This window comes from Kiritimatiellia bacterium, assembly GCA_026417735.1.
Lineage (GTDB): Bacteria > Verrucomicrobiota > Kiritimatiellia > PWTM01 > PWTM01 > CAACVY01.
This window is the reverse complement of sequence record JAOACR010000006.1, coordinates 1-51,715: the sequence shown is the minus strand read 5'-3', so window position 1 is coordinate 51,715 and position 51,715 is coordinate 1. Positions and strand designations below refer to the sequence as shown.

Below are 51,715 nucleotides of genomic sequence, written 5' to 3'. Positions count from 1 at the left end.
AGATGTGTATAAGAGACAGGTCCAGGCGACGCGCGCGCCGCCCCGCAGCACCCACGGGCCCGTCAGCCACTCCTCCTGTGCAAACAGTCCGTACTGGCTGGACCGGCTGTCGTTGCCGATCTGGCGCTGGCCGGGGTCGGTCCAGGTCTGATAGTCGGCCCATTGCGCGTCGGCGCCGAGCGTGAGTCGGCTACCCTCGCCGTGCGCGAACGCGATGGCGACGTCGGCCGGCACGATATTCTGTTCCACGCCATTGTTCGAGGCCAGCGAGAGGTCGCCGCCGTTGAAGAAATTGTCCTCCTGCCAAGTGCGGTCGTAGCGGCGCCAGCCGGCGCGCAGCGTCAGCGAGACCTGATCGGCGAGCTGGCCGGCGTAGCCACCCTGCACCAGCAGGTACTCGTGGTCAAAGCCGCGGTTCGGGCGGCCGGCGTCGCCCTCGTGGTGCATCCAGTTCCCGAACGCGGAGAGCGCATGGCGCCCGTCCTCGTCGAGATCCAGGCGACCGCCCGCCCACAGTCGCAGCTTCGAGTATTCGGGGTCGTCGAGCATGTTCAGCCAGGAGTTCTCGGTGCCGTAGTTGGTGTAGTCGGAGTCCTCCCAGAACGCGCCGCCGGCGAGGCCGAGGCGGCCGATGCGGTTTTCGTGCGCGCCGCGCAGCCGCCAGGTGTTGTAGGAGCCCCAGGCCGCATCGAGCCGTGTGCGCGGGGCCGTGGCCGCGATGCGGGGGATCAGGTTCACCGTGCCGGACAGCGGACTCTGATTGCCGGCGAAGTCCTGGGAGAGGTAGTTCGGGTACATCACCGACGCCGGTCCGCGCTGCACCTCCACGCGGTCCAGCGCCCAGGGGTCGAGCGCCTGTGTGTCCACAAACGCGTCCACTGGCAGTCCGTCGAGCATGAACGTGCTGTACTTCGGGCCGAGACCGCCGAACGAGCCCCAGTTGGCGTCGTTGCGCGAGAGCACGGTCACGCGGGTGCCCGGCTGCCAGGTCAGCAGCTCCGCAATGTTCGCCTTTGGCGCGACGATCGTCTCGGCGTCGCGCTCCTGCAGCACCGTGACCGCCTGGGTCACGTTCGTCAGCGCGGCCGGGCCGCGCGCCGGTGTCACCACGATTTCCGGCACTTGCACCTCCGCGGCGATGACTGCAGCCGCGGCCAGCAGGGACGCCACCATTATTCCACTTCGCTGACCGATCCGGTTCATGGATACCTCCCACGTGCCGCGGGGGTCCGCGGCGTATGATGTTTTTCGCAAAAACTCATACACACTGGTCGAGGCGCCGTCAAGGCCGCGCGAGAGGGCCGCTACCACCATCCCCATCGGCGCATCAGCACCAGCAGCGCACCCGCGATCACCGCGCAGAGCGCCCAGAACACGCCGTACATCCCCGGCCAACGCGCCTCCGGGATCGCCATGTTCATCCCGTAGATGCCGGTGAGGAACGTGAGGGGGAGGAAAATCGTGCCGACGATGGTCAGCCGCTGCATGATCTGGTTGGCGCGCTGGCCGAGGGCGCCCAGCTGCATCTGGACCGCGTCGTTCAGGATCTCCCGCTGCACCGCGAGCTCGTCCGCGACGCGGTCGAACCGGTCGGCGAGCATGCGGAGGTAGGGCTGTGTGCTTTCCGGTACCACCGCGGAGCGGCGCGTGCCGAGGTCCGCGAACACGCCCGCCGCGCGCGCCGCGCAGAGCCGCAGCTCGACGAGCCGCCGCACCGCCTGCCCGACGCGCTCGAACGGCGCCGCCGCGGAGGGCGCCAGCAGCTCTGCGGCGAGGCGACCTGCGGTGTCGTTGGCGGCGAGCGCGGCCTCGCGCACCTCGCGCAGCAGCGCGGCGCCGAGCTCGAAGAGCAGGAATCCGCGCGTGCGCGCGAACCGCAGAAAGTCGTCTCGCGAGCGTTCCGCAGCGGAGCGGAGCCAGCCGACCGCGCCGCGGTGTGCGGTGACGAGCGTGTGCTCGCTCATCGCGCAGCGCACCGACGGCGCATCTGGCGCCAGCAGCTCGACCAGCTCGACCGGCTGCGCACCGGCGGGCGGTTCCGTATCGCTGCCCATCAGAAACGCCGCCGCGTTGGCGTCCAGTCCCAGGGGCGCGAGCGCCTCGCTGGCCGATGCGCTCTCCAGATCGACATCCAGCCAGACGAACGTGTCGGGGCTGCCGGGGTGCGCGGCGGCGGACGCATCATCGACACGGCAGGTGCGCGTCGCGAAGTCGAACACGATCAGCGGGTTCATATCGCCTCCGGGTTCGTTTGCCGGGGTCCGCGGCGCGGCTGCACGGGACCTCGGCGGCACATTTGCGGCGACTATCGCACGGCGCGCGCGCCCGCTTCAATGGAGACGCTTGCGTTCGTCGAGGTAGGCGCGCAGAAACCGGTCGAGCGGTTGGGCGGTGTTGACGATGCGATGGTCCAGCCCCAGCTCCGCGCAGGTGCGGCGATGGCGGTCGACGAACTCCTCGATGAGCCGACGGTACTCTTCACGGATGCCGCGGGGGTCCGCGGCGACAACCTCGCCGGTTTCGAGGTCTTCGAACTCTGCGCCGCGGGGGAACGGCAACTCGAGCTCGGCGGGATCGAGCACCTGCAGCACGATCACGTCGTGATGCTGCCGGCGGAAGTGTGCGAGCGCGCGGGCGACGTCGTCGGGCTCGTCGAGCAGGTCCGAGATCAGCACTACGAGCGCGCGCCGCTGGATGTCGTCGGCGATACGGTGCAGCGCGGCCGCGGTGCGGGTGGTCCCTTTCGGCCGCAGCCGGTCGAGGCGCTCGAGCAGGTTGTTGAAGTGTAGCCGCGAGTTGCCCGCGCCGAGGGACTCATCAATCCGCTCGGAGAACACGTACAACCCCACCGAGTCGCGCGCACGGACGACGACGTAGCCGAGCGCCGCGGTCAGGCGCACCGCGTACTGGAACTTGGTCACGTGGCGCGAGCCGTAGTCCATGGACGCGCTGCGGTCGAGCGCGACGTACACGCGCAGGTTGGTTTCCTCCTCGTAGCGGCGGATGTAGTGGCGGTCGGTGCGGGCGAGCACTTTCCAGTCGAGCCGCTTCGGGTCATCACCGGGGATGTACGCACGGTGGTCCGCAAACTCGGAGCTGGCGCCGCGCAGCGGGCTGCGGTGACGGCCGGCGAGCGTGCCTTCCACGACGCGGCGGGACTGTAGCGTCAACCGGTTGAGCTGGCCGAGTTCGTCAGCGGTCAGGAAGCGATGGATCAGCGCGGGCATCGGTCAGCCGGGGCGGACCCGCGGGGCCTCCAAGGGTTGGAGGGGACGGGGCCGGAGGCGTCCAATGATTGGAGCGGAGGTGTTCATCGCGGGCTTTGTGGCGCGGCCGGCGCCTCGGGGGGAGCGGGCAGCAACCACCAGTAATCGTCGTCGGACAGAACGAGGAACCGCTCGGTCACGCGGGCGAGGCGCCAGGGGCCGATCGTCGTGTTCTCGCCGACGACGGGCTGCTCGCTGCCGAGCTCGAACTGCACCGCGGCGCCGAGGCGGCGCAGCGGGCGGGGAGGTTCGTGGCCCCCGCCGTAGGGGCGGGCGAGCGCGGTGGACAGATCCGAGAGCTCCTCGCCGAGCCGGCTGCTGAAGAGGCGGTAGCGGTGACCTCGGGTGCCGGGGATGCGCCGGAATCCATCGAGCGAGTACTGCCAGGCTTCGCCGAAGCGGTCGGTGAGAGGGGGGCGCTGGTCCGGGGGGAGAGCGCGCAACGGTTGGAGCGTGGGGGGGAAGGCGACGTGCTGCGCGTAGTGACGGCGCAGGGCCGCGCGCACCGCCTCGCGGTCGAGCCGGGTGAGCCAGCGGCGGGCGATGGTCTGGCCGGCGCGATCGAGCGGCGTGGCGTCGGCCTGCAGCATCTCGGACCAGAGAGCGGCGGCCTGGTTGGTGGCAGCCTCACGGAGCGCGTGCCAGGCGGCGAGGCCTTGCGCGACGGCGCGCAGCTCGCCGTGGGGAAAACGGCGCAGGAACGTGGTCGCGATGCCGACGATGGCGGCGTGGCCGGTTGGCGAGGCCATGTGCGCGCGCCAGAGCGCGAGCAGCGCGTCCATTTCGGCCGGCTCGGGCGCGGCGATCGTGCGCACGGCGGCGGCGAGCGTGGCCGCTGCCGCGGCACCTCGCAGCGCTCGCGGTCCCGCGCGCATTCGGGGGGTCTCCGAGGCCCGGCGCGCGGCGCTCAGCGGCGGTCCGCGGCCGGCCCACCGAGATCGACCGGCCGGATGCGCGGCACCAGCGCGTGGATGATCGCCAATGCGATCAGGTACGCGGTCGAGCCGATGAAGAACAGCAGCCAGTAGCGGCCGGTGCGCTCGAGCCAGCGCCCGATGAACTCGGAGAACAGGATGGCGCCGATCGAGCCGGCCATGCCGCCGATTCCGATCACGCTGGCGACCGCGTTCTTCGGAAAGCAGTCCGAGACCAGCGTGAACAGGTTCGCGGACCAGCCCTGGTGCGCAGCGGCGGCCAAGCCCACGTAGATCACCGCCCACCACACGTTCGAGAGCCGGGTGATCACCGACACCGGCACCACGCACAGCGCCATCAGCAGAAACGCCATTTTGCGCGCGAAGTTCACCGAGCGGCCGGAGCGCAACAGCGCGGAGGAGATGTAACCGCCGCCAATGCTGCCGATGGTCACGAACGTGTAGACGACGATCAGCGGCCAGCCGAGCTGTTTCAGGTCCAGCCCGAAGTCCTTGTTCAGCCATTTCGGCAGCCAGAACAAGTAGAACCACCAGATCGGGTCGGTCATGAACTTGCCGATTACGAACGCCCACGCTTCGCGGTGGCGTAGCAGCTGCCACCAGGGCAGCTTCACGGGCGGCTCCTCGTCCTTGTCGCTGAGGATGTAGGAGAGCTCAGCCGGGTCCAGCCGGCGCATCTCCTGCGGTCGGCGGTAGAGCGGCCACCACATCGCGACAAAGATGAAGTTGATCGAACCGCCCACGAGGAACGCGTACTGCCAGCCGAACCGCGTCGCCAGCCAGGGCACCAGGGCGGGGGTGATCACCGCGCCGATGTTCGCGCCGGAGTTGAAGATGCCGGTTGCCAGTGCGCGCTCGCGGCGGGGAAACCACTCAGTGACCGCCTTGATCGCGGCGGGGAAGTTCACCGCCTCGCCGAGGCCTAGAAAGAGCCGCATGATGCCGAACTGCCACCACTCGCGGCAGAACATGTGCCCCCACGCCGCAAAGCCCCAGAAGATGGTCGCCCATGCGTAGGTGGCGCGCGTGCCAAAGCGGTCCACGAGTCGGCCGAAGAACGGCAAACCGACCGCGTACGCGAGCTGGAACGCCATCACGATGCGCGCCCAGCCGATTTCCTTCGGCCAGTTGAACATGCCCTCCAGCTTCGGCACGAGGATGCCGAGCATCTGCCGGTCCAGGTAGTTATTGGCGGTGTTGATGAAGAGCAGTGCGCAGATCAGCCACCGATACCGCCCGATCCGCTGCGCAACCTGTTCGGCTGTCATGTTCGCTCCTTGCGGTTGCGGTCCGCGCGCACCTGCCCGCGCCGGTCGCGCACGGCGCGCGCCAAGACTATCGATGAGGAGCTATCGCGTCCACTCCAATTCGACCTCCCGCGCGCCGGCCGGTGCTGTGACGCGGAGTCGATCCTGTTCGGGCACCGCATCAGGCGGTGCGATCGGGGCGCCGATGCTGCTGACGGTGGACAGCCGCACCAGTCGCGCGCCGCGGGGCCAGAACGGCGGGCCGAAGGCGACCGGCGCCGGCGTACCGAGGAAGGTCAGTCGGAGACACCGTCCACGGGGCCGCTCCTCCAGGCGCACCAGCACCGGTGCGGGGGAGCTGATGCCGTCCTGCAATCGGTCGGACCCGCGGCCGTCGTGATAGGCGTATTCCGGTGCGCGAACCCGGTCGAACCGGCGTCCGTCAAGCAGCGTAGAGGCCGCCAGCAAATCGGGGCCGATCGCGAACCAGCCGCCGGCGGGCAGCTCGACCGGATCTCCGCCGATCGTCACCGGCCAGGTGTCCACACTGCCGTTCACCCAGATTTCGAGGCCGTCGCGATATCGCAGGTACAGCCGCGAGTGTTGCCATGCATCCCCCGCCAGTGCGGCGGAGGCGGAACAGAGCCCTCCCTCCTGCGTGCCCCACGCGAGCCGCTCGACCGTCTGCAGTGCCTGGCGCCGGTGCAGCGCGGCGACCAGAAAGGTCCATCGCCACAGTCGATCGTCGGCGATGTCGAGCGGCGGAAGCCTCAGCGCCATGCCGTGCGCGATCAGGCAGGCGAGGGTGCGATGGTCGGGTTCCGTCCCCGCAGCCGGCACTGGCGGGCCAACCAGCCCCAGCGCGCGGTTTAGGCGTAGCAGCGGCATCAGCGGGCGCCAGGGCTGTTCGACCAGCTCGGCCGCGCGCGCGGGATTCCAGACCGCCGCGTCCGCCGCGTCCGCGTGGTACCACGCACGCGCGGCATCGCACAGCACCGGCGCGGCTCGTCGCCGCGACTCGAGCCGGAACCACTCGTGCAACCCCTCCATCGCGGCACGGAATGTCGCGGCACCGGGAGTGCGCGCGTCGTAGTCGGTGAATGCCCACGGCGGATCCGCACCGACCCGCACGACCGTGGCGCGGTCCGCCGGCTCACCTCGAGCGGCCGACAGCGCTTGCGCGGTGGCCATCCAGGCGGTCTTGATCGCGTAACGACCGGGAGCGGAGCCCTCGCGCCAGCGGCCATCGGCGCCGTAGCGGAGCCACTCGCGGGTCCAGCGCGGATCGGTGCAATCGAGCTCGTCCTCGCGCGGCGCGCCCACGGCGGGTTCGCTCAGCACGAACATGGGGCCAGCCTGCATCTCGTCCCACATCTCGCGGAGGCGGCCGGTCCCGAGCGGGCCAGGTTCGTGGTAGACGCTCATTGCCGCGTCTGCGGCGCGCCGGCCGGACATCGCCGGCACGGAGGGCAGCACGTCTTCGACCCGCGGCGAGATCGTCAGGTGGAATGTCTCCTCCACGGCTGGCGGCCGCCCGTCGTCCGCGGGCCGGTAGCGCGCGGCGCCGAGCGCGCCGAGCACCGAGCGGCTTGCGTCCATCTCGGAGGCGCTGGACCGGAAGGGATCGAAGAAGGCGGTGCCGAAAAGCGGCGGCTCCGCCGGCGCGTTGGCGCGCCAGAGCGCGACGGGGACATCCTCGAGCAACGGCAACGTCAGCAGCTGCGGCGAGGGCGCCGCCCAGCCGGCTGCGACGATGGTCCCCGCGGAGCGGGGCGCGCGGAACTGCATGGTCAGCGTGCGACCGGCCGCCCGCACCGACACCCGGGCACCGCTGGCGGTGTCGATCTCGATGCGGTCTGCGGTGGTGACGACAGACCTCGGCGTGGGATCTCCCATCACTGCCTCAAACCGCCATCCTCCCCATCGCGCTCGGAGACGGCCGTTCCAGGAGATCGCGAGTCCGCGGTGCCATGTTGCCGGGTCCAGGGTATAGCTGAGTTCGCCGTCGTCTGCAGACGACCGGATTTCAATCCAGCCGTCCGCACGACGGTGGACTGTGCAGAGGGACGGCGAAGGAGGCGGAGCTGCAGTCGGTGATGGCGCCGCAGCCTCCGGTGGGGGTGGGGGCAGGAGCACGGGGTGACGCGGTCCTGCGGTGATCGCCGCAAGCCTCAGCTCTGGTGCCTGCGCGGGGTTCCAGTCGGTGATTTCGATCGCCTCGATGCTGCCGAACTGGCCGCTCTCTCCACACTGGCGAAACACGTGGGGAAGCGGAGCCTGCAGAATTGTCCAGCGCTCGGCGGGAATGGGGCCGAGGTCGGCGCGGTGAAGGGTGCCGGCGGCGTCGCGGAGACGCAGCGCAATGCGTGCGGTGGGCCGGGTACCCCGGGCGGCCACCACCGCTTCGACTGTATCGGCCGGTGCCTCGAGCCCAACCGGCTGCTCGGGCCGCAGAACGACGCGCAGCGCTCCCACCGAGGTGTTCGCGGTCAGTCGCGCGGCAGGATGATGACCGGTGAACGCGTCGCTCACGCGGTCGAAGCGGACGATGGCGGCGGGTTCGGCGGACCAGCCGCGGAGGCGGTCGAAACGGATCTGGGGTGGGCGGGCGTCATCCCAGCCGGTCCAGGGCGCGGCGGGGGGGGGGCGGAACACGGGAGGGGCGGCGTCGGTGGCCGCTTCGCGGCGGGCGGGCCACTGGGGCGGCGTCGCGACACAGCCGGCGATGAGCGCGGCGGCGGCGACCGTCAGCGGAGAAACACGATCCATTTGCGACCCGCAAAGTTCATCAGCAGCGACGCCGCGATTTTCGCCGCGTAGGCCGGTGTGGTGCCCCAGCCCGCACCGCGGATCAGCGCCCAGCCAGTGAACGAACCGGCGGCCATTGAGGCGGCGGAAACGGCGAAGAAGAGCGCGATTTCCAGCGCGCGTGGGTGCCGGCCCCTGGTGAACACGAACGCGGTGTTCAGCGCGTAGCCGACGAGGTTGGAGGCGATGAACGCGACCGCGTTGTTCAGAAGAAAGCGCGCCGCGCGCTGGCGCTCCTCCACCGGCCGCACCTGCAGCCGCCAGCGGCGCACCACGGGATCATCGGCGCGCAGCGCCGGCCATACCCGCAGCGCCAGCAGGTAGAAAACAGCGGCATCGGTCGCGGTGGCGATAAAGCCGCAGACCGCGTAGCGGAGAAACTGCGCGGCCAGCTCCAGAAGATCGGGCGGGATCATTCCTCGCCCCGCACCCACGCGCGCAGGTCGTCCGGCAGCGGGAAGATTCCGACGATGGTGACCGGCGCTTCGCCGGTCTCGGTCGGCACCGCGACACGATCACCCACCGCCCGCCCCAGCAGCGCCTTCGCGAGGCGGGACTCGGACGAGAGCACGCGACGCGATTCATCGCCGTCCCACAATCCCAGCACGTGGTAGCGCTCGCGACGCCCGTCCACATGCTCGATCTCGACGGTGGTGCCCGGCGCGACGCGATCGGTGGGCGTGTTGGAGAAATCGGTTGGCTGCACCTGCCGCAGTGCGGCGTCGAGTTCCGCCTGCCGGCGCATCAGTAGCGCCTGCATGTCCTTCGCGGCCTTGTATTCGAAGTTTTCGCGCAGGTCGCCGTAGCTGCGGGCGAGCGCGATCTCGCGGCTGTTCTTCGGAATCTCGACCTCGATGAGGCGGCGGAGCTGCTGCTGGCGCTCCCGATAGCTGCGCAGCGAGGTCACCGGCGCCGCGCTCGTCGCGACCGGCTCTTTGCGCAGGCGCTCCGCCAGTTCTGGTCGCGCGCGAACCAGATGGCCGAGCACGGCGGCGCGATCATGCTGGGACCAGGCGGTGGTGCGCTGAAAACGATCAAAGAGGTCCTCGCGCGTCGCATTGTCGCCGGCGTTGTCCATCAGGCTGCGGAGCCACTCCGGTTTCTCGAGCCGCTCCCGGAGCGCGTTTTGTGCCCTCAGCCGTTCGCCGCGGAGGTTTTCTTCGAGCGCCGCGAGCGCCAGCCGCGTGAAGTCGGCCCATGTGCCCAGCCGCCAGTCGGCCCACCGCTCCCAGTTGCGGTGCAACCACAGCAGCAGCTCCACGCTGATCTGTTTGCGCGCGACCATCTCCCGGACGGCGGCGGCGACCTCCGCTTCCTTGCCGCGGGCGAAGAGGAACTCCATCACATCCGCCAGCGCGCTCGCGTGCCACCGCGGCAGCATCTCGATCAGCTGCGCGCAAACTGTCTCGCCGAGACGGCCGGCCAGCCATTCGAGCAGACGGGGCAGTTCCCGGCGGCCGACCGCGTGGATCACTTCCCGTAGTTCCTCCGGCTGCGACCAAGTTTCCAGAAGCGGCGCGATTGGAAACTCGTCTTCGGACAGCCCCGCGGCGGTGGCCAGCAGGGCGGCGCGCGCCAGCTGCGCGCGATTCGTTCGCCCCGCCGCGCGGCGGACGAAATCCAGCCGCCCGACCACCGCGGCGCGCAACGAGCCGGACAGCGGGCCGGCCGCAATCGCGCGTTCGACCCGTTCGAGAATCGAGTCCGGCTCGCGGTCTGCGGCCAGCGCCGCGGCGGGATCCGGCTCGGCCGGCTCCTCCGCCTGCAGGCTAAGCGGTTCGGTGCGGCGCACGGGGAGTCGCACCCGTCGGTGGCCGCGCAGCTCGCGGCGCGCAGCGTCCCAGAACTCTTTCCAAGCCTCGGGCGCCACCAGCCGCGGGCACAGTATCTCCTGCAGCTGCGCGACCGTGAGCGGTCCGAAGCTGCTCAGCGCACGGACCACGATCGCGGCGGGGTCCGACTTCGCTTGGGCGGCAACTCCGGCCGGATCGCGAAGCCACTGGGCAAGAAGGTGATCGGAGGGCAGGACTTTCAGCGTTTCGGCGGCGTAGCCGAAGGTCATGCGATGGGCCGGCCGTCGCTCGAAGTCGATTTCGACCTTGCGGTCGAAGAAATCCATTTCACGCACGATGCCGACGCCCCAGGTTCGGTCGAGGCAGACCACCCCCGGCGCCAGCTGCAGCAGGGTCCGAAGCCGCGCGACGGTCTCCAGGGGACGGCTGGTCTCGATGGGAACCGCCTCCAACAATGCCCGAGCGTCCGATCCCAAGCCGAGGATCTCCACGAGTTCCCGGCGCAGCGTGTCGGGGGGCAGACGGCCATCCATCCACCGCAGCCGCATCGCCAGCACATCAAGCGCCTCGACTGTGCGGCGGCGTTCGATGAGCACGTCCTGCAGCAATTGTGCACGCGCCTCCGCCTGTGCGATCGCACCCCTGGCGGCCAGCGCGTCGAGCGAGCGGAACAGTTCCTCGACCGGCGGCTCAGGGCGCGCAATCCGTTCGAGAAACTCGTCTTCGCTCAGCAGTGCAGCGCACTCGTTCGCAGCGTTGGGCGGCACCGCGGTCATCCCGCCAAGCTATCCGCTAGCGCGGCGGCCTGTCAACGGGGGGGCGGTGCACGGTCGCTGAGCGAGGGGGTTCGAGCGGGCGCCGGAGGTTCGCAGAAAACACACGCAGGAGCCGACGTTCTCGGTCGGCAGAGACGGACCCTGCCTGCTGTGCGGTCGGTGCACCGGTTTGCGGGGCCGTGCGGTTGCGGAGGTGGGGGAGGGGTGGTTGAATAACCGGCGGTGGAGTCCGTCGATTCGGTGGGCACCTAGAGCGGTGCCGGGAGTGACACGATGACTCGCAGCATATGGTGGATGCTGGTCGGGGCGGCGGTGATGGCGGGGGGAGCCGGGTGCGCCGCGTTCCGGGCGAAGATCAGCGAGGTGGACGTCGAGCAGACACGGCACATGAGCGCGCGCTATGACTACAGCGACATGCGCGCGATTTCGCAGCGGGTGACCGCGGCGATGGTGAGCGAGTTTCTGCAGAAACACGCCGAGCCACCGGTGATGATGATTGCGGGGGTGCAGAATCGCACCAGCCAGTACGTGGATACCAAGAACCTCACCGATCGCGTGCGGACGCTGCTGATCCAGAGCGGCCGGGCCCGGTTTGTGAACGAGGCACGGCGGGAGGATCTGCTCAAGGAGCAGGGCTATACCGCCGCGAACGCAACGCCGGAAACCCAGATCGCGATCGGACGGCAGCTCGGTGCGCGTTACATGATCAGCGGCTCGCTGACGGAGATGAAGGACGAGTCGCCGCGGCAGGTGCGGGTGTCGAAGACGAAGGTCAACTACTACAAGCTCACCTTCGAGGTCACCGATTTGGAGACCGCCGAGATCAAGTGGATTCATGAGGAGGAGTTCGCGCGCGAGGCGCGGCTGCCGCTGATCGGCTGGTGAGCCCGGGCGGCGGGCGCGCGCGGCGCGGGGCGCGGCGATGCAGGCGGGCGCAATCGCGCGGCGGGTGGCGGCGATTGCCGGCGCCGCGCTGCTGGCGGGCGGCTGTGCGACCACGCCGCTGGAAGCGGCGCGCGAAAACTACCGGCTGGGGCGGTATGACCGCGCGGATACCGTGCTCAGTGCCGATCCGGCCGAGGGCGACCGCGACCGGGTGCTGGTGTTGATGGAGCGCGGAATGATTCGTCACCGCGCGGGACGCTATGAGGAGAGCAGCCGCGACTGGATTGCGGCCGCGGAGCGCAGCGCGCAGCTCGAGACCTACAGCCTGAGCCGGGGCGCGGCCAGTTGGGTGGTGAATGACACCGTGCATTCCTATCGCGGCGCTCCCTTCGAGCGGACACTGCTGCACTCGCTCACCGCGCTGAACCACTTTGCGCTCGCGCGCTGGGACGAGGCGGGTGTCGAAGCGCGTCGTACCATTGACGCGCTGGACGCCGCGGAGCGTGACGGTTTCCCGCGCGACGCGTTCTCGGCCTATGTCGCCGGTGTTGCGCTGGAGTTGCTGGACGACCCCTCCAACGCGCAGCTGCTCTACCGTCGCGCAGCGGACGCCGCGCCTCCTGGCGTCGCGGTGGACGCCGCTACTGGCCGGCTAGGGCCGCGCGCCGCATCCACGAACGATCCACCGTCACCCGCCGAACCGTTGCCGCGCGCGGGCTGGACCGGTGAACTGATCTGTTTTGTGCTGCTCGGTGAGCTTATGCCCGCCGCCGGCGGCATCTTCCGCCCCTCGCCCGGATACGTCGACATCCGCATTGGTGGGCATCCTGCGGGCCGCAGTTGGCCGCTGGCGGACGTCGCGGTGCTCTCCGCGCTGACGGAGGAGCGGCTCGCCGCGATGCGGGCGGCGAAGACGGTCGCGCGGGTGATGCTGAAGGACGTGATCGCCGGCGTGATCGAGGACAGCACCAACAATTCCGGGCTGGGCGATCTCGTGCGTCTCATTTGGATCGGGCTGCTCGAGCGGCCGGATCTGCGGCGATGGGAAACGCTGCCACGTTCGCTGCAGGTGGCGCGCGTGCGATGCCCACCCCGGTGGGAGCCCATCGAAGTGGTGTACCGTGCTGCGAACGGCGCCACGCTGGGCACGGTCACCATTGCCGCGGCACCGCCGCGCCGCCGCGATCGTTTCGTGATGCTGGTTCACGACGATATGCGGCCATGACGGCGGCCCACGCACATCTCCCGTTGGACCGCGCGCTCGCGCGCCGATTGGCCGCACTGCACATCCGTGAGGAGGACCTCGACGAGCGGTTTGTCCGCGGCGGCGGCCCCGGCGGGCAGAAGATCAACAAGGCCTCGTCCTGCGTGGTATTGCGGCACCGACCCACCGGCATCGAAGTGCGCTGTGACCGCGAACGGTCGCAGGCCGTCAACCGGCAGCTCGCGCGGCGGAAGCTGTGTGACCGACTCGAGGCATGGCAGCGGCAGAGCAGCGCGGCCGACCGCACGCAGCGGGAACGTGCGCGGCGGCAAACGCGCCGGCCGCCGCGTTCCGCTCAGCTGCGGCGACTTCATCACAAACGCCGCCGTGCCGAGCGAAAGGCTGAGCGACGGCGCCCGACGGTGGACGAATGAAATCGGTCAGGCTTGGCCGGATTGCCCTGTGGTCGCTGGCGGCGGCGATCGCGCGGTGCGCGGACGCGGAGGAAACGCTCGAACGGCGCGAGCTCCCGCTTCACCTGACAACCGGCCATCTCTATTCGGCGGAGTCGTCAGTGCGGTTGGAGCCCGCGGCCGGCGGCGAAGCACCGACGCTGCGGTGGTCAGTGGTGGTGGACCACCACGGGGGGGAGGCGGCATATCCGGTCGGCTGGCCTCGTTTTGGCATCCGGCTGCCGCCGGAATGGCGGGACTGGTCGGGATGGGAACGGTTGCGTGTGCGCTGGCGCGCGGAGGGCACTCGTGAGCGCTGGCCTGAACGGGCGGTGGGAGTACAGGTGTATGCGCCGGACAAGGCGTCCGCGAACACGGAGTGGTGGTCGGTGTCGGCCGATTCGGGCTGGCGGGACTGGTGGCTTGACCTGGATCGTCTCGCCGACCTTGCGCACGTTGCACGGATCCAATGGCACGTGGCTGAGTCGGAGTATCGTCATGGTGAGCGCGTAGATGTGTGGATCGCCTCCATCGCGCTCGAGCGGTACGCGCAGCCGACGGTGGTCGAGACGCGAGTCGGGCATGGCTGGGTGTGGGCCGATGCACGCGCGGTTCTCGGTAGTGTCCGGCTGGCGGGTCTGCGGCCCGGCGCGACCGCGACGGTGATCTGCGAGGTGGCGAGGGAGGGGCGGGTACTGGCGAAGCGGACCGCGGTGCTCGGCCGCGGCGCGTGGCGGCTTTCCGTGCCAGCGCCGCCTGGTGGATTCGGCGAGGGAGCGGCCGAGTGGATCGTGCGCATGACCGACAGCACGCAGGCGGTGACGGCGGCAGTGCGATTTGTGGCCTCGCCATGGGAGGCACCGCGATGAGACCGGCGCGGTGGTTGGTCATCACCGCGCTGGTGTTGCCGGCGATCGCCGCCGAATTGCCGGCGAGGGTGGGGTTGGACCTCGGCGCGGTAACCTCAGAGGTGTGGGCAGGGTTTCTGCGGCTCACACCGGAGGACCGATGGACGAACGGTGCCCTGGCGGGCTGGGTGGACGCACCGGGCCTGCGCGCGGTGGTACAGCGGCATGCGGTGCCGGTGGAGAACCCTGCGCGCGGCCGCACCGAACCGCCGCCGATGTGGACGAGTCCGATCACGGAGGATGCGTTGCTGGGGACGGAGGCGGCAACCCTGCGCATCGCGGTCGCGCCCGGTGAGTACGAGGTGGAGGTCATCTCAGGATCCAGTGTCTCCCAGCACCGCGCGTGGGTGTTTGATTTTGATCTTGCGGTGGGCGGTGCGACACAGCGGGTGATCGTCGCCGGCATCTATGAGTTTCGGTTCACGCGGCTGCATGCGGTGGCGGGACCGGACGGCCTCGAGGTCCGGTTTCTGCCGAGAAACCGCTGGATCGCGAACGCGGTGGTGGTTTGGCCGGCCGGCGATCCGGCTGCGGAGCGCGACATGCTCGCAGAGGTTTACGAGTGGACCTTTGGCCTGCCGCCGCATGAGCGCGAACGCTGGCGAGAGGACCCGCCCCCACCGCCGGGTGAGGTGGAGCCTCTGCGCCCGCACGAGCGAGAGCGGGGCTTTCGAGTCTGGAGCCGGCACTGGATGGAACCGGTGTATCCCGCCAGCGAACCACGGGGTGAGGAGCTCGATCCGGAGATCCGGCTGTTCGCGACGCCGGGGGAGCTGGAGCCCTTCACGGTGGTGGTGCGGCCGCTGCGGGACCTCGAACGCATCGAAGCGGAGGCGCTTGGCATCGGGCCAGTGCCGGCCGGGCGGATTGAGCTTCGGTCCGTGCGGTACATGCGGGCGCGGCCGAACTACTCGGTGTTTGGGAGCTATCGAGTCGTCCCTGATGTGCTGGAGCGGTGGGCGCCCCGGTCACTCCGTGCGGGCGAAAACCTCCGGCTGTGGGCGACGGTGCACGTGCCGGAGGACGCACCCGCCGGTGAACATCGGGGCGGGATCGTGATCCGCGCGGGCGGCGCGCGGGCGGAGGTGCCGGTGCGTCTGCGCGTGTTGCCGTTTCGGCTGCGAGAGCCCAAGGACCGTCTCTATGCGATCTATTACCGCCATCCGTTGGACCTGGCCGACGCCGCACCGGACGCGATCTCTCGCAACTACTGGCGCCGCAAGGCGGAGCTGGAACATGCCGACATTGCAGCGCACGGCACGCGCAACGTTGTGCTGCACGTCTCCGCGTCACCGGCGGACGAACGCGGTGAGTTCCGCATTCGGTGGGACCTGCTCGGCGAAAAGATCGAGCTCGGGCGTCGGCACGATTTTCGTGGACCGCTTGTCGTGTCGTTTCCGGTGGAGGCGGTCTATCGTCGCCACACTGGCCGCACTTATGGGAGCCATCTGCGAGGGGTGGAGCGGCCCCCCGCCGCGTTCGCGGAGGAAATCACCGCGATGGTGCGCGCCATCGAGGCGGGGCGGCGCGAACGGGGCTGGCCGGAATTTCTGTACTATCCGGTGGACGAGCCCTCCACCGAGCCCGCCGCGGTCGAGTTCATGGTGACCGTGCTGCGCGCCTGCAAGGCCGCCGGCGTTCGGACCTATGTGACCGCTGATCCGACCGCGGACGCGTTTGAACCGTTGCGTCCGTGGGTGGATGTGTGGTGTTATCAGGCGTTCAATGTGCCGGCCTCCCGGGTGCACGCCGACCGCGCGCGAGGCATCGAGTACTGGTGTTACCCCAACCACGTGGCGGGTGAGAACGATCACACCCCCGTCGCCGGCGCCCGGATGACCTATGGTTTTGGTTTCCATCGTAGCGGCTACCGGGCGCTGATCCCGTGGATTTACCAGGCCAACGTCGGCAATCCGTGGAACTATCTCGACGGACCCTACATGGACTTCATGAACCGCAGCGAGCCCGACGGCACGCCGACCCCCGTCGCACTGTGGGAGGCGTATCGCGAGGGCTGGGACGATGCGCGGTACCTCGCGACTCTGCAACATCTGATCGACGCGGCGCGAGAATGCGGGGGACCGGCGGCTCACCGCGCTGCGGACGCCGCGGAAGCAGAGCTGCAGGGAGTTTTGGATGCGGTGCCCGCGCTTGTGCGCTTCAAGACCGAGGGCTTGTGGGACGCCGATGAATTTGACATCCATCGCTGGCGGATTGCGCGACGGATTCTGAAGCTGATCGCCGCTGGCGTCCCCCCACCCAGATAGATGAGCGTGCCGCCGCCGCGCGACGCGCCTCACCACAACAGCCGCAGACCGGCGAGCGCAGACAGCCACAGTACGATCTGCCGAAATATTGCCTCCGGAATGCGATGGACGATCGACCGCCCGACGACCCCACCGAGCACGACCACTGGAGCCATCAGCACCGTCAGGCGCGCGAGATCCCGGGTCAACATCTGCTGGGCGACGAACACCGGCACCTTGGTCAGGTTCACCAGCAGAAAAAACCACGCCGCGGTGCCGACGAACTCCTGTCGTGGCAGTCCCCGCGCCAGGAGGTAGAGGTTCATCACCGGTCCCGCGGCGTTACCGAGCGTTGTCGCGGTGCCGGCCAACACGCCGACCGCCGCGGTCGCCAAGGGGTGATGTGCCAGCCGCTCCCACTGCAGGCGGCGCCGTAGAATGTCGAGCGCGACCATGCCCAGCACCAGCATGCCGAGCAGGCGCCGCAACCGGTCGTTGTCGAGGTGTGAGAGCCACACCGCGCCAGCGACGAGGCCCGCGGTAACCCATGGTGACAGGCGGAGGATCCAACCCCACTTCGCGTGCTGCCGGAAAAACGCGATGCCCAGCGCGTCGCCCACCAGCAGAATCGGCAGCAGTGCACCTACCGACTGGCGGGCCGGCATCACCATCGCCATCAGCGGCACCGCGAGCATGCCGAGACCGGGCAGTCCGCACTTCGCCATCCCGATGAGCAGCGCGGCCGCCCCCGCTGCCGCCCAGGCGCCCGGGCTCATCGGACGGTGCGGCATGCCGGCCGCCTCATGGTGTGAGCGACGCCGCGGGGGCGATGAGCCCCTCCCGGCGGAGCCATTCCCGGATTTGTTCCGCCCACTGGTGATAGCCCAGGGCGGTCAGATGAAGCCGATCATCGCGGTAGAGCTCCGGTCGGGGGCAGCCGTCCGCGCCGAGCATGGCAGGTGCGACGTCCAGTATCGCCACCCCTTCGGTCACGCAAATCTCCTGGATCCGACGGTTCGCCGCCTTGAACTGGGTCCACAGATGCCATCGCCGCGGCGAGGGCTTCATCAGCACGACGAGAATCTTCATGTCTGGCCGCACGAGCCGACAGCGGCGAATCAGCTCAATGTAGTCATTTGCCGTTTCAATCGGATCTCGGCCGAGCGCCACGTCGTTTTCGCCGCAGTACACGACCAATGCGCGGGGACGATAGGCCGCGACGACCCGGTCGAACCGTTCGAGCAGGTCTCGCATCGTCGCGCCACCAAAGCCGCGATTCAACACGGGCGCCCCCGGGAAATCGTTCGTCAGCGTGGTCCACAGTCGGATGCTCGAACTTCCGGTGAACACGATCGGATCCGCCGGTGGGGGCCGAGCGGCGTCCTCCCGGTCAAACGCCGCGATCTGGTCTGCGAACCGGGCGGCGGGCAGCGCCGGCGTGACCGTGAGCAGCAGCGCGCCCGCGCAGCAGACCCACCACCCCCGGCACGCCTCTGCCCAACGCATTGCCGCGCCGATCACCCCTTCAGCTTCTCGCGAAGATGTGTCGGCAGTACTTCGAGCACACCGGCCAGGTCGAGCACCAGTTCCGCATCCGGAGCACCCACCACCCACCCTGGCGGCAGATCGTGGATGATCCGCGCCAGCGGATAGGTCACCCGTCCCATTTTGATCTTGCAAAGCAGATCCCACGAGTCCACCTCGACCACCACCGCCGGGAACAGATCCGGTCGCCAGCGCGGACCTCTCAGCTCTTCGGGCAAGTTTTCGAGAAACAATCGCGAGGGCAACCGTACAACATTCTGCGAGTCGCCCAATGCCTCTTCGATCGTCCAAAACATGCGCACCAGCGAGTCGAGCGATTCGCCCCCGTCTTCGAGATCAAGGTCGAGTTCCGGCCGCCTCCCCCGCAGGGGAGGCGCACCGCTCAGCCGTCGTTCCTGACCGCCGCTGGGCACTGCAGTGACGTCCCCGTCAAGCCCGTTTGTGATCATACTCACGGCCATGCCACCTTGCCACTCACAAATTTTTTGTAGCCACTTTGCAGACCGACCTAGCAGCTAGCATGCCAAGCCATTGAGTCGCAGAGGCCGAATCCGTGGGGGTCAAGATGGTCGAGGGCACCCGTCGATCGGGGTTGGTCGGCAGGGCACGGCGGTGTTTCCATGGATTCCGCTGGTGGCCAGATCTTTACTGGTCCATGACCGCCCTTCGGGCAAGTGGGGTGTGGAAGTGACCCTACCCTGGCGTTCGGCGCCCACTGACCGCGGGCAGGCCTGACGGCCTCCGGACCGGCCGGGGTTTTGCGGTTCTGCGCTTACCGAAGATTCAAATCTGGGGAGCTCAAGTCCTGCTGCTGCGCTCGCACGCACGTTGGGTTGCGGACGCCATCTCTTGCGGAACGGAGCGAGCGCGCACTCACCCGCTCCACGGGTGGCGCCATGGCGCGCGGTACTCCCGCTTCATTCGCGCGACCGCATCCTCGCCGACGGCCTGTTCGCGATTCGCGTCCCATTCGACAGTTCGGCCCAGGTCCATCGCAATCATCGCCAGCTTCACCGCGATCGTTGATGCCGCACCGTCGCGTGTGCTGCAGCCGGCGGGACGGCGCCCACGCACCGCGTCCAGGAACTCCTGCATGTGTTCGCGGGCGAGATCGGCCTTGGCTTCGGTCACTTTGCGTTCCGCCGGTTTGCCGCGCGGTGTGAAGATCCAGCGCTGATCGGTGACGAACACGGTGCCTTCGTCACCGTAAATGAAGATGCCGTTTTGTGTGTCGGGATCGTGTTCCTGCGCACCCCACAGGCGGTGGCGCCAGACCAGCGGGACATCGCCGAACTCAAACCACGCGCTCATGGTGTCCGGCGTGGTGATCCGGCCAGCATATCGGACCAGTGCGCCGCTGGCGGCAACGCGACGTGGAATCGCCGCAGTCAGAAGTACGCGCGCGGCATCGATCAGGTGAATGCCCCAGTCCGCGAGATGGCCGTGTCCCACCTCGCGCTCCAGCCGCCACGCCTTGTGGCCAACCTGGGGTGAGTAGCGCAGCTTCGGGCCGGGGCCGCACCAGAGCTCCCAGTCCAGCTCGGGCGGTGGGTCCTGCGGGGTGGAGTCCAGCAGACCGGCGGCGTAGTGGATCTGCGCCTCGAGCTGGCGCACCGTGCCGAGGCCGCCCTGCCCGATAAACTCGCGGACCTGCTGGAAGGCGGGGCTCTGCCGGCGTTGGAAGCCAATTTGAACGACCTGCTTGGGTCGCGCCTCGGCGGCGCGGACCATCGCCTGGCACTCACGGATGTCATAGGCGAGCGGTTTTTCGAGGTATACGTGCAGACCCGCTTCAAGCGCGGCGAGGAACTGCAGCGCGTGCCAGTGGGGGGGAGTGGCGATGATCACCGCGTCCAGCCCGCCGGCGGAAAGCATCTCCTCGTAATGCTTGAAGGTGCGCGGCCGTCGGTCGTTCTGGCGCGCGGCGATCTTTCTGGCGGTATCCTCGAGGTGGCGGGCGTCCACATCGCAGAGGCTGGCGACCTCGACGCCGCCGGCGCGGTGTGCGGCATCGAGCAGCACGCCGCCGTACCAGCCGCAGCCGATCAGACCGAGGCGCAGCGGTTCGTTCGCGGTGGCCGTTTCCGCGCCGCGGACCGCAACGCTGGCGGCGACGCCGGCCGCCGTAGTTTGCAGGAAGGTTCGCCGGTTCATGATGTTGCACCTCCGTTACTGTTCATGGACTGGCCGGCGACGGGCCGCCGCCGGCGGTCTCCAGATTATCGAAGACGGACAGTGTGTACCACGAGCCAGTGCCAATCACGAACACGCGGAGATCGCGGCGGCGGTAGCCCGGCAGCGCCAGACGTTCCAGTTCGGCGCTCCAGTCGCTGCGTGCGCGCTTCGGCCGACCCCAGCCGCGTTCCGCCAGCCGCGTGCGCAGCAGGTCGTCCACATCGAGCCGTTCTGCGGCGGAGAGCACCACGCGGGGGCCGGGGGTTCGCATCCGGTCGCGGATCTCCTCGACGCCGCTGGCGGCGCGCCAGCGGCAGCCGGTGTAAAAAACGGTGGAGGGCTCTTGGTAGCGGTGCCAGATACACTCGGTACCGGCCGGCAGCCGCCCCAGCATCGCCTGCAGTGCGGGGCCGGCGGAAAGCTCGCGGAGCGTGCGGGCGAACACGCCGCCGCCGACCGCCAGCAGTAGCACTGCGGCAACCATCACCGGCGAGCTCGGCCGCGGGTAGAGCCACTGCGCGGTGAGCAGACCCAGCAGCAACAGCGCGAAACCGACAAGCAGGGGCGCAAGCGGGCCGAGCAGGGGGTCACCCCGGGCGAGCGCTGCGGCTGCCGTCGCCAACACGATCAGCGTGCCGCCCAGCGCGATCACGCCGGTGCGCCAGCGCCGAGCCCAGCGGGGCAGGTCGGCCGCGCCGCGCGCGATCATGCCCGCCCGCGGATCCGCCGCGCGGCCCAGCAGCAAGAAGAACGCGGGCATGCCGGGCAGGATGTAGTGGGGCAGCTGCGTCGTGTAGGCGAAGAAAATCAGGTAAGGCGAAAGCCACCAGCTCAAAAGAAAGCGCGTCAGTGGCGTACGGTCACGTCGCGCGGCCACCACCGCCGCGCCGACCCAGGCGACCCAGGGAAAATAGCTGAACAGCGCGGTCGGCAGGTAGTAGAAGGGAATGAACGGGCGGCCGTCGAACGCTTCCAGTCCCCGCCGCACTACGTGGTGGCCGATGCCGATGCGCCAGAACTCGCCGCCGGTGCGCAGGAGGGCGAGCAGTCCCCACGGCGCGATCACCGCGAGCGCTAGCAACGCGCCCCGCAGCGCACCGAGGTTGCGCCAGCGCAACGGGCGCCGTTCCAGTCCCCATCGCCACAACAACAGCGTCACCAGCGGCACCAGGATCGCGACCGGCCCTTTTGCGAGAAATCCAACCGACAGCGACAACCACAGTTGCCACCACCAGCCACGCCGCGGGCCGGCTCCTTCGCCAGCCAGCAGATGCCAGAGCGCCTCGTGTGCGGCGGTCACCGCCAGCACCATGGGCATGTCGGCCACCGCGGCGCGGCCATGGATGAAGACCTGCAGCGCAAACAGCCACGTCAACCCCGCCGCCATGCCGGCGCCTTCGCTCCACCAGCGAAGGCCCATTCGGTAGAGCAGCGCGGCCATCAGCGCGGCGGTGAACACCGCGTGTGCGCGTGCGCCCAGCTCGTTGCGGCCGAACACCGCGTAGCCGGCGCGCATGAGCCAGTAGGTCAGCACCGGCTTATCGAAGCGGTACTGGCCGTTGAACCAGGGCACGACCCAGTCGCCGCGCTCGATCATTTCGATGGTGGCGCGGGAAAATCGCGGCTCGTCGCGGTCCAGCAGCGGCAGGGTCCGGCTGCCGGGCAGCAACAACAGCAGCGCCAACACGCCCAGGGAGATCGCGCCGTAGAGATACCGCTGAGGGTGCCGGTTCGGCTTCATGGCCACGTCGCAGTATTTGCCGTCGACCGCATCAGAACAAGCTCGGCGATGCAACGAGCCTGCTCCGTCAACACGCCGCACAGCGCCGCGGCCTCGCAGCGCCGACCCCCGAAAAGGCCGAAAATGGCCGAAACCACCATATATTGAGACCTCACAGTTGACACACCCCAATCCTTGGTCTTTGATTGCAGAGTCCGCGGATTTTGCTTCAACGTGGACACACGGGTGTGGTGGGATCGCCCGGGAGGGTCCGACGTGAGTCAGGATGGGTTTGACGGGTTTCGAAAGCGGGACGGCACGGTGGTGGCGTTCCGCCGCGAAAAGATCGAACGGGCGGTGCGGTTGGCGGCGGAGTCGGTGGCGCGGCGTGAGGGGCTCACCTTCTCGGATGACCTGCAGCGCCGAATTGCGGACCGCGTGATCGAACAGCTCAACGACCCGCGCAGCGAGTACTACGTGTTCCCGGACGCGGAGGGTCGGCGGATTCCCGAGATCGAGGACGTGCAGGACCTGGTCGAGATCACGCTCAGCGAACAGGGCTGCGCGTCCATCGTGACCGCCTACAAACGGTACCGCAAACAGCGGGAACAGGCGCGCCGCAAAATCCGCGTGCGGGATGCCGTCGTCAGCGGCGTGCAGGACATCACGGATGCGAGTCTGCTGCTGGTGCAGTCGTCGAGCGACGCGGTCGTGACGCCGTGGGACCGGCGGCGGATCGTGCAGCAGCTGGTGAACCGTGTGGGACTGTCGGTGGAGGTGGCGGCGTCGGTCGCGAAGGCGGTGGAAAACCAGGTGATCGCGAGCGGTCTGGACAACATCACCACCGCGCTGATCCGCGATCTGGTGAACAACGAGCTGTCGCTGCGGGGGCTGCCGGCGCAGCTGCGCGACCTGTCAGTGTACGGCGTGCCGCGCGACTACATCGAGCAGCTGATGTTCACGAAGTCGGTCGAGAACTCGAACATCGTGAACAACAACCCTGAGGCGGTGAACCTCGGCATCGCGGAGCTGGTGCTGAAGCAGTGGGCGCTGGACACGATCTTTTCGCCCGAGGTCCGGCGCGCGCACCACACCGGCGCGATCCACCTGCACGATCTCGGCTACCCGCACCGGGTGTACTGTTCGTCGCATTCGGTGGAGTACGTGAAGAAGTACGGACTGCGGGGGTTGGTGAACCTGAACAACGAGTCGAAGCCCGCGCGCTCCGCGTCGGTGCTGACCGGCCACCTGAACACGTTCTTGGCCTCGATGCAGGCGAACTACGCGGGCGCGCTGGGGCTGGGCTACATCAACATCTTCTATGCTCCGTACCTCGTCGGCATGACCGATCGCCAGCTGCACCAGGTCGCGCAAGAGCTGATTTTCAACGGTGCGCAGAACGCGTTTTCGCGCGGCGGCCAGACGCTCTTTCTCGACTTCAACGTGCACTCCGGCGTGCCGTCGTATCTCGCCGACGTGCCGGCGATCGGTCCGGGGGGCCGCTATCAGTTGCGCCGCGCGAACGGCGCGATCGAACCGCTCGAGGAGGAACTCCACCGCGATGGCACGTCGCCGTGGCCGCGGATGGAACTCTACGTGCGCGAGCCCGACGGTACGCGGCGCTGCGTGCTGCGCGAAATGCCCGACCGCGACGGCAATGTGCAGTACGATCCGCAGGTGGACGCGGCGCTGGCCGCGCGCGGCGAGCGCGTCGTGCGCTACGGCGACTACCGCCGAGAGGCGATGGCGTTTGCGCGCGCGCTGCTGGACGTGTGGGCGGAGGGCGACCGGAACGGCCGGGTGTTTGAGTTCCCCAAATGCGATTTCCACGTCAGCGAGGAGACGTTCGAGGATCCGGCGCAGCTGGAGATCTTTCACCGCGCCTGCGAGGTCGCCAGCCGGAACGGCTCGCCGTACTTCGTGTTCGACCGCGACCAGGTCACGCTGGCCGCTTGCTGCCGGTTGCGCACAACGATCACGGACGCCCATCTGTTGCGCCATCCCGAACGCCTCCGCTTCTGCGGCTTCCAGAACGTGACGATCAACCTTCCGCAGGCCGCCTACCGTGCTGCCCGTGCGGGGCGGCGCACGCTTGAGGGATTTCTCGAGGAGGTGGACGCGACGATGGACCTCGCCGTCGCCGCGCATCTACAGAAGCGCGCGAAGATCGCGGAGATGATGAGCGGGCCGGGCCACCCCCTCTGGCAGATCGGACAACCGGCATGCGACGGCCGGCCCTACGTCGAGCTCGACAAGTGCACCTACATCATCGGGCTGATCGGTCTGAACGATGCGATCCAGTTTCTGACGGGCCGGCAGTTCCATGAGAGCGACGAGGCGCTGATGATGGGACTGCGGGTGGTCGCTCACATGCACCTGCGTGCGAAGCGGCTGAGCCGCAAGCACGGGCTGAAACTCACGCTCGAGGAGTCACCCGCGGAGAGCGCCGCACGTCGGCTCGCCAAGAGCGACCTGATCTATTACCGACCGGAGGCGGAAACGGTGGTGAAGGGCGGTGAGGATGCCGCCTATTACACCAACTCGATTCATCTCGCCGCCGATGCGCCGGTGCCACTGGTGGAGCGCATCCGCAAACAGTCGATGTTCCACCCGATGATTGAGTCCGGCGCGATCATCCATGCGTTCGTCGGCGAAGAGCGGCCGTCGCCCGGCGCAATCGCTCAGCTGGTGCGCGAGACGCTCTACCGGACCCAGTGCGCGCAGCTGACGATTTCGCCCGAGTTCACCTACTGCAACCGCTGCGGGCACACGATGCGCGGGCTGCGCGCCACCTGCACCGAGTGCGGTAGCGACAGCGTCGAACAGGAGACACGAGTGGTCGGCTACTTCAGCAAGATCCGCAACTGGAACAAGTCGAAACGGCACGGCGAGCTGCCGGCCCGCCACCGGGGGAACTACGCAGTGGAGCCGGCGGGCGCGGAGGAGGCGGCGCGGTGGACGTGAAGATCGAGGCGGTCGTGTTCGGCAAGGCCGGCTGTGACAAATGCAAGGCGCTGCTGCGCCGAGTGACCCAGCTGGCCGAGCAGCCGGAATGGGCGGATGTGCGCGTGCGCTATCTCGACGTCGAAACGGAGGAGGGCCTCGTCGAGTTCTGTCGCATGGAATGCCTGAATCCACAGCGCTTGCCGGCGCTAGTGGCCTGCCGCGCAGAGCCGGACGGTCGTCTGGTGCCGATTCCGGCGGTGCCCGCCGCCGCGACAGATCCCGTGTTGGGCGCCTGCCGGCTGTATCACCTCGTTGGCCTGCAGACGGACTACTCCCCCCGCGGTCGCGGCGTGATCACGCCGGCGATGATCGTGGCGGTGCTCGAGCAGGCGCGCGCCGCGCTGCGTCCGCTGGCGACCGCATGAGTTGCGCTCGAACCCACTCCTCTCCCGACGGCGCGGTCCGCATCGGCATTGCCGCGTCGCTGCGGTCGCCGTCCCTGGTCGACTGGCCCGGCCGGATGGCGGCGGTCCTGCTGGTGCCCCGCTGCAATCTGCGCTGCGGGTACTGCCACAACCGCGCGCTGCTGGAGCTGTCCGCCGACCCGATGCCGTCGGAAGTGCTCGGCGCGTGTCTGGCACGGTTTCGGGAGCTGTGGGTGGATGCGGTCGTGCTCAGCGGCGGAGAGCCGACGCTCGCGGACGACCTGCCGGAGGTGATCGGGCGGCTGCGCTCCGCCGGGTTTCGCGTGAAGCTCGACACCAACGGCACCCGCCCCGACCGCCTCGCTGAAGTGATCGGCGAGTTGGACTACGTCGCGATGGATTTGAAGTGCGCCCCCCACAACTACCCGGCTCGACTCGGCTGGGCGGCGGTGGATCGTCTGCAGGAGTCAGCCGAGCTGATCCGGCGATGCGCGCCAGACTATGAGTTCCGCACCACCGTCGTTCCCGGTTGGCACGATGACGCGGAGATGGATGCGATCGCGGACTGGGCGCGGGGCGCGCGGCGGTGGGTGTTGCAGGCGTTTGAACCGCGGGAGGATCTGCCCGACCCCGCGCTGCGCCAGACACCGCGCACACCGGCGGCGCGGCTGCGGGAACTGCGCGACCGCTACCGCGGACTAGTGAACGAGCTGCTGGTGCGCGGCGACGAGCCTGCCGCCGTGCTCAGCCAGCGGGACGGCTGCGGATCATGATCAAGAGCATCTTGAAGCGCTCTCGGGCCCGCACCGAGTGCGGTACGCCTGCCGGCATGATCAGCAGCTCGCCGTCCCGCACGGTGTGCACCGTGTTGCCGACCTTGAACTCGCCGGTGCCCTCCACCACTTCAACGGTCGCATCGTAGGGCGCGGTGTGTTCGCTCAGTCCCTGGCCGGCGTCGAACGCAAACACGGTCAGCGTGCCCGCCGGATGGTCCAGCAGTGTACGGCTCACCACCGCGCCGGGTCCGTAGTCCACCAGTGCGGAGAGTTTCAGCACCCGATTGCGCAGGTCAGCGGAAGCGGACATTGCATCTTCCTCCGATTTTTCAGGCAGGGCCCGCGACGCGCACCGTCTCCATCACCTCACCATCGAGCGAGAGCGTCACCTCGTCGAGCGGGAGGTCCTCGCGGCCGCTGCGGTGCAACGCCTCCTGCGCGATCGCGGTGAGCCCCCCGCAACAGGGCACTTCCATCCGGACGACGATCGCGCGCGGAATTGAGCGATCCGCGAGGATCGCGGCCAACTTCGGCACGTAGGGTTCCGTGCGGTCCAGCTTCGGACAGGCGACCACCACTGCCCGACCACGCAGAAATCTCCAGTGCGCGTCCGCGCTCGCAATCGGGCCGCAGGTGCTCATGATCACCAGCTCCCGCCCCCGGAAGAACGGCGCGCCGGGCGTCACCAGATGCAGCTGCACTGGCCACTGCCGCAGCTCCGACGGCAGAATCTTGGGCGGCAAACCGCCATTGTCGACCGGTTGGGCGTCGGCCGGCGCGGCGGGTATGCGCACTCGCGTGCCTGGGCAACCACCGAAGTGCGGGGCTGTGTGGGCAGCGGCGGGTGGAGAGGCGTCGGTGTGCCGTCGGGCGACCTCGTCGAACCGGCGTGCCGCGGCCTCACCGCCGGTCGCGGCCACGTGGTGACGGGCGGCAATCGGGTCATAGTCCGGCACGTCGCGCTCCACGATCTTCAGCGCGCCGGTCGGGCACTCCCCCACACAATCGCCAAAACCGTCGCAGAAATCTTCGCGCACGAGCTTCGCTTTGCCGTTGACGATCTGCAGCGCGCCCTCCGCGCACGCGGTGACGCACTCGCCGCAGCCGTTGCACAGCTCCTCGTTGATCTCAATCACCTTTCGTCGCGGCATGGACAGGCTCCTGACCCGCCACGTTCTGGCGGCGAAGATACCGTAGCCGTGGCGCGGCGCCCCCGCCTTGACGAAGATCAAGTTTTCTGCAACGCGGCCCGACCCCGACTCGTCGTCTCGCAAAGCCGAACGGAGCGCGCGGCTCAGCGGAGGGTCTCGACGACGAAGGGTTCGAACAGTCCGCAGGGGATCACGTCGTACGCGGCGCCAGGCGGCGGATCTCCCCGGGGCGCCTGTGCCATGTTGAACGGGGAGGCCAGCCCGCGCACCGGCCCCGCGTGGAACGGACCGAGCAGGTTTTTCAGCGTGCCGACAACGGTCACCGCGATTGTGTGCCGGCCGGCCGGAAGGTCGGCGGGCAACTCCAGCTCATACGGCGGCGCGGCGATCAAGCCGGCAGACCGGTCGGCGACCCGCACCTCGGCGACCGTGCCCCACCACGAGGGCAGCCGTACCCGCAGTGGCTCGCCAGCGGTCATCTCGACGTCGGCGCTGTATTCAACGCGGCCTGCGTAGGTCGGCAACCCTTGGGCGGACCACGATCCGAGATGAAGTGGCTGCGCCGGTACGATCGCGAATCCCTTCTCCGCGGGACGCGGCAAGAAGTCTCCGAGCAACACCACTTGGTCGAGCTCATGCAGCATGGTCATCGGACGCGCCCGCAGCACCAGCGTGTTCGTGCCGGAACGGGCGATCGTGGCAATCGGCACGCGACCGAAGGCGCGATCCAGCCACCACGCGCCGGGCGCCGGCTGAACCGGCTGGCCGTTGCATTCGATCGAGTACAGGTCCGGCCGTTCGACCACGGCCTCGAGATCTGGCGGTGGCGCACCGTCGATCACGAAGCGGTACGTGGCCGCAAAACCGCTGTCTGGCGGGAACGAGACCGTGATCAGGCGATCCCGGTACTGCACCGCATGCCGCCAAGGGTTTTTCGCGAGGCCGTGCTGCTGGAAGATCCAGTCCGCCGCGGCCACCACGTGCAGGTTGGTGCGTCGTCCGGCACAGTCGACCTCGACGAAGTCCAGCGGCAGCGTGGCTGGGTCGAGCCGCCGCACGCGAATCGGTCCTGCCAGTTCGATGCGGCGCCCGGAGGCTGGCGGCGCCGGCGGCGGGACGGGGCCGGAGCTGGCGGAGAGCCGCAGCAGGCGGCTGCCCGCAGGGGGCAGCGCGAACGGCACGCGAAGGCCGCTCGGCACAACCTCTGCGGGAGCGGGGAAGATGCGCCCCGTGAACGCGTCCCAATCCTCTGCGGAACGTGCAGGTGTGAGCACGTGGCCACGGCTCCACTCGTTGGAACTGGTATTGACCAGCAGCAGCATCTCGTCATCGCCGATGCGGCGCCGGTGATGGAACAGCTTGCCGGCGGTGTCCGCACGGACCACTCGCGCGCCGGGCGCGTGGTTCGGCGCGAGCGCCCCGGCGAGTGCCTCGGGCTCGATGCGGCGCCAGCCGGCTTCGCGCGCGAGCCGCGCCGGCTCCTCCGCGGTCTGGCCGTCCACGCGATCGGGCGGCGGGCCGCAGGCAAACACGGTGCCGCCGTCGCGCAACAGCGCGGCGAGCATGCGTACCGTCGATGCGGAGAGATTTTCGGTGCCCGGCGGCAGCACCACGGTGGAATACTGGCGCCGTCCGACGCGGAGCCGGCCGCCGACGGCGGTGCCGATTCGCCCGATCACATCTTCGCTGCCGAGCTCATACTCGATCTGCGCGGCCTCCAGCCACCCGAGCAGCCGATGAAACGCCTCCGCGATCTCGACGGCGCGCGCGGAGGCCTTCGGCCCCTCCTGGTACATCCAGCAGGTCGTCGTCGGCTCGATCACGAGCGCGGCGGCGGGTGGCACCTCGCCCTGCGTGAGCACCCACTGTAGCCGAGCGAAGTAGCGCGCCTGTGCACCGTAGAAGTCCCACCACGGCGCGTGGTAGGAGAACGAGACCGGGTAGTCGCGTTTGCGAGCACCCCGGATGCTCACGTGCGATAGGTGTTGATTGATCGTGTTCACGCCCAGCGCCAGCAGCCAATCGCCGATTCGCTTCAGATCCTCGAACCGCACGTCCCAGCCGCTGCCGCCGTACGCCTCACAGAGCGTGCGCGGCCGCCCCGCCTGCAGCGCGACGCTCTGAAGTTCGCGGACGCTCCGCACGTTGCCGAACTGCGCCGCGGGTCCCTCCGCGTACTGGTTGAACAGAATGTCGATACCGGGACGCTGCATCCAGAGGTACATCGCCATGTTGTCCGGCACCTGGCGAGCCAGCGGCCACTGGTGCTCCCAGTAGTGACCGGTCAGTTCCAATCCGTGCCGGCGGCAGTACTCGTGATAGGGGATCGCCCATCGCTCGACGAACAGCTCATGCGCGGTGCGCGCGAAGTCGTGCCGTACGCGCCGCCAGTCGCCCAGCTCGACCCACAGCGCGGCCAGGAGCGGTTGCAGCTCATAGCCGCGGCGCTTGCGGAACTGCTCCGCAAAATCGGCGGTCCACGGCAGGCCGCCGGTGCCGGAGATGTGCGGTTCGTCGGTGAAGGTGCCGCGGATCAGCCGTCCGAACCGGTCCGCGAACCGCTCCCGATAGGGCTCGAGCGTCACCTCCAGGAATTTTTCCGTGACGCCCGGCCGCAAAAGGTCCACGTACCACCAGCCGCCGTACCAGTCTGCGGCGCGGCCCTCCGTCTTGGTCAGCACCGTGAGGTAGCGACCCTCCGGCAGGGCCTCAGTGGCGCTCAGCCGGGCGCTGACCTCGTCCGGCCGCTCGCCGTCCAGCCGCCAGACGGCCACAATCGCGTTCGTCCATGCGGGTGGCCGCTTCGACTCCTGCGCAACCAGATTCACCGCTTTCGCATCCGGCATCGCCTCGGGCACGTGGCCACCCCCGAAACCGGAGGGGTAGGAGTTCTCATCGTAAATCCAAAGCTCCATCCCCAACCGTTGGGCCTCGCGGACGCAGTGCGCCCACAGCTCAAACCACCGCTCGCCCAGATACGGCGTGCGCAGGCCGGGCCGCGGATGGATCATCACGGAGCGGATACCCTGCCGCACAAACTCCTCCAGCCACCACGTCGCCTCCGCGGGTGTCAGCTCGTCGTTCCAGACCCAGAACGGCACCGTGTGATGGCTGGCTGGCGGGTCGCGAAACCCCTGCTGCAGCGTCTCGAGCGATTCCGCGGCGGCGGCCCCACAGAACAGCGCCACCGACGCCGACGTCGTGCGGAACCAAGCAACGGGTTTCATACGAAGCGGCCTCCGTGTCTTCACGGCAGCACAATGGAGGGTGCTCTCGGAGGGGTCAAGCGGTTGGTGGGCACCGTCGGGCTGCCGCGCTCCGGCGGGCGCCGGAACGCTGCCCGTGAGCGCAGGCGGATCGCGGCCCGGCGCCGGGGCCGGCCCGCCGCGCCTGGGTGACGGAGGTGGACATCGCCGAAAGCCCTCTCGTATACTGCCGCGCACGCTTTTTCGGACAAGGAGAACACCGATGACCGCCGAACCCACGATGAGCCATGAGGATCTTCGCCGTGCGGAGGAACTTCGCGACGCGTACCGCCGCATCACCGCGGAGCTGGCGCGGTTCATCGTCGGTCAAGAGGATGTGATTGAGCAGCTCGTGATCGCGATCCTCGCCCGTGGCCATTGTCTGCTCGAAGGCGTGCCCGGCCTGGCGAAGACGATGATGGTCCGGAGCCTCGCGCGCACGATGGACCTCTCGTTTCGGAGGATTCAGTTCACCCCGGACCTGATGCCGGCCGACATCACCGGCACCGACATCATCCAGGAGGAACCCGGCGGCCGCCGCCAGCTGGTGTTCCAGCCGGGTCCGATTTTCGCGCAGATGATTCTCGCGGACGAGATCAACCGTACCCCGCCGAAAACGCAGGCGGCGCTGCTGGAGGCGATGCAGGAACATTCGGTGACCGTCGGGAACCGCACCTGGCCGTTGCAGGAGCCGTTCTTTGTGCTCGCGACACAGAATCCGATCGAGCAGGAGGGCACCTACCCGCTCCCCGAGGCGCAGCGCGACCGATTCATGTTCCACGTGGGCGTGGACTATCCGAGCCGGGACCAGGAGCGGGAAATTCTCGCCCGCACCACGGGGCTGTACGAAGCGGAGCTGCGACCGGTGATCACCGGCGATCAGATTCTCGCCTGTCAGCGCATTGTTCGAGCGGTGCCGGTGCCGGACCACGTGACCGAATACGTGTTGGATCTCGTCCGCCGCTGTCGCCCGAAAGAACCGGACGCATTTCCGTTTCTGCGCGAGCTGGTCGAGTGGGGACCGGGACCGCGGGCGGCGCAGGTGCTGATTCTCGGCGCAAAGGTCCGCGCGATTCTGCGGGGACGCTACCACGCGACGATTGCGGACGTGGTCGCGCTTGCCCGGCCGGCGTTGCGGCATCGGATCGTTCCGACGTTCAACGCAGAGGCGGAGGGAATCACGCCGGTGCAGATCGTGGAGCGCGCGCTTGCCGAGCTGCCGGCGGTCGAGCCGGAACCGGCGGTCTGACGGCGGGGTGCGGTCCGTGGCGGTGCGTCCACCGCTGTTGTCCGCCGATGACTTGCGGCGCCTCGCGACACTGCAGGTGCTGGCCCGTTCGGTGGTGGAGGGGTTCTGCAGCGGTCTGCACCGTTCTCCGCACAAGGGCTTTAGCGTCGAGTTCCGCGAGCACCGCGCGTACGTGCCGGGCGACGAGATCCGCCGTCTCGACTGGAAGCTCTACGGCCGCCGGGACCGGTTCTACGTGCGCGAGTTCGAGGACGAGACGAACGTGCGCGCGACGCTCGTGCTGGACGCAAGCGGCTCGATGGCCTACGGGGATCCGAGCAAGCTCGAGTATGCCGCCCGGCTGGCGGCGGGTCTGGCCTGGTTGCTGCTTCAGCAGTCGGACGCAGTGGGGCTGCTGACGTTCGACACCGCGCCGCGCCGCTACATACCGCCCCGCGCACGCCCTGGCCACCTGCGCGTGCTCACCGACGCGCTCGAGCGCACTGTCGCCGGCGGTGAAACCGACCTCGGCGGTGTGCTGCATGACGTCGCTGCGCGTGTGCACCGGCGGGGGCTGCTGATCGTCATTTCCGACTGCCTCGGCCCGCTGCCGCAGCTGCTTGCGGCGCTGGCGCACCTGCGGTTTGTCCACCACGACGTTTCGGTGATTCAGGTGCTGCATCCGGACGAGATCGAGTTTCCCTTCCGCGGGTGGACGCGGTTCGAGTCGCTCGAACGCGCCGGCCACGCGCGGCTGCTGGATCCCGCCGTGCTGCGCGAGGCGTACCGGCGCCGGGTGGATGAGTTCCAGCGGGACCTGCGCCGCGGATGCCATCGTCATCGGGTGGACTGGACGTTGATGACGACCGACCGGCCCTGGGCGGAGTCGCTGGCGCGCCATCTGGCGCGGCGACGGAGGCGGGCATGACGTGGTTGAATCCCGCTTTGCTGGCCGGCGCGGCGGCCGCGGCGATCCCGGTGATCATTCACCTGTTGAACCGCCGCCGTTTTCGCGTTGTGCGCTGGAGCGCGATGATGTTTTTGGAGGATGTGCTGCGCACGAACCGGCGCCGCATCCGGATCGAACAGTGGTTGCTGCTGGCGATTCGCGCCGCGATTCCGGCGCTGCTGGCCCTGGCGATGGCCCGGCCCGTGATCACCGGTGCGGGCGGGCGGATCCGTCGGGCGCCGACCTCCGCGGTGATCCTGCTCGACAACAGCGCCTCGATGGAAGTGGGTGAAGCTGGCCGCAGCGCGTTGGCCGCCGCCCGCGAGGCGGCCGGCGCGATGCTGGAGGAACTGCCGCGCGGCTCCGAGGCGGCGGTGATCGGCATGGCGGGGCCGCTGCCGCTGGCGGAGGAGCCGACCGTGGACCTCGCGCAGCTGCGGCAGGCTGTCGCGGACGCGGAGGGGGGCTGGGGCGCCGCCCGGCCCGCGGCGGCGTTGCAGCGCGCTGCCGCGCTGTTGGAGCAGCGCATGCACCATGCCGACCGGCTGCTGGTGATCATCAGCGACTTCCAGCGCGCCAACTGGTCCACGGACCGCGCGGAGGAGCGACGTCGCGCCTGGACGCGCCTGGCGGCGCAGCCGGTACCGCCCCGTGTGGTGCTGCTGCCGATCCGTACGCCGCCGGTCGACAACGTCGCGGTCGGGCCGGTGGAAGTCTCGCGCGGGATGCTGGGAGCGGGCCAGACGCTGCGCGTGCGCGCCGCCGTTCGGCTGTACGGCGGGCGTCCACGGCCGCACACGCGCGTGCACTTCCGGGTGAACGGCGTTGAGTTGAAGAACGCGACGGTCCGGCTGGAGCCGGGAGCGGTTGAATTTGTGCAGTTCGCGCACGTGTTCGATCGTGCGGGCTCTCACATAGTCGAGATCGGAACCGAGGCGGACGCGTTTCGGCCCGACAACGTCGCGGCGGCGTCGGTGATCGTCGCGGACCGGCTGCCGGTGCGGCTGGTCAGTGGCGACCCCAATCCGGTGCCGCTGCGCTCGGAGACCGCGTTTCTGGAACTGGCGTTGCAGCCGTGGAAGACCGGGGCCGGTCGGGCGGTGGACTTGGTTGAGGCCTCCACCGTGCCGGAGGCCCGCGCCGAGCCCGCCCATCTGAGGGACACACGCGTGGTGGTGCTGGCGAACATCCGGCAGTTGTCTGCCGCGTTGGTCGAGGCGCTGGCGACGTTCGTTCGGGAGGGTGGGGGGGTGCTGGTGGCGCCCGGCGACCGCGCGTCCCCCTCGTGGGCGGCGGCAGCGCTGGACGAGGCGGCGGGGCTGCTGCCGGCCCGACTGAGCGGGATCCTGGGCCGCCCGGACGACGAAGCCGGTGCAGTGGGGTTCGCGGGGCGGTGGCCCGCACATCCGGCGCTCGCCGGACTGCGGGAGGGCGCGTTGAGCGGCGCCCGGATTCGTGCGCGCTACCGGCTCGAGGTGCCGATCGAACGTGAGGACGGTGTGCTGCTGCGCCTGGAGACCGGGGAACCGTGGATGGTTGAGCGACGGGTGGGCGAGGGTCGGGTGATCCTGCTCGGCGGACCGGTGGACGCCGATTGGAGCAACCTGCCGTTCCAACCCGCCTTTGTGCCCCTGATGCAGGAGCTGATCATCTACCTGGGTTCGGTGGTGCATCCGCCGCGAAACGTCGACCCCGGCGAGCGCCTTGCCGCACGACTGGATGAGAACGCCGCGGCGGGCGAGCGCGCGGTGTTGACACTGCCGGACGGCGCCGTGCGGGAACTGCCGGTGACGGTGCGCGGACTGCACCGCGTGGTCGAGTTCGGCGAGACCGACCGGCCCGGCATCTACCGGCTGCGACCGCCCGGTGGCGCGGCACCGATCGCCTGGGTGGTGCGTCGTCCGCCGGAGGAATCGGAGCTGGCGCCAGTGTCGGAGCAGGAGCTGGCTGCGCTCGCCGCCGAGGCCTCCGCAACGGTGGTCGAGTCGCCGGAGGCGTTCCGGCGTCTGGAGCGCGAGCGGCGGGAAGGCCGGGAGCTGTGGCGCGCCGCCTGGTGGGGTGTGCTCGGACTGCTCGGGCTGGAGCTCATCGTCCAGCGGCGGCTCGGGGGACGCGCGCGGTGAGCTCGCTGCACTTTACTGGGTCGGTCGCGCTCGCACTTGCGGTTGCGGTGGTCGGCGCTGCCGCCGCGCTGGCGACATATCGCCGGGAACGGCCACCGGCGGGTGGTGTGGCGCTCCCCGCCACGCTTCGCGCGCTGGCGATCGTGTTGGTCGCGCTGATGGCCGCCGGTCCGGTGCTGCGTCATCGCCGTCGGGTCGGTGAACCGCTCCAGGTGCGCGTGGTTCTGGACCAGTCCGCCAGCATGGCGCTCACCGATGCACAGATGGAGACCGGCCGAAAGCTGCAGATCGCGCATCAGCTGGGTTGGGTGGACGCCGCCGGCACTGAAAGCACACTGTTGCGGGCCGCCGATGAACTGCGCGCCGCGCTGGACGAGCTCGACGCCGCCCGGTCCGATCGTGCCGCTGCGGTACGGTCCGCCGCCGACCGCATCGCGAACGCCCATCGACTGCTGTCGGACCTGCCGGCGGCGACGTTTTCGGAGCTGCGCTCGCCCGGCCGCGCGGATCTCGAGCGTTGGAGCAATATCGGTGGCGACCGGGTGGAGGATCTGGTCCGCTCGCCCAGATTCCGCGGCCCGCCGGACGAACGCCGCGCGCTCAGCTCGCTCGATGTGCCGGACGACGGTGCCGACCAGTTCGGCGAACGGATCCGCGCCTACCTTCTGCCGCCGATGACCGGCGACTACGTGTTTTGGCTCTCCAGCGACGACCACGCGGAACTTCGGCTGAGCCCCTCCGGTGAGCCAGACCGCGCCGCGGTGATCGCCCGCGTGGAGGGGTGGACCTCGCCGGGCCAGTGGGAGCAGTTCCCCAGCCAGAAGTCCTCGCGCGTGCCGCTGGAAGCCGGCCGTCGTGTCTACCTTGAGATTCTGCACAAGGAGGGCGGCGGGCAGGCGCACGTCGCGGTGCGGTGGCAACTTCCCGACGGCACGCTGGAGTCCCCGATTCCGGCCACCCGGCTGGTGGCGTTTGAAACTGGGGGGGCGGTGGACCCCCGCCCGGCGATTGAACGGGACCTTGTCGAGGTGGTGCGGCGTCTGGCTGCGTCGGGAGACGCGGCCGCCGAGGTGGCCGCGCTCGAGTCCCGGCTGGCGGTCTGGGAACGCGAACTCCGCGAGTTGTTCCTGCGCCGCACCGCGGCTGCGGACCTCAGCGAGCGGCCGGCGTGGCGCGCGGCGGTGGAGCGGTTTGACCGCACACCCCGCTTTGAGCGTGCCGCTATGGCGCTGTGGGGAGGTCGCCAGCCGCTGTTGGCCGCGCTGGCGGAGGACTGCGATCTGCACGTGCTGGCGCTGCGCGAGGGCCGGCTCGAGGAGCTGTGGAGCGCGCGTTCCGGGCCTTTGCCGACGGAAGGCCCGCCGCCCGCCGCGACCGCGCTGCCGTCGGGTTCGTTCACGGACCTGTCGGCGATGGGCGGTGGCCTCGGCGCGGAGGGTGCCGACGCGGCCGCGGTGCGGGCGGCGATCGTGCTGATCTCCGATGGCCGGCACAACCAGGGGCCCTCGCCGCTGGAGGCCGCCCGACTCCTCGGCGCGCGCGGCGTTCCGGTGATGGCGGTCTCCATCGGCAGCGATCGCCCTCCCGCCGATGCGGCGCTGCTGGGCGTGGAAGCGCCCGACGCGGTCTTTCACCGGGATCGGGTTCGCGGGCGCATCTTTCTGACGGACCACCGGCCGCACGGCTCTCCGCTGACGCTGTGCATTCGCACTGCCGCGGACGGAGAGGTGATCTGGTCGCGCGAATTGCCGCCTGGCGACGCCGAGCGAGTGGTCGAGTTCGACTTCCCCGTGGAGAAGATTGCCGCGCAGCTCTCGCGGGTTGCCGCTGGCGGCGGCGAGCGTGCGGGCGTGCGGCTGGACTTCCGTGTCGACATCGAGGGTGCCGAAGGTGACGCGATTCCCGAGAACAACCGGCGGGAGATCTCCGTGTTTGCGATCACGCGTCCCCACCGGGTGCTGCTGATCGACGGCCGGCCTCGCTGGGAGACGCGCTATGTCCGCAATCTGTTTGATCGGGACGCGCGCTGGAATCTGACTGCGGTGTATGTCGTCAACGGTGAGCTGCCGCGCGGTGAGGGGCCGGATCGGTTTCCGGCCGATCGGGACGCGCTGATGGCGATGGATCTGGTGATCCTTGGGGAAGTGCCGGCAGCCGCGTTTCGTCCGGTCGAGCTGGAATGGTTGCGCGACTTTGTGGGCGACCGTGGTGGGGGGCTCATTTGGCTCGGTGGTCATCGGGGTTATCTGCGCGCCTTTCTTGGGGGGCCGCTGGCCGACGTCATGCCGGCGCGGTGGGTGGGCGAGCCGATCACCAACCCCGCTCCGTTGCGGCTGACCGCGGCGGGGGAGCGCCAGCCTGCGCTTGCGCTGGACGCCACCGGCTCCGCGGCGGCCGTATGGAGCCGCCTGCCCCCGCCGCGTCGGCTGGCGGCAGTGGAGCCGCGCGCGGGCGCGGAGGTGTGGGTGGAGGCGACACCGCCCGCCGGCGGGGCCGGTGCGCCGGCGCTTCTGGTGGCTCGCTACGGCGCGGGCCGAGTGGCGATGCTCGCGTTCGATGAGGTGTGGCGCTGGCGCCGCGACGAAGGTGACGGGATGCAGACCCGCTTTTGGAACCAGCTGGCCATCGCAATGATGGAGGCGCCGTTCGCGACGCGCGATCGCCGCATTTCGGTGGACGCCGGTCCGCCGGTGCAGCTGGCAGGACGGCGCGCTCAGCTTCGTGCCCGCGTGCGCGACGAGCGCGGGCGCGCGATGGCGGGCGCGATGGTGCAGGCGCAGGTGTTCCGCGACGGCCGTCGTGTCGCCGCGCTGCCGATGTCGCCGGACGAGCACGGCGGCGGCCTGTACGTTGCGGAGACCGCGCCGTTGCCGCCGGGCAACTATGAGCTGCGCGTGGCGGTGGCAGGCGTGCCGGAGAGCGAGACCGCCGCGTCGGCGGCGTGGGTGGTTCGGCCCTCGCCCGATCTCGAGACGGCGACACCGGCGAGCGATGAGGCGCTGTTACGCCAGATCGCGTCGGTCTCCCGCGGCCGGTGGTTCCGGGAGGAGCAGCTCGGCGAGCTGGCGGCAGTATTGCGGCCGCTCAGCCGCGGGCGCATTGTGGAAACTGAGACACATCTGTGGCAGCGATGGCCGTGGTTTGCGGCGGCCATTGCGCTGCTGACCGCAGAGTGGATCGTGCGCAAACGGCGAGGATTGCTGTGATGCTGCACCAACCAATGCCGCCGGCGGGGGAGGCGGACCGAACCGGCCTGGACGATCGCACACGGCGCCGGCTGCTCGAGTTCGGCCGCCGGCGCGAACGCCTGCTATGGACGCGCGGTCTCCTCGGCGCGGCTGCGGCGACGCTGGGTGCGCTGATTCTGGTTGCTGCCGCGGACGCGGCGTGGGTGATCGAAGATGTTCCGCGGGTGATGCTGAGCCTTGGCGCGTGGGGAGTCGGGGCGTTCGAACTGTGGCGGCTCACGTTGCGGCATCTCCGCGGCCGGCGCGATCTGGCGCGGCTGGCGCGCTGGTTTGAGTCGGCACGGCCGGATCTGCGCGAGGAGGTGCTGTCGGCGGTGGAACTGGGGACGCGGCCGCCCGCCGCGGCGGGGCTCGATTCGCCCGCGTTCCGTGCGCGCCTGCAGGCGAGCGTTGCTGAGCAGCTGGCCCGGATCGAACCGGAACAACTGTTGCCGTTGTCGCTGGTGCGCCGTTGGGTGGTGCCCGCGGCCGTCGTGCTGGTGCTGGTGGCGCTGCTGCTGGCTTGGCCGGGACTGCAGGGCGGTCGCCGGCTGGCCCGGGCCGCGTTGCCCGTCGCCAATCTCGCGCGGGTTTCCCGCGCCCGTCTCGATGTGGTGCAGCCCACCCCGCCGGACGCGACCGTGCCGCTTGGCGATGCGGTGACGATCGTGGTGGAGGCCGCCGGCCGGCGTGTCGCGGAGGCGTGGCTCGATACGGCCGCCGGCGGCCGACGCGCGCGCAGTCGGATGAAACCGATCGGCGCGGGTCGCTTCGCCGCCACCATCGAAACCACCGATGCGCAACTGCTCTACCGTGCGCGTGGCGCTGATGCGGTGACTCGCTGGTACCGGATCACCGCGCTGCCACCGCCGCAGATCGCCGCGTTCGAAAAGACGTACCGGCCGCCGGAGTGGCTGGGGCGCCCCGTCCACACCGTGCGGGAGACCGCCGGCGATCTGGAGGGGGTGGAGGGCACCCGCGTCGATCTCTGTCTGGAGAGCGATCAGCCGCTGAGGGCCGCCGAACTGCGGCTAGATCTCGATGGTGAAAGCCGAGTGGTCGAGCTTCGGCCAGAGGATCCGCGCCGCTGGCGCACGTCGCTGGAGCTGGTCCGCCCCGGCCTCTTCCAGGTGCGCCTCGTCGCGGCCGATAGCGGGTTCGAAAACCGTGATCGGCCGGTGTGGGAGATCCGCGTCCGTCCCGACCAGCCGCCACGTGTCGAGATCGTCGAGCCGGCCGCCGATCGGACCGCGACTCCGGACGACGTCGTGCGCTGGGCGATCGAGGCCTCAGACGATCACGGCCTGGTTGCGCTGCAACGCCGTGTCCAGGTCCGCCGCGCCGGCGCCGGTTGGCGCAACGACGGCGCGCCCCGCGCCTGCACCGGCGAGACCGCGGTCGTCACCGAAACCACCGACCTGCTCGCACTCGATCTGCGCCCGGGGGACGAAGTGTGGGTGAAGTATGTCGCGACCGATCTGCGAGGGCAGACGGGCGAGTCCGGGGTGCGCCGCCTGATGATCGCCGCCGAATCGTTTGAACCCGGCCGGCGTGCGGTCGCCGATGCCTGGCGAAGTGTCAGCGACGCGCTCGAGCGGGTGAGCGCGGCGACACGGGAGGCGCGTCAGGCACAGCTGGCCGCGGGCCGGTCTGCGGAGAGTGAAACCGCCACCGAGGCCGACCGCACAGCGGTGCGCGCACAGAGCCTCTCCGCGATCCGATCGGCGGAGCGCGCCGCCGATGCGGCCGCGGAGGCAATCCGGCGCGCACAGGCCGAAATGACCACCGGCCCCGGCGCCGACGCGCTGGAACAGATCGCGAGCGCGCTGGCGATGATCCGGTATGCAGAGCTGGCGGTCGCGCGGCGGCTCGCCGCGGCGGGTGAGGACCCGAGCGCGGCCCGAGCGGCTGCAGAGGAGACCGCCCGTCGCCTCGAGCGGGCCGTCGAGCTGGCGGAGCAGGCCGGCCGGGCGGCGGCTCTGGCGACCGCCGCTGAAGAGGCCGAACTGGCCGTCGCCGATCTGCGCGACGTGAGCCAGGAACTGCGCCGGGCCACCGCCGCACCGGCCGAAACGCTCGCCGACCGGGAACGCCTCGCCCGCCGTCAAGCCGTCGCCGCCGCCCACCTGGAAGAAATCGCTGAGCTTCTCGGGAGAAGTGAACGCCGCCGTGGGGGGTTCCGAGAAACCGCACGCAAACTGGCCGCGGTGGCCTCCGCTGCGCGCAGCGCCGCAGAGGCCGGCGGTGCGACACAGCTCGGCGAGCTCGCGCGCGCGACCGACGGTGCACTCGACACCGTGCTGCGCGGCGTGGCCGACGCACAGCGCGACGCCGACGAGGCGCTTCGGCGCCTCGCGGAGGGCCGACCCCGGCGCGATGTGCTGCAGCGGCTTGCGCAGGGACTGGCCGCGGAGGCTCCACGGAACGCCGCGGTGGCCAGTGAGCGCCTCGCCGCATTGCGCGACGCGGCCATTGCGATACTTCGCGACCGTGCCGCGTTTGAGGAACTTCGACGCGATGCGGACCCCGCGCTGGTGAGTGACCTTCAGGCCGCTGCCGCCGCGCTGCGCACCGTGCCGGCCGCGCCGGACCGGAACGCCGCGGCCACCGTCGAGCGCATCGCCGATGCGCTGCGCCGGGTGGAAACCGCGCATGAAACGGCCTCGACCGCCGGGACGTTGCGCTCGCTCGCCGCGGACGAACGCTGGGGCCGGCCGGATGACCGCGGCGCGCGCGCTCGCGCTCGCACGTGGCGCGCGGCGGAGTCGGCGCTGCCCGACCTGGAACGGGCGCTCCGCGAGCAGCAGGTCGCCGCCGCCGCGGACTCGGTGAACCGTGCGAGGACGTTGCCCGAGACCGCACGTGCACGGGAAGAAATGGAACGCCGGCGCGTAGCGATCGCCGGCCGCGACAACGTGGCCGACGAGGTCCGTGCGACGGGGGACGCGGTCACCCGCGCCGCCGAGCTGGCGCGGGCGGCCGCGGCGGAGGCCCGCCAGTGGCTGGCCTCGCTCGCGCCACCGCTTTCCGACCGGTTCGCCGCGGCACGGGAGGACGTGCGCCGGGCTCGCGAGGCGGCGCAGGATGCCGCTCGCACCGAAGAGCCTGCCGCGCGTGCGTCGGTGGGCGAGGCGCTGCAGCGACAACTGCATGCGAACGAGGAGGTGGAGGACCTGCGCCGTCTGCTGCGCGCCGAAGCGGCCGCGCAGGACCTTCGCTCGCCCGAGGGTCGCGAACGCGCGCGAGATGCGGATGTTGCGCTCGCGATGCTGCGGGAACCCCCGCCCCGCGCCGAGGATCTGCTGCGCGCGGCGGCCGCCGCACCCGATGCGGCGCGTCGCGCCGCCGCGCTGGACCAGGCCGCCGCGCAACAGGCCCGACTGGAGCAGACCCTCGAGCTGCTCGCCGATCACTACCGCAAGCTTGAGGGCGGCGACGCGGAGGGACGGCGTGCGGAGCTGCGGGCGGCCGAGCGGGAGGCGGGGCTCACCGACGCGATGGAGCAACAGTACCGGGACGCCGCTGCCACCGCCGCGATGGCGCAGGACCCTTCGGCGCGGACGCCCGAAGCGCTGGAACGAATGCTTGCAGACAACCCCGCGATGCAGGCGGCGCTCGACCGCCTTTCGCGCTCGATGCTGCGGGAAGCGGCCGACACCGTGCGGCGGGTCGCCGAGACGGAGGGCCGGCTAGCCCGAGCCACCGCGAGCGCCGCGGAGAATTTGGCGCGCGCACGTCAGCAGCTGCCGGAGCGTGCGGCGGAGCTGGCGCGCGCAGCCCGGGCGCTCGCGGAGGAAGCGCTGCGGCCCGCCGCGCGGGACGCCGCAGCTGCGGCGCCCGAGGCATCCGCGCCGTTGCAGACCGCCGCCGAGGCGGCAACCACCGCGGCGGAAACCATGCCTGTCACGGAGGCCGCTGGGCTCGAACCGGCGGCGGCCGCGCTCGCGCAGGGCGCTGCACAATTGCGGCGTGCCGCCGAGGCTGCACGTCAGGCGGCTCGGAGTGCGAACGAGGCGGTCCGCCGTGCCGAGGAACGCGGTGACCGAGAGGGGGCGGCGCGCGGCCGCGAGATCGCGCAGCGGGGCGAGGGGTCCGCGGGCCGCGCGGAGGAGCTGGCCCGCCAGGCGGACGCGCTTGCGGCGCAGGCGCGTACCGCGGTGGAGGGCGAGCGCGGCGCGCTGGCGGAGTCGGCCGGGTCGCAGCCCGGGCTGATCGCGCAGACCGACGCGGCCGGTTCGTCCGTCGAGCGGGCCGGGCGGCATCAGCAGCGGCTGGGTCGGAACGCGGGCGCAACGATCGCGGAGGCCGGGCGTCGCACCCGTGCGACGGCGTCCGGCGAAATGTCGCAGGCGCGCGATGCGATTGCGAGTGCGAACGCGCCCGCAGCCGCGCCGGCGCTGGAGACCGCCGCTGCGGCGGCCGCGCGCCGCGCCGAGGAACTTGAACAGCTGAGCGGATTGCTGCCGCCCCCGCTGCAGATGCCCTCAGAGACCGGACGCGATGCACAGACGGCGGAGTGGCTTGCGCGCGCGCTCGATCAGGCCGATGCCGCAGCGATTGCCGCGGAGGCCGCTGCCCAGGCGGCCGCGGCGCAGGCCGCTGCGATGGCGCAGGCGCGCGCCCAGGGTCTGGTCCCCGGGGAAGCGCCGCGTCAGGGTGCGTCTGCGCAGGCCGCCGGGCTGCCCGGCCCGGACGAGGCGGCCGCGCCGCTGGTGCGCGTCACCGACGACTGGGCAAAGCTGCCGCCCGACATTGCGCGCGAGCTGCGGAACGCGCGCGCCGAGTCGGTGCCGGAGGAGTACCGCGCCATGGTTGAGCTGTACTTCAAAGCAATTTCGCGGGAAGGGCGGCCGGAGCCGAAATGAAGCGCGCGCAGCAAACTCTCCGTGTCTGGGCCGGGCTCTGCGCGCGCCTGCTCACAGCGGCGGCGATCGTCCTCCCGATCTCGCGTGCGGCGGGCGATCGGGTGGATGAGGCGCTCGACCGCGCGATCGAGTTCCTTGTGCGCCAGCAAAAGCCGGACGGCTCAATCACCGATGCGGGCAACCCGCATGCGATGACCGCGCTCGCGCTGCTCGCGCAGGCCGCGGTCGGACGCACACCGGACGATCCAAGTCCGGCGGGGGAACCGGCGCGCCGTGCACTGGCCTACTTGCTCGATGAGAAGCGACAGCGCGACAACGGCTATTTCGGTCATGACGGCTCCCGAATGTACGGCCACGGCATTGTCACCCTTGCGCTCTCGGAGCTGCTCGGGATGGGGGTGGACGACGAGACGGACCGGCGGATCCGGCAGCGGCTGGACAAGGCGATTGCGCTGATCCTCTGGGCGCAGGACCGCAAAGACGCGAACGATCGCGACAACTTTGGCGGCTGGCGCTACGAGCCCGATTCGCGGGATTCCGACCTCTCGGTCACGATTTGGCAGCTCATGTCGCTGCGGTCCGCGCGTGCGGCCGGGATCGATGTGCCGACGGCCGCGATTGAAAAGGCGGTGATGTATCTGCGCCGCACCTGGAAACCGGATACGCGCGGGCGGGAGCGAATCGGCGGCGCGTGTGCTTATCAGCCCAACCGAAGCCCGTCATGGGCCTCGGCCGCCGCCGGGCTGCTCGCGATGCAGGTCTGCGGCCTCTACGACGCGCCGGAGGTCGCCGGCGCAGCCGACTGGCTTCGAGCGCAGGAGCTCGACTGGCAGCGCGAATTTTTCCTGTACGGGACCTACTACTACGCGCAGGGCATGTACCAGCGGGGCGGAGAGTACGCGGAGCACGCGCGCCGTGCGGTGGAAGAAGCGCTCCTGCCCCGGCAGCAGCCCGACGGATCCTGGCGTGCGCCGCATGGCCAGGAACACAGTGCCGGCAGTGTGTATGGTACTTCGATGGCGGTCCTGAGCCTCGCGGTGAAGTGTCATTACTTGCCGATCTATCAGCGCTGACTGTGCTGCGAAAAGGCGAAACGTGGGAGGCCCACCCGCACCACGATCCCGATACTGGTGCGCTGCCGCCGGCGCGGCGAAGGCGCAGGAAAGAAGAAAGAAGCCGGAAAACTCCGCCGGCGTCCGCCGAAACCGGCGTCCCGTCCCTTTCAAAAGGGGTCAGCAGTTCGTAGGCCGGACAGATCTCGCTACCAGCGGAGCATCCCCCGCAGCCCCACGAAGTGCCCCGTCGTGTCGCCGCGGAAGAAGTGCCCTTCGTAGTCCAACCACACTGCCCACGCGCCACCGGTGTCCAGCCGCAGCGCCGCGCCGGCACTCAGGTAGTCACGTTCAGGAAGCGAGGCGGGGCCGGCTGCCTCGTACGGCGTCGTCTCCACCCTCCGTCCGGTCTTCGCGGCGACCGCGGGTGTCAACGAGGTAGCAAAGAGCCACTCGTCGCCGTCCGCCCACTCATGCTCCCAAGCGGCTCGCGCATGGGGCGTCAGACGCCAGCCGCCAACCTGAAACGGCACCGCCAGTTGCGCGCCCAGTCGCGTCAGGGCTGACTCGACGCGCTGCCGGCCGAATTGCGCCGCGTAGGCGCTGCCCTTCTCACTGTAGCCGTCAATTGTCAGCCAACGGAACTCGGCACCGGCGATCGGTCCAACCACCACGATCCCGATCGGGACACGCCACCCCGCATGGAATTCCAAAGCGTGGAACCACGATTCTGTCGAACCGCGCGCGACACCGTCCGGCGCGGGCCGGTCGATGTGGTTGTCGGTCCACCCCAATCCGTACAGGCCGTTCAGCCACAGCGAGCCGTCCGACCAGTTCAAATACGGTGCGACCACCCCGCCGTTGGCCTCGAGCGAGGCAATGTCGTCGCCCAGCTCCGCATCTCCGCGAACCAACGAGACGCCGAGGCCGCCGTCCAGACCGCTCCCGAAACCGGTTTCCACGCCGGCGGACGCTGCCCAGACGTCCACCGCGGCCGATTCACCGCGCCGGCCGTGCAGTTCCAGATTCGCGAATTCACCCGCTGCGAACGTGCGCCAGCGGTCAGTGGGCGCATCGGCGCCCCTGTGGCCCATGTCACCCACCATGTTGCGAAACAGACGGCCGTTCAGGTCACGAGTGGTGCTGCGCGCGAGCCCGAGCATCGCGAGCCGGTGCGCTGCGGCGGCCGGCAGCGCAGAGCCGGAGAGAGAGCGGACCAAGGGGCCGTTGAGAATGATGGCACCGTGTGCGCGGCGGATCGCCTTCAGCGCACGATGCTGACGGGTCTGGGGAACCGGTGCACCCCGCAGCGCTTCCAGCAGCTCCTCAAACCCGGCCACCGACATCGGCACCACGACGGCGACGCTGTTCCAGTAACTTTTGGAAATCCGCATCTGGCCGGCGTCGAGGATAACAGCCTCGCCATCCTCTCCCTCGGGGATCGGCAACACCACCACGCCGTGGCGGGGATGCCAGAGCAGCCACTGGTCATCGTCGCCGTCGCCATCTGGATCCCACGGCAAAATCACGTATTGATCCGGTGGCGGGGTTCCCTTGCCCGCCTCCCAGCGCACGACGGGCAGAATCCACACCTCATCATCTTCGCCCGCCGGATCCCAAGGACTGATCGGATCATCGGTCGGACCCTTCTCGTCTTCGCCGGGAGGGAACGTGGTGTCGTCCGGTTCGGGGGCGGGATCCGGTGCGACCGCACTGTCGTCATTGCCGCCTCCGAATTCGTCCTCTTGGGCGGACGCGATGAGTGCCCCGACACCGAGCGGCATCAGCACGGCGGCAAACATGAGGACCCACCATCGAATGCGGCGAGACTGCAGACGATCGCGCATTGGCACACTCATCTCCCACAGGATACTTGGCTTACGTGAGGGCTCTTGTCAAGGGGAAGCTTCGCCGCAGTGGCCTGCTCTCGGCCCGCCGGCATGCAGTGCGATCACCCCGCGCGATGTGGCGCGCTTGCCGGCCTCACCAGATTGACTTTTGAACCGGCACGCGGATTGTGAACCATGAGCAATCGGGCACCTTGGAATCGGCCGACGACACCGCTGCGGCTTTTTTTTGATGGCGCATGTCCGTTCTGCCGTGCGGAGATTGACTGGCTACAGCGGCGTGATCGGCACGGCCGGCTTGTGCCGGTGGATATCGCGGCGGCCGGCTTTGATGCCGCCCGGTGGGGGTTCGATCCGGGGGAGGTGCGGCGGGTCCTTCATGCGATCGCGCCGGACGGTCGTGTGTTGCGCGGCATGGAGGCGGTGCGGGCCGCCTACGGTGCGGTTGGGCTGGGCTGGTTGGTCGCGCCCACCGGCTGGCCGGGGCTGCGAGGGGTATTCGACCGGCTGTACGCGGCGTTCGCACGGAACCGGCTCGCATGGGGGGCGAGGTGGCTGCGGCTGCGAAGTGTTCGCCCGCGGGCCGCAACGCAGGGTTCTTGTGCCCGCTGCGCGGGCTGAGCGCCCGGCCGCTCAGCGCGCCGGCCGCTCGATCTTCGCCGGCTTCCACACGCGGGCGGCCTCGAACACGTAGCGGCCGCCACCAACCTCCAGCTCAAGTGCGTCCGGCTGTTCCGCGATCCGGCGGACGTCCGCGCTCGCGCGCAGCGGTCGACCGTCCTCAGTCACTGTGGTACTGCCACCGAGCACTGGCAGCAGAACACGCGCCCGAACACCGCAGGGCACCTCGATCTCGAATCGCGCGCCACCTCCGGCGGTCATGCGCCAGGCACTCACGATGCGGCCTGCCGCGCTGTCGTAGCGGACGCGGGCCCACTCCAGCCACGGGTCGAGCACCGGCGCGATAAGGATCGCACGATATCCGGGCGCCTCGTTGCGGATGCCGCCGATGTTCTCGACCATCCACTGATAGACTGCACCGAAGGCGTAGTGCGCGAACGAGTTCATCGCAGGAGTCTGAAATCCCTTGTCCGGCGTCCACCCATCCCAGCGCTCCCAGATTGTCGTCGCGCCGTGCCGCACGGTGAACAGCCAGGAGGGGAACGTGTCGTTGTGCAACAGGCGGTAGGCGAGGTCGTGCCGACCGATGGCGGAGAGCACCCCCAGGATGTCGCGAGTACCGACGAAGCCGGTGGAGAGATGATGGTCGCGCTCCGCGATCCGATCGGCGAGATGGCGCGCGGCGAGCGATCGCTGTTCGGGCGTCAGCACGCCGGCCGCGAGCGCCAGGATGTAGGCCGTCTGCGTGTCGCCCGCAACGCGGCCGTCGGGCTTCACGTGGGCAGCCCGGAACGCCGCGGCGGCGCGTTCGAAGATCTCGCGATAGCGTCGCTCGTCCTCCGGGCGGCCGAGCGCCGCCGCGGCGCGCGCGGTGAGGTCCGCGCTGATTGCCAGATAGGCGGAATAGATCACGGGTTTGGGTGTTTCCGCGTTGATGTGGAGCCAGTCGCCGAAGCAGTGGAACTTGTCCGGCGGTCGCAGGTCCGACGTCGAGCGCGCGACGCAAAACTCCACAAATCGTTTCATGCTTTCGTACTGCCGCTCCAGCAGTTCGCGATCGCCGTAGACGTCCCAGAGGATCCAGGGACAGATCACGCCGGCGTCCGCCCACGCGGGTCCGCCGTCGTCGCCGGCGACCTTGAGCGGCGCAACCATCGGGAACTGGCCGTCCGGGCGCTGCGCATCGATCAGGTCCACCAGCCACTTAGTGAAGAAGGCCTGCACGTCGGTGTTCATGCAGGCGGTGCGGATGTAGGCCTGCGCGTCGCCGGTCCAGCCGAGGCGCTCGTCGCGCTGAGGGCAGTCGGTCGGAATGTCAATGAAGTTCGCGTACTGGGTCCACAGGGTGTTCAGCCACAATCGGTTCAGCGCCGGATCGCTGCACTCGAATTCGCCAGCGCGAGGCGTGTCACTGCTGAGCGCCAGTCCGAGGATCAGGTCTTCCGAGGGCGGACCGTCGAGGCCGGTCACCTCGACGTATTGGAACCCGTGGAAGGTGAAGCGGGGCGTCCATTCCTCGAGACTCTCGCCGCGGCAGATGTACACATCGGTCGCGCGGGCGGAGCGGAGGTTTTCCGTATAGATGGTGCCATCGGGATTCAGGCGTTCCGCGAATCGCAGCTGGATGCGCTGCCCCGGTCGGCCGCGCACGCGTAGGCGTACCACCCCGGCAAAGTTTTGGCCCAGATCCGCCACCCACACGCCGGCGGCCGGTTCGGTCCACGCGCGGGGGCGGAACTGGCCAACCACTCGCACCGGCGGCCCCGGATGCCACTCAACGCGCGGTGTCAGCGCCGCGCCCACGTCCACCGGCGCCCAGCCTGAGGCGTCGAACCCCGGCTGCGCCCAGCCCCGCGGTTCGCGCCGTGCGTCGCAGACTTCGCCCATCAGGAAGTCTGCCTCGAGCAACGCACCGGCGGCGGCGCGAAAGTGCGGGCCGGTGGCAACCACCTCGGTCGAGCCGTCTGCGTACTCCAGGTGCAGTTGCGCGGCCCAGCGCGGATGGAGTCCATAGTGGTCGCGCTGCCGGCCGTAGCCGACGTATCCGCTGAACCAGCCGTCCGCCAGTACCGCGCCCAACACGTTGGTGCCGCTTCGCACCCGGGCGGTAACGTCGTAGGCCCGCCAGTAGACGCGGCGACGGTAGTCCGTCCACCCAGGATTGAACCAGTCGTCGCTCACGCGCTCGCCATTCAGCCACGCGTCGTGGATGCCGAGGGCGGTGGTGTAGAGCATCGCGCGCCGCAGCGGCCGGGCCACGAGAAACTCGCCGCGCAGATATCGCGCCGGCGGCAGCAGAGGTGCGGCGGACTCGATGCGCCCCCAGGGCGCCACGCCGTGTGGACCGATCACGCGGACGCCCGCCCATTTCGAGAAATCCACGGTTTTGCCCCAGTTAGCTGGCGGGCTCGCGGTGGACACCCACTCGCCGTCCGAGACCAGCTCCATTGTCCCCCCTCCGGCCAGAGCGGCACGAAGTCGCAGCAACATGCCGCAGGGTCCCGGCGCGGCGTTCCGGACCTCGACCACGAGCATATTGGTGCCCGCGCGAAGATGGCGGGCGACATCGGCGCTGCGGGCCTGTTTCCATGCGTCGGCCACGTTGGGCGTTTGCATCACTCGTTCACCGTTCAGCCACACCGCGCCCCGGTCGTCCACGGTGACCAGCAGCAGCGCCGAGGTCGCGGGCGCGGGCAGTTCAAACACCCGCGCCAGGTATCGCGCCGCCGCCGGCGCCGGCTCGGGGTCCGCCGCGTGCGTGATCCACTGGGCCGCGCCGAAGTCCTCCTCCGATGACGCCGGCCGGCTCGCGTTCCAGCCGATCCACTGTGCGATCCAGTCGTCGGATTTAAGTAAACCGGTCGAAAATTCCGCGGGCTCGCTCCATCGGCCGGCACGGCCCTCGCGATCCCAGAGACGGACCTTCCACCAGCACGGTTGGTTCGAGCGCAGCGGTACGCCCGCATAGCGATGGTCGCGCGCGCGATCGCTCGCCACGCGTCCGCTGTCCCAGAGGTCGCCCTCGCTGCGTGCGAGGCGTTCGGGCGAGCTGGCGACAAGGATCTGATATGCTGTTTGTGCGTCGTTGCGCCGGTCCGAAACCGGCACCCAGCTCAGCCGGGGCCGCGCCACGCCGATGCCGGCGGGATTGATCAGGTGTTCACATGTGAGCGCGCGGGCGTTCACGGCTCCTTCCTCGGCAGCGAACGCACCCGCCCCCAGCGCGACCAGCGCCGGCACGATCCGGACCAGTCGGCGGGCAACCGTAGGGAGACGGGATGGTGACATCGCGGACCTCCTGTGGGGGTAGCGTACTCACCCGAGCACCCAGCAGCCTATCCGCACGTCCCAGTCCACGCAACCGGTGCGCCGGGGATGCGCGTGACCTCTCAGCGCGGCATTCGCGGCATTGGGGGACACCCGCGGGGGAGACCGTAGACTTCCCGGACGGTGCAGCGGACGTGTAGCGCTCGCTGCTGCGGTTCCGCCGTCGTCTCCACCGCTGTTTATCGCTCGACGCGACTCGCCGTTGCCGTCAAGATGCTCCGGCGTTCAACGCAAATCGGCGATGGCGCCGCATGAGTTCCGAGCTTCAGAGGACCGACGAATCGGCTGAAGAACCGGCCGGTGCCCGGCGTATTCCGGGTGAAGCATCGTGTGCGTCGACCATGCCGACCTCGGGAGCGGCAGCCGGCACCCCGACGCTGGACGGCGTGATCCGCGAGCAGGAGCGCCCGCTGTTGAGATATGCGACACGAATCGTCCGTGACCATGCCGCCGCGCAGGATGTGGTGCAGACCGCAATGATCCGGCTGTGTCGCCACTGGGCGATGCTCTCCGCGACGCCGGCGCGGATTGTGCCCTGGCTGTATCGAACGGTGCGGAATGCGGCGGTGGACCACATCCGGCGCGAGGAGCGCCGCCGTCGCGCGACGGAGGCGATGGCACGGGAGGTGACAGCGCCGGCTTCGCCGTCGCCCGGGCCGGATGAACGGCGGCGCTGGGTGGAACTGCAGCTGGAGCAGCTTTCGACCGGCGAGCGTGAGGTGCTGGTGCTTCGTCTTGAGCATGGCCTCTCCTACCGGCAAATCGCGGACGTGACCGGCCGCACGGTAGGAAACGTCGGATGTTTGTTGCACAACGCGGTGCGGAGAATCTCGGCCGCGCTGAAAGCTCGTGGAGATCTGTAAGGTGAGCGCGGAGGCCGGATGCGAATCGCTGGAGTCGAAACTGACCGCTTGGCTGGACGGTGAGCTGCCGGCGGAGGAGGCGCGGGAGGTGGCTGCGCACCTGGCCAGCTGCGCCGGCTGCCGCGCGCGGGCGGAGGAGCAGCGTCGGGCGAGGGAGCTGATCGGAGAAGTGCTGCGTTCGGCGCCGGCGCCGGAGAGTCTTTCTGCCGAACGTCGCGCTGCGGTGCGAGCGGCCGTGCGGCGGGCGGCGGCGCCGGCCGTCGGGGCGTGGTGGCGGGGGCTGGCTTGGGCGGCGAGTCTGATGCTGGTGCTCGGCGGTCTTCGGTGGGCCGCAACGGTGGGGGAACGGCCGACCGAGGCCGGCAGCACATCCGCCAGTAGTGGCGGGTCGTCCGCCGTGCGGCCGCCGGTGGAGTTTTCCGGTGCTCCGCGCGCGGATGCGTCGACTGCGGAGAAGGGCGCTGAAGCGCAGATCTCGCGGACTGCGCGGATGCGGGAGCTGGCCGCCACGGGTGGAGGGGGCGCGAGAATGGACGAGCAGCGCCGGCATGCCGAGGAGCCCGAGGTCGTCGCCGGAAGCCAGACGCGCGCCACGAGGGCGCCGCTTGCGCGGCAGCACTCGCCGAGCGGCCTTTCTCCTTCTGCGCCTGCGGCAACCGCAGCGGAGGGTGCCGGCGATGCGGCAAGTTGGGCGGGCGGTCTGGCGGGTGTGGCGCGTCCGATGAGGCTTGCGCCGGTGGAAGCCGCGGCCGACCGTTTGGTGGCCGCAGACGCGAAGCAGCAGCCTGCGCGCGAAACAGAAGTAGCGGCGGCACCGGCGGAGCGGCGCGCCTTTGCCGCCGCTCCCGCGGCGAAGGCTGTTCCTTCGTTCCGGGCGGAGCCGCCATCGGCTGTGGCTGCGGCGGATACGGCTGCGCAGCGGGCAAAGGGAAAGGACGGGGCGGCGGAGACCCCCCGTTCCGAGGAGCTGGTCGAGCTGAAGTTGGAGTTACCGAAGCCGATGTTTGTGGGCACGCCGGTGCCGGTGAAGGTACCGAACCTGGAGCCGGCGGGGACGAAGCCGCCGGTGGTGATGCTGCCGAAGGATGCGGCGGTGAACGTGGCGCGGGG

33 protein-coding genes and 2 pseudogenes are annotated in these 51,715 nt (G+C 69.7%); 17 read left to right on the top strand and 18 right to left on the bottom strand.

Annotation, left to right across the window (positions count from 1 at the left end; all coding sequences use genetic code 11):
- The 8 genes from N2652_02520 to N2652_02485 all read right to left on the bottom strand — a co-directional run.
- A partial coding sequence (locus tag N2652_02520) for a TonB-dependent receptor plug domain-containing protein (GenBank protein MCX7818072.1) occupies window positions 1-1,203 on the bottom strand: 1,203 nt, incomplete at its 3' end.
- Window positions 1,204-1,304: 101 nt separating this feature from the next.
- A complete protein-coding gene (locus N2652_02515; protein ID MCX7818071.1) occupies window positions 1,305-2,234 on the bottom strand; it encodes a hypothetical protein in 930 nt (309 codons plus the stop codon).
- A 96-nt stretch (window positions 2,235-2,330) separates the two neighbouring features.
- Window positions 2,331-3,227: a DUF58 domain-containing protein gene (locus N2652_02510; GenBank protein ID MCX7818070.1), complete on the bottom strand. Its 897-nt coding sequence runs from the start codon at window positions 3,225-3,227 to the stop codon at window positions 2,331-2,333.
- Between the two features lie 83 nt (window positions 3,228-3,310).
- Window positions 3,311-4,141 carry a hypothetical protein gene (locus N2652_02505; GenBank protein MCX7818069.1) on the bottom strand — a complete coding sequence of 277 codons (831 nt, stop codon included), beginning with the start codon at window positions 4,139-4,141 and terminating at the stop codon, window positions 3,311-3,313.
- Between the two features lie 32 nt (window positions 4,142-4,173).
- Entirely contained in the window at window positions 4,174-5,469 is a 1,296-nt protein-coding gene (locus tag N2652_02500; protein ID MCX7818068.1) for an MFS transporter, read from the bottom strand.
- 81 nt (window positions 5,470-5,550) lie between these two features.
- Window positions 5,551-8,217, bottom strand: coding sequence for a hypothetical protein (locus N2652_02495; protein ID MCX7818067.1), 2,667 nt, complete (start codon window positions 8,215-8,217; stop codon window positions 5,551-5,553).
- A complete protein-coding gene (locus N2652_02490; GenBank protein ID MCX7818066.1) occupies window positions 8,196-8,672 on the bottom strand; it encodes a GtrA family protein in 477 nt (158 codons plus the stop codon). Before N2652_02490 ends, N2652_02495 begins: the two co-directional genes overlap by 22 nt.
- The gene (locus N2652_02485; GenBank protein MCX7818065.1) at window positions 8,669-10,825 is read right to left on the bottom strand and encodes a GreA/GreB family elongation factor; all 2,157 of its coding nucleotides are present in this window, start codon (window positions 10,823-10,825) and stop codon (window positions 8,669-8,671) included. The genes N2652_02490 and N2652_02485 overlap by 4 nt, the downstream gene beginning before the upstream one ends.
- Window positions 10,826-11,098: 273 nt before the next feature.
- On the opposite strand from N2652_02485, the gene N2652_02480 reads away from it, so the two are divergent.
- The 5 genes from N2652_02480 to N2652_02460 are packed head-to-tail and all read left to right on the top strand — an operon-like array spanning window position 11,099 to window position 16,541.
- Window positions 11,099-11,710: a penicillin-binding protein activator LpoB gene (locus tag N2652_02480; GenBank protein ID MCX7818064.1), complete on the top strand. Its 612-nt coding sequence runs from the start codon at window positions 11,099-11,101 to the stop codon at window positions 11,708-11,710.
- Between the two features lie 37 nt (window positions 11,711-11,747).
- A complete protein-coding gene (locus N2652_02475) occupies window positions 11,748-12,935 on the top strand; it encodes a hypothetical protein (GenBank protein MCX7818063.1) in 1,188 nt (395 codons plus the stop codon).
- Window positions 12,932-13,348 (top strand): peptide chain release factor-like protein, encoded by a 417-nt coding sequence (locus N2652_02470; GenBank protein MCX7818062.1) that lies wholly within the window; start codon window positions 12,932-12,934, stop codon window positions 13,346-13,348. The genes N2652_02475 and N2652_02470 overlap by 4 nt, the downstream gene beginning before the upstream one ends.
- Window positions 13,345-14,235, top strand: coding sequence for a hypothetical protein (locus tag N2652_02465; protein MCX7818061.1), 891 nt, complete (start codon window positions 13,345-13,347; stop codon window positions 14,233-14,235). The genes N2652_02470 and N2652_02465 overlap by 4 nt, the downstream gene beginning before the upstream one ends.
- Window positions 14,232-16,541: a hypothetical protein gene (locus N2652_02460; GenBank protein MCX7818060.1), complete on the top strand. Its 2,310-nt coding sequence runs from the start codon at window positions 14,232-14,234 to the stop codon at window positions 16,539-16,541. The genes N2652_02465 and N2652_02460 overlap by 4 nt, the downstream gene beginning before the upstream one ends.
- A gap of 29 nt (window positions 16,542-16,570) precedes the next feature.
- On the opposite strand, the gene N2652_02455 is transcribed toward N2652_02460, so the two are convergent.
- From N2652_02455 to N2652_02435, 5 genes are all read right to left on the bottom strand, one after another.
- Complete coding sequence (locus N2652_02455; protein MCX7818059.1) at window positions 16,571-17,311, bottom strand: sulfite exporter TauE/SafE family protein; 741 nt, start codon at window positions 17,309-17,311, stop codon at window positions 16,571-16,573.
- 10 nt (window positions 17,312-17,321) lie between these two features.
- Complete coding sequence (locus N2652_02450; GenBank protein MCX7818058.1) at window positions 17,322-18,041, bottom strand: GDSL-type esterase/lipase family protein; 720 nt, start codon at window positions 18,039-18,041, stop codon at window positions 17,322-17,324.
- On the bottom strand, window positions 18,038-18,520 hold the full coding sequence (locus N2652_02445; protein MCX7818057.1) for a hypothetical protein: 483 nt from the start codon (window positions 18,518-18,520) through the stop codon (window positions 18,038-18,040). The genes N2652_02450 and N2652_02445 overlap by 4 nt, the downstream gene beginning before the upstream one ends.
- A 418-nt stretch (window positions 18,521-18,938) precedes the next feature.
- Window positions 18,939-20,219 (bottom strand): Gfo/Idh/MocA family oxidoreductase, encoded by a 1,281-nt coding sequence (locus N2652_02440; GenBank protein MCX7818056.1) that lies wholly within the window; start codon window positions 20,217-20,219, stop codon window positions 18,939-18,941.
- A 22-nt stretch (window positions 20,220-20,241) separates the two neighbouring features.
- Window positions 20,242-21,981 carry a glycosyltransferase family 39 protein gene (locus tag N2652_02435; protein ID MCX7818055.1) on the bottom strand — a complete coding sequence of 580 codons (1,740 nt, stop codon included), beginning with the start codon at window positions 21,979-21,981 and terminating at the stop codon, window positions 20,242-20,244.
- Between the two features lie 255 nt (window positions 21,982-22,236).
- Here N2652_02435 and N2652_02430 point away from each other — a divergent pair, with 255 nt between their 5' ends.
- Genes N2652_02430 through N2652_02420 form a run of 3 tightly spaced genes read left to right on the top strand, consistent with a single transcriptional unit; the run spans window position 22,237 to window position 26,104 of the window.
- On the top strand, window positions 22,237-24,924 hold the full coding sequence (locus N2652_02430; protein ID MCX7818054.1) for an ATP cone domain-containing protein: 2,688 nt from the start codon (window positions 22,237-22,239) through the stop codon (window positions 24,922-24,924).
- Entirely contained in the window at window positions 24,915-25,331 is a 417-nt protein-coding gene (locus N2652_02425; GenBank protein MCX7818053.1) for a hypothetical protein, read from the top strand. Before N2652_02430 ends, N2652_02425 begins: the two co-directional genes overlap by 10 nt.
- Window positions 25,328-26,104 carry an anaerobic ribonucleoside-triphosphate reductase activating protein gene (locus N2652_02420; protein ID MCX7818052.1) on the top strand — a complete coding sequence of 259 codons (777 nt, stop codon included), beginning with the start codon at window positions 25,328-25,330 and terminating at the stop codon, window positions 26,102-26,104. The genes N2652_02425 and N2652_02420 overlap by 4 nt, the downstream gene beginning before the upstream one ends.
- On the opposite strand, the gene N2652_02415 is transcribed toward N2652_02420, so the two are convergent.
- The 3 genes from N2652_02415 to N2652_02405 all read right to left on the bottom strand — a co-directional run bounded on the left by N2652_02415 (window position 26,076) and on the right by N2652_02405 (window position 30,485).
- Entirely contained in the window at window positions 26,076-26,417 is a 342-nt protein-coding gene (locus tag N2652_02415; protein MCX7818051.1) for a cupin domain-containing protein, read from the bottom strand. The genes N2652_02420 and N2652_02415 overlap by 29 nt on opposite strands.
- A gap of 19 nt (window positions 26,418-26,436) precedes the next feature.
- A complete protein-coding gene (locus N2652_02410; protein ID MCX7818050.1) occupies window positions 26,437-27,258 on the bottom strand; it encodes a 4Fe-4S binding protein in 822 nt (273 codons plus the stop codon).
- Window positions 27,259-27,401: 143 nt separating this feature from the next.
- Window positions 27,402-30,485: a glycosyl hydrolase gene (locus tag N2652_02405; GenBank protein MCX7818049.1), complete on the bottom strand. Its 3,084-nt coding sequence runs from the start codon at window positions 30,483-30,485 to the stop codon at window positions 27,402-27,404.
- Window positions 30,486-30,726: 241 nt separating this feature from the next.
- Between N2652_02405 and N2652_02400 the strand changes: the two genes are divergently transcribed.
- The 6 genes and pseudogenes from N2652_02400 (at window position 30,727) to N2652_02375 (ending at window position 43,968) form a co-directional block, all read left to right on the top strand.
- Window positions 30,727-31,752 (top strand): MoxR family ATPase, encoded by a 1,026-nt coding sequence (locus tag N2652_02400; protein ID MCX7818048.1) that lies wholly within the window; start codon window positions 30,727-30,729, stop codon window positions 31,750-31,752.
- 16 nt (window positions 31,753-31,768) lie between these two features.
- Window positions 31,769-32,659 carry a DUF58 domain-containing protein gene (locus N2652_02395; protein MCX7818047.1) on the top strand — a complete coding sequence of 297 codons (891 nt, stop codon included), beginning with the start codon at window positions 31,769-31,771 and terminating at the stop codon, window positions 32,657-32,659.
- A complete protein-coding gene (locus N2652_02390) occupies window positions 32,656-34,803 on the top strand; it encodes a BatA domain-containing protein (GenBank protein ID MCX7818046.1) in 2,148 nt (715 codons plus the stop codon). The genes N2652_02395 and N2652_02390 overlap by 4 nt, the downstream gene beginning before the upstream one ends.
- 263 nt (window positions 34,804-35,066) lie before the next feature.
- Window positions 35,067-35,738 (top strand): annotated as a pseudogene (locus N2652_02385) (PA14 domain-containing protein).
- Between the two features lie 2,270 nt (window positions 35,739-38,008).
- Window positions 38,009-42,895, top strand: a complete 4,887-nt coding sequence (locus N2652_02380; protein ID MCX7818045.1) for a hypothetical protein — start codon at window positions 38,009-38,011, stop codon at window positions 42,893-42,895.
- Window positions 42,892-43,968 (top strand): terpene cyclase/mutase family protein, encoded by a 1,077-nt coding sequence (locus N2652_02375; protein ID MCX7818044.1) that lies wholly within the window; start codon window positions 42,892-42,894, stop codon window positions 43,966-43,968. The genes N2652_02380 and N2652_02375 overlap by 4 nt, the downstream gene beginning before the upstream one ends.
- Window positions 43,969-44,156: 188 nt before the next feature.
- On the opposite strand, the gene N2652_02370 is transcribed toward N2652_02375, so the two are convergent.
- Complete coding sequence (locus N2652_02370) at window positions 44,157-45,806, bottom strand: autotransporter outer membrane beta-barrel domain-containing protein (protein ID MCX7818043.1); 1,650 nt, start codon at window positions 45,804-45,806, stop codon at window positions 44,157-44,159.
- Between the two features lie 165 nt (window positions 45,807-45,971).
- Here N2652_02370 and N2652_02365 point away from each other — a divergent pair, with 165 nt between their 5' ends.
- Window positions 45,972-46,415: a DUF393 domain-containing protein gene (locus tag N2652_02365; protein MCX7818042.1), complete on the top strand. Its 444-nt coding sequence runs from the start codon at window positions 45,972-45,974 to the stop codon at window positions 46,413-46,415.
- A 12-nt stretch (window positions 46,416-46,427) separates the two neighbouring features.
- Here the strand turns inward: N2652_02365 and N2652_02360 are convergent, their stop codons facing one another.
- Complete coding sequence (locus N2652_02360) at window positions 46,428-49,703, bottom strand: glycoside hydrolase family 78 protein (protein MCX7818041.1); 3,276 nt, start codon at window positions 49,701-49,703, stop codon at window positions 46,428-46,430.
- A gap of 380 nt (window positions 49,704-50,083) precedes the next feature.
- On the opposite strand from N2652_02360, the gene N2652_02355 reads away from it, so the two are divergent.
- Window positions 50,084-50,605, top strand: coding sequence for a sigma-70 family RNA polymerase sigma factor (locus N2652_02355; GenBank protein ID MCX7818040.1), 522 nt, complete (start codon window positions 50,084-50,086; stop codon window positions 50,603-50,605).
- A gap of 69 nt (window positions 50,606-50,674) precedes the next feature.
- Window positions 50,675-50,986, top strand: a pseudogene (locus N2652_02350) (hypothetical protein).
- The last annotated feature ends 729 nt before the right edge of the window (window positions 50,987-51,715 follow it).

What these genes read in the sequence shown, in the direction of transcription:
- N2652_02515 (MCX7818071.1), bottom strand. Translation starts at nt 2,234, where the DNA reads ATGAACCCGCTGATCGTGTTCGACTTCGCGACGCGCACCTGCCGTGTC.
- N2652_02510 (MCX7818070.1), bottom strand. Translation starts at nt 3,227, where the DNA reads ATGCCCGCGCTGATCCATCGCTTCCTGACCGCTGACGAACTCGGCCAG.
- N2652_02505 (MCX7818069.1), bottom strand. Translation starts at nt 4,141, where the DNA reads ATGCGCGCGGGACCGCGAGCGCTGCGAGGTGCCGCGGCAGCGGCCACG.
- N2652_02500 (MCX7818068.1), bottom strand. Translation starts at nt 5,469, where the DNA reads ATGACAGCCGAACAGGTTGCGCAGCGGATCGGGCGGTATCGGTGGCTG.
- N2652_02495 (MCX7818067.1), bottom strand. Translation starts at nt 8,217, where the DNA reads ATGGATCGTGTTTCTCCGCTGACGGTCGCCGCCGCCGCGCTCATCGCC.
- N2652_02490 (MCX7818066.1), bottom strand. Translation starts at nt 8,672, where the DNA reads ATGATCCCGCCCGATCTTCTGGAGCTGGCCGCGCAGTTTCTCCGCTAC.
- N2652_02485 (MCX7818065.1), bottom strand. Translation starts at nt 10,825, where the DNA reads ATGACCGCGGTGCCGCCCAACGCTGCGAACGAGTGCGCTGCACTGCTG.
- N2652_02480 (MCX7818064.1), top strand. Translation starts at nt 11,099, where the DNA reads ATGACTCGCAGCATATGGTGGATGCTGGTCGGGGCGGCGGTGATGGCG.
- N2652_02475 (MCX7818063.1), top strand. Translation starts at nt 11,748, where the DNA reads ATGCAGGCGGGCGCAATCGCGCGGCGGGTGGCGGCGATTGCCGGCGCC.
- N2652_02470 (MCX7818062.1), top strand. Translation starts at nt 12,932, where the DNA reads ATGACGGCGGCCCACGCACATCTCCCGTTGGACCGCGCGCTCGCGCGC.
- N2652_02465 (MCX7818061.1), top strand. Translation starts at nt 13,345, where the DNA reads ATGAAATCGGTCAGGCTTGGCCGGATTGCCCTGTGGTCGCTGGCGGCG.
- N2652_02460 (MCX7818060.1), top strand. Translation starts at nt 14,232, where the DNA reads ATGAGACCGGCGCGGTGGTTGGTCATCACCGCGCTGGTGTTGCCGGCG.
- N2652_02455 (MCX7818059.1), bottom strand. Translation starts at nt 17,311, where the DNA reads ATGCCGCACCGTCCGATGAGCCCGGGCGCCTGGGCGGCAGCGGGGGCG.
- N2652_02440 (MCX7818056.1), bottom strand. Translation starts at nt 20,219, where the DNA reads ATGAACCGGCGAACCTTCCTGCAAACTACGGCGGCCGGCGTCGCCGCC.
- N2652_02435 (MCX7818055.1), bottom strand. Translation starts at nt 21,981, where the DNA reads ATGAAGCCGAACCGGCACCCTCAGCGGTATCTCTACGGCGCGATCTCC.
- N2652_02420 (MCX7818052.1), top strand. Translation starts at nt 25,328, where the DNA reads ATGAGTTGCGCTCGAACCCACTCCTCTCCCGACGGCGCGGTCCGCATC.
- N2652_02415 (MCX7818051.1), bottom strand. Translation starts at nt 26,417, where the DNA reads ATGTCCGCTTCCGCTGACCTGCGCAATCGGGTGCTGAAACTCTCCGCA.
- N2652_02410 (MCX7818050.1), bottom strand. Translation starts at nt 27,258, where the DNA reads ATGCCGCGACGAAAGGTGATTGAGATCAACGAGGAGCTGTGCAACGGC.
- N2652_02405 (MCX7818049.1), bottom strand. Translation starts at nt 30,485, where the DNA reads ATGAAACCCGTTGCTTGGTTCCGCACGACGTCGGCGTCGGTGGCGCTG.
- N2652_02400 (MCX7818048.1), top strand. Translation starts at nt 30,727, where the DNA reads ATGACCGCCGAACCCACGATGAGCCATGAGGATCTTCGCCGTGCGGAG.
- N2652_02390 (MCX7818046.1), top strand. Translation starts at nt 32,656, where the DNA reads ATGACGTGGTTGAATCCCGCTTTGCTGGCCGGCGCGGCGGCCGCGGCG.
- N2652_02380 (MCX7818045.1), top strand. Translation starts at nt 38,009, where the DNA reads ATGCTGCACCAACCAATGCCGCCGGCGGGGGAGGCGGACCGAACCGGC.
- N2652_02375 (MCX7818044.1), top strand. Translation starts at nt 42,892, where the DNA reads ATGAAGCGCGCGCAGCAAACTCTCCGTGTCTGGGCCGGGCTCTGCGCG.
- N2652_02370 (MCX7818043.1), bottom strand. Translation starts at nt 45,806, where the DNA reads ATGAGTGTGCCAATGCGCGATCGTCTGCAGTCTCGCCGCATTCGATGG.
- N2652_02365 (MCX7818042.1), top strand. Translation starts at nt 45,972, where the DNA reads ATGAGCAATCGGGCACCTTGGAATCGGCCGACGACACCGCTGCGGCTT.
- N2652_02360 (MCX7818041.1), bottom strand. Translation starts at nt 49,703, where the DNA reads ATGTCACCATCCCGTCTCCCTACGGTTGCCCGCCGACTGGTCCGGATC.
- N2652_02355 (MCX7818040.1), top strand. Translation starts at nt 50,084, where the DNA reads ATGCCGACCTCGGGAGCGGCAGCCGGCACCCCGACGCTGGACGGCGTG.